We start from the raw sequence: 57,278 nt of genomic DNA, 5'->3' as shown, positions 1-57,278 counted from the left end.
ATTCGGGAGTTTTTTTATGGTCTAAATTTATTCAATTTCCAGATTAAAGGTCACAGGACCATCATTGACCAAATGCACTTTCATGTCAGCAGCAAAAATACCTGTTTGGACATTTGCAAATTGTTGGCGTGCATATTCCACCAATTGTTCATACAGCGCTTTGGCTGCGGCTGGCGGCATTGCAGGCCCAAAGTCTGGACGCAGCCCTTTTTGGGTTTGTGCCATCAGGGTAAACTGGGACACCAAAAGAATGCCACCATTGGCTTGGCTGACATTCCAGCCCATTTTGCCATTCTCATCATCAAAGATGCGGTACTTTAAAATCTTGTCAATCAGCTTCTGGCCTTTTTCGAGGGTATCTTCTTTACCGACTCCCAAAAATACCAGTAAGCCTTGTTGAATCTCACCTGTGGTTTGACCCTCAACCACGACCTTGGCTTCGAGGACCCGTTGGATTAATGCGCGCATAACATTGAAAGATAGATGAAAAAGACAGGAGATTTTAGCAGACAAATGGGCCTGAAAAATTGACTGTGCAGCAAAAGTCTACTATCCAATCCCAGTCATTTGGTTGTATAACAACTTATATTATGCAAAAGAATTGGTTAAAACCATCGCCTATGTCTGCCATCATTCAATCTTTACTGGACACCGACCTATATAAATTCACCATGTTGCAAGTGGTGCTGCACCAGTTTCCACAAACGCACAGTGTCTATTTATTCCGTTGCCGAAATCTGGAGGATACCGCCTATCCCTTGACGGAAATTCTGGGTGATCTCAACCATCAGCTCGATTTGCTGTGCGAACTTCGCTTTAAAGAGGATGAATTGCAGTACCTCCGTTCACTGCGCTTCATCAAGAGTGACTTTGTTGACTATCTGGAGCTGTTCCAGCTCAAGCGACGTTTTATTCAGGCCAGTATTGATGCGGCAGGGCGGCTGGATATTCGGATTGAGGGGCCGATGGTGCAGGCCATGATGTTTGAAATCTTTGTCTTGGCCATTGTCAATGAACTGTATTTCCGCCGTATCCGTACCGATGAGGTTTGGGCTGAGGGTGAGCGCCGATTACAGCACAAGCTGGTGCAACTGCAACACTATGCCCAGCAACAGCAGGACAATGATCCCCCATTCTTGGTTTCAGACTTTGGCACCCGTCGCCGTTATAGTTTTGACTGGCAAAAGCATGTGGTGCAGGCGTTTCATGATGCTGCACCGCAGGTGTTCCGTGGCACCAGCAATGTACTGCTGGCGAAAGAGTTGGGTATCAGCCCGATTGGAACCATGGCACATGAGTTTTTACAGGCATTTCAGGCGCTGGACGTGCGGTTGCGCAATTTTCAGAAAGCCGCGCTGGAGGCATGGGTTCAGGAATATCGGGGTGACCTGGGGATTGCCCTGACCGATGTGGTGGGGATGGATGCGTTCCTGCGTGATTTTGACCTGTATTTTGCCAAGCTGTTTGATGGTTTGCGCCATGACAGTGGCGATCCCTATGAGTGGGGTGACAAGGCCTATGCACATTATCGTCAATTAAAGATTGATACCAAGACCAAAATGCTGACCTTTAGTGATGGCCTTAATCTGGAAAAAGCCTGGTTATTGCATCAATATTTTAAGGACCGTTTTCAGGTCAGTTTTGGGATTGGCACCAACCTCACCAATGATATGGGGCAGACTCCGCTGAATATCGTGTTAAAACTGGTGGAATGTAATGGGCAGTCGGTGGCGAAGATCTCGGACAGCCCAGGAAAAACCATGACCGATAACGATACATTTCTGGCGTATCTACGTCAGGTGTTTGAGATTGAGGAAGCGATGTAGTCTATATCTTCTTTTTTGCTAAACGAATGCAAAAAATCAGACAAAGATAAAAAGTAGGCTATGTTAAAATCATTGCAGTGCTGTGGCGACAAGACCCCTAACCATGACAGATGTAGACTTTAAACTTGATTTACTGATTGAACCTGAGCAGCTTGTGCCCTACTTGGGGCACGAGTTGATTCGTATTATTGATTTAAGCCGAGCATCGGTTTATGAACAATTACATATCCCGCATGCGATTCATTTACAACCTAAATATCTGGTGGCGCAACAGGAACAGGCCAATGGTCTATTGCCCGATGTACAGGGATTACAAACCCTGATTGAAAAGCTGAATATCTCACCGCAGCACCATGTGGTGGTTTATGACGATGAAGGTGGGGCTTGGGCTGGTCGCCTAATCTGGAATTTACATTGTCTTGGCTTTACCCGTACCAGTTTGATCAATGGCGGAATTCATGGCTGGTTGGGCGCTGGTCTACCCACCACCGCAGAGGTTGAAAAAGTCACGCCTGTCACTGATCTGCTACAGGTTGACCTGAATACCGTGCAACAGCATCGGATTGAATACAACGAGCTATTGCAGCAGGTTCAGCAAGAAAATATCCAGCTTTGGGACTGTCGTACCAATGAGGAATATACGGGACTTCGTTTGGCCGCGCGTCGTGGGGGTCACATCCCAAGTGCACTGCATTTTGAATGGAGTACTGCCCTTAATCGTGAAAATCATCTAAAATTGCACCCGCTTGAACGCACTCAACAACGTTTGGAGCAATTAGGCTTTAATTTACAGCAACCTGTGGTGGTGTACTGTCAGTCACATCACCGTTCGGGCTTGGCGTATATTTTGGCGAGATTGCTTAACTGGCAAGTCAGGGCCTACGATGGTGCGTGGAGTGAATGGGGCAATCGCCTCGATAGTCCTATTATTTCAGGGGAGACACCATCTTGAGTTTTGCAGCAGATTTAAAAAAACAACTGTTTATCAAAGCACAGAATCTTGTGCCACAACACCAACTGAGCCGTGTGATTGGCAAGGTTGCCGCAAGTGAAAATGTTTTGGTGAAAACTGCTGTTATTCAGGCGTTCAAGGCAAAATATGGCATTGATATGAGTATTGCTGATCAAAGCAATGCACAGCAATACAAGTCATTCAATGAGTTTTTTACCCGTGCATTAAAACAGGGTGTGCGTGGTGTGGATGAGCGAGCGGACAGTATCGTATGTCCTGCGGATGGTGCGATTTCGCAGTTAGGTAAAATCGAATCTGGCGATATTTTTCAGGCCAAAGGTCAAAGTTTTTCTGTTGAGAAATTGATTGGTGATCCGCAATTGGCTAAGCCATTTCAGAATGGACAATTTGCAACTGTTTATCTATCACCGAAAGATTATCACCGTGTACATATGCCATTCGCTGGCACATTGACCGAAACCTTATATATTCCAGGCGAGTTGTTTTCAGTAAACCAAACCACTGCTGAAAATGTACCAGGTTTGTTTGCCCGTAATGAACGTATGGTGTGCCTGTTTGATACTGAGCTGGGCCGTATGGCGGTGGTGTTGGTTGGTGCGATGATTGTGGCTGGGATTGAAACGGTTGCAACGGGTAAGGTGAAACCAACAGGTAAAGTTGAGTTACAGCATCATCAACTGCAACTGGATAAAGGGGCTGAGCTTGGACGTTTCTACCTCGGTTCTACTGCTGTGGTATTGTTTGAAAAAGATAAAATAGTGTGGGAAGAGCAGTTTAAAGCCAATTCGACTGTAGTAATGGGCGAGCGGTTAGGGCATTCTATTTGAGTTGTAAAAATTTCAAGATGATATTAAAGCCCCTTAATATTGTTGTAAGGGGCTTTAATTTTTTAAAGGCCTATGAGGAGACTACCATAAAATGTTAAAACGCCTTTAGTTTATTAGATATTTTCAAGTATTAGATTTGCTACACCATTAGGATCTTTCCACATTGGCACATGCCCCCAACCTTTTGGCTCAATCCATTTTGTTTGTTTCGGTAATTCTTGCTTTATTTGGCAGTCTTTACGGGTTAGTAACCAATCTTTTGAACCAAAAGCTATTGTTAACGGGATTTTAATGTTTTTCCCATCAATAAATCGACCTGCATTTGAAAATGTTCTTTCAAAATCAGATGCTTTTGAAAAATCATTAATAGAATTTATTGCATCTTCTGGTGAAATTTTTCGGCCTCCAATACTAACTGGAACTGCTAAAAATATTTCTCTGCAAATACCAAACTTCATTAGTTCTCTAGAGAACCATGGCATTAACTTTATTGTATATCTCAAACTAAAAAAAATGGTCTTTACATGCGCTGGTGACTTAAGCCACAGTCCCGCTGGTGAAATTGCGACAACAGAGCTTGCTAAACCTATACGAGCTGCTTCTAAAGCCATCCATCCCCCCATTGAGTTTCCAACTATATCTACAGGCTCATCAATACCGATTTCATGAAGCTGTTCTGCTAATGCTTTAACAAGATTTTCAATAGTAGGTTCTAGATTTAAATCAAATTTGGGACTATCACCAAACCCTGCAATATCAAATGCAATTACTCGGCGCGATTGACTGAGGATTGGAATTATAGGATTCCATGCTTTATGTGACATACCAATGCCATGCAACAATATTAACGGGCGACCAGACCCAATATCTAATTTATTCCACATCATTTTTAGCCTTATTGTGAACTTATTTAATCTATTAACTTTTATAACCTAATGGATTAAATAGCTTAAATCATTGACTCAGAAAAAATGATTAATGACCTTATAAGCCAATAAACTGGTATTTCTTGCCAAGCATAAAACTACCTCTGTACGCTTTTTCTTACACCAATTCCAGTCAATGGCGCATTTCCATACTCCAGAAAATCACCTAATATAAACTCATCAGGAACAGGAAGTTCCAGAACATAAAACAAAAATGATAAGTTCATGCATCAGGACGTGAGGTAGGACAGGAGTTATACCTAAAGTGCGAAATACGAAAAAGCCCGACAGGATGTCGGGCTTTTTTCATGATGATTACCTATAATTATTTTTCGATTCATTCGCTTCAACTTAACCAAGCCCAGACCTAATGGGTTTAATTTAAATAACAGATATTCCTAATGATCAAAATAACACAAGAAATGCTGAGCGTAGCTCAGAATGAAGTCGCAAGAAGAAACAACTATCTACATCCCCACTTTAATTTAGGGTATTTAAATGAAGATACCAGACAAATTATTGGCTTTCTGGGCGAGTTTGCTTGCCAGACCTATTTGGGAATAGATTGGCGGGTAAATATTCGAGACAATTATTTACGTCCCGATGACTATGATTTTATCCATAATGGTGGTCGGGTTGATGTAAAGACCGAGACCCTGCCCAGCATGCAATTGGTCAATGCCGTGACAACACGCCAGATACATGATGACAAGGCATATGGACGGCGACTGATTGTCGCGGGGCAATATCCTTTATTGACACATTATGACATGGTCATGTTTGGCTGTTTCTTGCGTCCACAAAATAGCAACCAGTGGAATCCTGTAGGCCAGTATTGGTATCCGATTGGCATGATCGAAAGCCAGCATATTCTCCATAACTATCAGCCCACTCAATACAAGCCCTTTGGGGGATATTACCCGCAGGCATGTGCGAATATTAGAACTTCTGAGTTAAGGGATATTGCATAAATCTTTTTGTAAAAGTTTAACATTTCCACTTTTATTGAAAGTAATGCTCTATCGCTGTTGTCATCGAAGCAAAATCGAGGTCTGGAATGGCATGAATCTGTGGTTGATCTAAGCCCACAGCCAAAACCTCCCTGAATTGGTTGAAATCATAAATTTGTGGAATCGTAGACTGACTTAAATTGGCTTCAATACTTTTCATTTTAGAGATGAGCAATAGGTATTGGTATTCCTTATTAATTTCCTGTGTTTTACCGAGTGGATGCGCCCGATTTAAATGCTGGGATGGGGTCAAGGCGATGAGGTTCTCAACGGTTCCAGAAATAGCGGGATACATGGCTTCAGGAAAGATATGGTGAATATGGGTGGCCTCACAGTTTGCCAGATCGTCCTCATGTTCTGAAATACGGTTTCGAAACTCATCATTAAATGCTCTGAGTAACTTTTTGGCTTTGCTGGAATTATATTTCCAGAATTTTTCCAGCTTTAGTTTTTCAGGGACTGTGGGTTCATATTCATTTCGGGTGACATCTTTAGGTTTGTTGCTATATAAGTCCCTAAAGTTTAAACGGTTGTACATCAACTGGTCATAGGTGATCTTTTGTGGGGACAGGCGTCCTCTTTCCGTACCGTAGTTTCTTAAGACAAAAGATAAAGGATTGAGTACCTTGGTAAAAATACGTCTACATTCAATCTCAGTATTAATCGCTGTATGTTGAATCATAAATGATTCAAACTGACCTTTGAGCTGTGAAAAGGTATTGGCATTTGGTGTGCTGAAGAAACTTTCAAAATGGGTATATATGCCACTGTCTTTCAGGACTTTTGTTATGTAGTGGGTTAAAAAGTTGAGGCAGTTTCTTTCCCTACGGGCGATATATTCTAATAACTCAATATTCTGGACAGTATATAAATTCTGGTTTCCCTGTTTTTGTTTTAATAGCAGTCCTGAGTAACTGAGAAGCTCCATAGGTTGCTGAAAGAATTTATCGTATTCATTTTGCGCATTTGAACTGCTGACATCTGGCTTTGAGAAAATATCCGAAATTTCTTTGGCATAGTCTGAATTCCAGATTTCCTTGGTTAGAAAAGTGGTTTTCTGGCTGGATTCAATATAGTTCAGAATACAGTCGGCAATAATACAAACCACATCTGGCGTACATTTCTGATCAATCCATCGGGCATTATTCGGTAGCCTGATATCATAGTTGGATTGATTTAGAAACTGTTCCAGATGATTTTCATTAAACACGATGCTGTCTCTTACCAAAATAAAATATTGCAATATTATCAATATTTAATGAACGGGTGCTATGATTTCTGGCAATGCGGTAGAATGCTTCAAACTCAGCCGATGCAAAAAATAATAAATCTTCTTCAGAAATGCTGATGTCTGCCTTTAACTCGAAAATTGCAACAGAACCATTCACAATACAGTGTTTAGGTTTTTTCACCACCCTTGGATAATAGGTCATATTTGGACTCAGAAACACATCATCCCGTTCTAAATATTGCCCAACGGCAAGCTTGGATAAATGTTCCCGATCAATAAATGCGTCATCCTCAATATGGTAAATGGCTTCCCCAGTTCTCGGGATATTTTTGGATTTAATCACCCAAATATCACCTGTGGATTTTAATATTCTGGCGGTAATCTGCCGATCCCGAAAGACAGTGAAAATACCAAACTGCATTTTGGCAGTCAGTTTTTGAAAAGCTTCATCAATATAGATCAGCCAGTTTGGGAACGTGGACTGGGTAATGTCGGCCTGCTTCTGAAGAATATTGATTTTCTTCGGAATAGAAATCACTTGTGTAGAGGAATTTTCTGAAACTGCCTGAGTATCAATAAACAGGCAAATGGTTTCAATCAGTACACCTTTAAAACCTGTTTCTCCAAAATCAACAATTTTATTGATCGCTAGCTGTTTTATTTTCTCTCTGGAAACTGAGAAATCCATATTATGGAGAAAATATTTAGGCAGAATTAAGGCGACATGCTGGGCTAGACCAATCGCTTTATCCAGAAAGAAAGCTGCACTATTATCGGCAACAGGATTATTTAATTCTGTACGCAAGTTCTCTCTATATTTTCCCTTGATTTTTATAAAGGGTGGATTACCAACCACTAAGTCGTAATGTTGATGAAATTGGTATTGCAGGAAATCATCATGAATATAGTTGATCTTGATATTTGTTAAGGGACCAAATGTTTTATCCATCAGAATCTCACAGATTTCCAATGAATGATGGTTAATGTCAAATACATCAACCTCAATGGATTCAACCGTATCCTTATATTTGGCAATCACCTCGCGCAGGATATTTCCCACCCCTACAGAGGGTTCCAGTATGCGGATGGTTTTTTGATGAAATTCAGGCAGGTTCTGGCAGAGCGCGGATACCGTCATGGGATCGGTATAATAGGCAGCAGTCGATTCCTGATGGCTGTTGGTGAGTTCCGCAATCCGTGATAGGTCATGGATAGATAAAGACAGTGGATTGTTCAGGATAAAATTCCTGTTTTCCTCAAACACTTCTAAACGATGACTGCTGATCACCTGCTTGAGGTAGCTGTCCTTATTCTTCAACATTTGCTAAAGCCTCTTTAATGTTTTTAGCAATCTTTGAAAAGATAATGGTTGGAACAGCCTCTCCCAAACTTTGCCGAATGTTGACCTCATGCTTTTTCAGGTAAGCCTGTTTGTCAGTTAGACTTAATTGGTTCAATACGGTCTCATCCTGCGGGCTCCATTTAAAACCAGCGGGGACATTCATAAAAATCATCAGTTCCCTGAGACTAAACACGCGGTCATCCTCTGGATGCACGGTATTTTGGCTAGCCAATATATCATTCCGTGTATGCACGCAGGGCGGGGTTTTATCCCAGAGTTGTCGGCTATATTTATCGCCGTTTTTATTCACGTTGGGAACAATAACACCGTCCTTGACCTGATGTGGACGTTTCAGTGGATCAGCATTGTCAAAGGCATTTTCACCCTGCTTTAAGTCGCTGATCCATGCACGCATATGTGGTTTATAGGCCTTAAAGTTATGGTAAATGTCGTGACTGGAAATTTCTCCCATAACACTTAAACGGGGTAGGTCAGAGATCAGCTCTTTCATGCTCTTGGCGGTTTCCTGAGAGGGCCAAAGCTGAGAGACAGTTATATGCTGGGACAGGTCTTTCCTGATCCCCAGCACCAGACAGCGCGAGCGGCTGGAATGTGCGCCATAATCCTTAAAGTTGAGAATCCTTGAATCAAAAACATAGTCCGCAGCGAGTTCTTCATGAATTGCCTCGGAAATCTTGCGTTCCCGCCCTTCTTTACCACACTTGGTGTTCATAAATGCAGCCACGTTTTCAAAGACAAAGATTTTCGGCTTGATCAGGGAAACAATGTGAATGGCTTCAAGTACCAGCGAGTTCCTGACAATCTCGTTCTCGGCCTTTTTATGGTTTGCCACTGACATGCCCTGACACGGTGGCGTGGCGATAACCACGTCAATGTCTTTGAGTGCATGGTCTTTTTTATATTGCTGTATATGATTCAGGGCATATTGCTGGATTTCAGGCAGGGTAATGTCACCACACAGATAGCCTTGTGGATTGCCGCATTTTGCATTGCATTTCTGAACATCCATGCGTCTTTCAATCAGCTCATTGGTGAGGACGCAGTCGAAATTCTGTTGTTTAAATCCATAGCATCCCACGCCAGCGCTACTGAACAGGGATACATAGGTATAAGGCTTCATCTTTGGTCTACAGCGAAAAATCTAGACAGGATAATAGCTAAATTTAAACGCAGAGGGAAGGGCAGATGACCTAAACTTTACAACATTCGGTACAGGCGTTCTTTCGGAAAAACTGCGGTAAAGGTTGAGCCTTCATTTTCTTTGGAGCTAATTTCAAGATGTGCACCATGTTGCATCAAGACATGCTTGACAATGGCAAGGCCCAGACCTGTTCCCCCTGTCTGGCGGCTACGTGCGCTGTCCACCCGATAGAAACGTTCGGTGAGGCGGGGCAGGTGTTTGGGGTTAATGCCAATACCAGTGTCCTGTACCGTAAAATAGGCGTGATCACCATCTTCATGCCAGCCAATGGTGATAATGCCACCTTTAGGTGTGTATTTAATGGCATTGGTAATCAGGTTGCTGAACGCGCTGGCAATTTCCATATCCGAGCCAATCAGGTCACAGTGACTGTCAATATCCAGATTCAGGGTATGACCATAATCAAGGTTATAGGCGCGCGCATCATCAAACAGCTGGTTCATCAGGTTTGGCATGTCAATGATCTGGTTTTTTGCCACTTTCTTGTTATTTTCCAGATTGGAAAGCAGCAGCAGGTCATTGACCAGGGCATTCATACGCTTGGTTTGCGACTGCATTTGGGTAAAGGCACGTTTCCAGCGTGGGGTAATGTCATCCTGATCGGTAAAGGTTTCGATATAGCCACTGAGCACGGTCAATGGAGTCCGTAGTTCATGTGAGATGTTATCGACAAAGTCTTTCCGCATCTGCTCAAGGTTGTGCATGCGGGTAATGTCATAGGCAACCAGCAACCGACTTTCACCCCCAAAACGGGTCAGTTTTACCTGTACATAATGTTCTTCATCCATTTTGGCCTGTAGACGAATGCCATCGGGTGCCTGATCACTATGCTTGAAATATTCAATAAAGTTGGGTTGGCGTAAAATCGCCAGCAAGTTACGTCCACGGTCCAATGGGCTAATCCCCAGTAATTTTTCCGCAGCGGGATTCCACCATTCAATTTGATGCTGGTCATCAATCAAGACCACCGCCTCGGCCAACGCCACCAGGGAGGATTGTGCGCGGTCGATTAGTCCGACCATTTCCGCCTGAACAATACGTTCCTGACGCTGGGCACGGTAGACATTGAACAGCAATGCACCCCAGATGCCATTGAGGTTGGGTGGCACATCGTAGGGACGATTGGAAATCCAGTCATTGACCAGATAAAGCGAGCGTAGCTGGAGGGCAAAAAAAACCACGAACGCGATAAAAACACAGCTCCAGAAGTATCCGACCCCGAATCCAATCAAGCTTGCAATCAATAAGAAAAACAGCAGCAGCCTTAAATCCTGTTTTGCAAACGTCCATAAACTGCTGTAGCGAAAACGCTGGTGTTCACGAGCGAGTTCAGGGACGGGATAGGGTTCATACATAAAGGATTTTAACCTGCCGCCAAATCAGCGCGTGTAGAGAAACGATAGCCTGTACCACGTACCGTTTGTACAAAACGATCCACCCCAAATGGTTCCAGCACCTTGCGCAGGCGACGGATATGCACATCGATGGTACGGTCCTCAATATAGACATTGCCACCCCAGACCTGATCCAGCAATTGGGCACGGGTATAGGCACGTTCAGGATGGGTCATGAAGAATGCCAGCAAGCGGTACTCGGTCGGCCCCATATCTAAAATACTGTTGCCAAAACTGACTCGCTGGCTGACAGGGTCAAGCATCAGGCCGTTGGCATCAATCACCTTTTCACCGCTGAGCGCATTGGCACGGCGCAACACCGCCTTGATGCGTGACACCAGTTCACGGGTGGAGAATGGCTTGGTCATGTAGTCATCCGCACCTGCATCGAGACCCTGTACCTTATGGTCTTCCTCGCCACGTGCGGTGAGCATGATCACGGGAATTTCCGCCAGGTTCTCATCGCGTTTCAGGCGGCGGCACAGATCCACACCACTGACTCCGCCTGGAAGCATCCAGTCCAGCAGAATAAGTGCGGGACGCTGATCAACGATGATCTGGTGAGCCTGTTTGGCATCTTCAGCCTGTAGACACTGGAAGCCCGCCATATCCAGAGAGGTATGGATCATTTCGCGGATTGGTAGCTCATCATCGACAATTAAAATATAGTCATCTTTCACAGCGCAATACCCTTAAATATGGTTTTTTAGTTATGACAGGCTTATTACAAAGATTAATTATGACAATATCATTGCAAAAGAGCTGATAAAGTCGAATTTAGCAATAAATTGTGACAATTGTGGGGCAGAGCCGTGACCAAATGATGACAGTTAAACGATCAATAAAGTCATGCAATTCATTTATTTAACTCTACCTCAGTTTTAGGGTTGTATCTGTCATAAAACTGTAAAACGATTTTAATTTTTTTTGGCTGTGGTCTCGATAAAGGACAGGAACACTGCACAGCAAGCCGCCAAAACATCCTCTAGTGGCTGCTTAAAGCCCTCGGAAACCCAACGGATAATGATATGCGTGACATAGCCATTCAGCCCTGTTGCCATTAAAGACACTTCTTCTGCGCTCTGTGGGGCATTGGGCATGGTGATCATCACGAAGCCCTGAATGATACGGTCAAACTGGGTCAGGGTTTCCTGAATGGTGGCCTGATTATGTAAATCCTGTACAAGCATGGCATCAATATAAATGATCCGTGCCATACGTGGGTCATCCTTAATGGTGCTGAGTAGGGCAGACAATCCCGCCGTGACCATGTTCTTTGGTTCAGGCGCAGCCATGAGTACCGCCTGGGTCAGGCAGGTCTGCATTTTTTCAATCATTTTCAGGAAAACCGTCTGAAACAGTTCCTCGCTTTTCTTAAATGATTCATAGAAATAGCGTTCAGTCAGCTTGGCTTCATTACAGACATCCTTGACCGTCACCGAGAAGAATCCCTGTGTGCCATACATGGCAATGCCTGCCTCAATCAGTTTTTCGCGGCGTGCTTCCTTGCGCTCAGTCAGGGAGAGACCCTTGAACTGACGTTCTTTGCTATCAGCCGTGTTTTTCTTGCGTGTCGATCGATCTTGAGTTGCCATTGAGAAAACCGTTCCCTAAAAAGTCTTTAAATCATGTAGATCATGGTTATTTGTATTTCAACAATGTTGTGCTGACCTAGCATAACCAAATTTTGAAAATCCACCTTGTCTCTTTTAACCATGTTCAGTCATAAAATGTAAATAGGCCTATTATGACATGTAAGGTGTTGGTTATTGCCATTTGTCTTAAAGGTCCATTGTACTATATTGACAACCTGTATTGTCAAAATTATATTGGTTACAGCTTAAACTGCACATGACAACGCATGATTGGGGCGAACTATGTGCATCTCATTCGCAATACAAAGGATAGGCAATGAAAAACTTTAAAAATAAAGTCGCGGCGATCACAGGTGCAGGTTCTGGGATTGGGCAGCAACTCGCAGTTTTATTGGCTAAACAGGGCTGCCATTTGTCATTGAGTGACATCAATGAAAAGGGACTGGCGCAAACTGTTGAGCTGGTAAAACAATATCCAGTGACTGTAACCACCAAGGTGCTTGATGTTTCAAACCGTGATGCGGTGAAACAGTGGGCGCAGGAAACGGTACAGGATCATGGTTCAGTGAATATGATCTTCAACAACGCGGGTGTGGCTTTGGGCTCAACTGTGGAAGGCGCAAGCTATGAGGATCTGGAATGGATCGTAGGCATCAACTTCTGGGGCGTGGTTTACGGCACCAAGGAATTCCTGCCATTCATCAAGCAAACCAAAGATGGTCATATCATCAACATCTCCAGTATTTTTGGCCTCACCTCGCAGCCAACACAGTCAGCTTATAACGCAACCAAGTTCGCGGTACGTGGCTTTACTGAATCATTGCGTCAGGAACTTGATATTGAAAAGAGTGGTGTAAGCTCACTTTGCGTACACCCAGGGGGTATCCGCACCAATATCGCAAAAGCGGCGAAGATGAATGACAGCCTGAAGAGTCTGGGTATGGACCCGAACAAGTCCATCAAGCAGTTTGACAAGTTCCTGCGTACGCCACCAGAAGAGGCGGCCCGTCAAATTCTCAATGCGGTATTGAAAGACAAGCGCCGTCTGCTGATCGGTACAGATGCGCGTATTGTGGATTCTTTCCAGCGTTTATTCCCAACGGGTTATCAACGTATCGCAGCGATTGCGACGAAAATGATGTAAGTCTTGGCATCATGATAGAAAAAGCCATTCTAAACAGAATGGCTTTTTTACTTAATTTGAAAATGGGTGATGCTAAATCAGCACTTCAATCTTGGATTTCTTCCAGACAAACTGATAGTAACTCGCCTGAAAAATACACAGGCAGACGAAAGACAGTGCATAGGCAATCCAGATGCCTGACAGGCCCCAAAGTTTGCTGAATCCATACGCACACGGCACCTCAATCAGGATGATGGTCAAAATATTGATCAGCATCGGGACATTCACCGTACCACTGGCCCGCATGATTGATGCAAAAATCGCGCTTGCCCCAAAGAATAAAACAGCCCACAGCACAATAAACAGCAATTGCTGTCCAAGCTCAATCACGCTGTGATCAGTAATAAACAGTGCCATTAAATATTTTGAGAATAAATAGGCGAGTGCAATCAGGCTGCCTGTAAACAGGAAATTCATGCCTAAAGCGGTGCGGGTGACTTTTGCCAGTAAATCGGGCTTGCCAGCACCAATCGCCTGCGCGGCAAAAATGGAGGCCGCAATTGAAATTGACAGTGCTGGAAACTGGATATAGTTCAGCACCTGATTGACTGCTCCATAAGCCGCGGTGGCGTGTGCGCCGTAATGGTTGATCAGGCCAATAATCACCAAGCCTGCCAGAGAGGTGGTGACCATCTGGATACCCGTTGGAATTCCCAGTTTTAAGATCAGTTTGCTTAGTGTGGCATCATGACGAATATGCTGTAAAAGTGGGCGATCAATCTTAAGTGGATGGTTTTTATAATTGAGGTAAAACCCTAGAAAAATCAGTACGGCTGCATAGCCCAGAATGGTTGCGATGGCTGGCGCAATAATCCCGAGGGCGGGAAAGCCAAAATAGCCTTTCAGCAACACAGGCGTAACCGCCAGTCCAATCAGGCTAGTTAGGCTCAATGCAATCAGTGGTGTCACACTGTCACCGACACCGCGAAGAATTGAGGTGTAGATAATATAGACAAACAGGAGTGGGCTACCTGCCAGCATCCATTGCACATAGGGTAGTGACAGGTGCATGACCTTGGCATCTGTACCCAGCAATTTCAACATGGGTTCAGCCATCATCACGCCTAAAACCGCAATCACGCTACCGCCAATCAGGGTCATGAACAGGGTTGAACCAATCACACAGCGCACTTTCTCAAGATTCTGGGCACCCCAGGCCTGTCCCACCAACACGGTGGTTCCCGCCGAGATTCCAATCACAAAGGCAAGCAGAAAGAACAGGATTGGAAAGAACACTGAAACGGCGGCAATCGCATCCACGCCCATCATTTGCCCGACAAAGATGGTATTGATCGTACCCGACAGGTTTTGCAGAATATTGGTGGCAATCAAGGGAACCAGAAAAACAAAAAAGGTTTTCCAGAGGTTTGGCTGCATCACCAGAGGTTGGTGTGGTGTCATTCAGTTTCCTTCATGCTTCATCCTGAAACATCTATTTTTTCACCATACCATTATCAGTCAGGTTGAAGTCATGATTGTTCGGTTTATTTTTTGTTGGTCAGCACTGCACCAGAATTTCGCCTGCACGTTGCAGCGTCTGGTCGGTTTTGGCAAAGCAGAAACGAATCAGGCGTAGATCATCGGGTGCATTTTTATAAAATACCGAGATCGGAATCGCGACGATTTTATGCTGTTCCGCTAAAAACTGGCACATTTCAATGTCATTCAGATCAGGACGGATTGCACTGTAATCCAGACTTTGGAAATAAGTGCCTTGCGATGGAATAAACTTAAAACGTGAGTTTGCAATCTGGTCATTAAACAGGTCGCGTTTCGTCTGATAAAAGTCAGGAAGCTCCTGAATATGCTCAGGATGCTGTTGCATATAATCAGCGAGCGCAATCTGGCAAGGTGTGGTGCCGCAGAAGTTGGCAAACTGGTAAATCTGACGGAACAGGCGCATCAGCTTGGGTGGGGCAACGCAATAGCCCGTTTTCCAGCCCGTCACATGATAGCTTTTACCAAAAGAACCAATTACATAACTACGCTCACGCAGTTCTGGAAACTGTAGCGCGCTGTAGTGTTTCTGTCCATCAAACACCAGATGTTCATAGACTTCATCAGACAGCACCGCAATATTTTTATCCTGAATGAGTTCAATCAGTTGTCGCCAGTCCTGTTCCGACCAGATGGCACCCGTTGGGTTATGCGGCGTATTGACAATGATCATGCGGGTTTTGGCATTGATGCGGTCTTTAACCTGTTGCCAGTCCACCTGAAAGGTCGGTGCCTCAAGATTGATATGAATAGATGTTCCACCTGCAAGCTGTACGGCGGGAGCATAACTGTCATAGCTTGGGTCGAAAATAATCACTTCATCACCTGCATGAATACAGGCCTGAATGGCACAGAAAATTGCGATGGTTGCGCCTGGGGTAATGGTGATCTCAGTGACGGGATCAAGCTGTAGCTGGTCACGCTGTAGAAATTGCTGCGCCAGTTGCTCACGTAATGCCAGTACACCATCACCCGCAGGGTATTGATTGTATCCCGACTGGGTGGCCTGACAGAGGGCTTCAATCAGGGCAGGCGGTGCTGGGAAATCGGGAAAGCCCTGTGACAGGTTCAGGGCATTGAGTCGTTGTGCAAGTTCAGTCATCACGCTAAAAATGGTCACACCTTGGCTTGGGAGTTTTGACTGAAGCTGCAACATTGTTTTTAACCTGATTGACATTTTGTTTTGCCGTGATTGTATAGTGAAAGTGGATGCCTGACCAAGTTATTGTGATTAAGGTAAATGTTGAATTTTGCCGTTAATCGACTGAAAAATGTGTCTTATGTCAGGAAAAACAGGGTAATTGTGTCTGAATAAAAACAATAGTGACGGAATTGGTCATTTTTTATTGAAAATTGTCTAAAAAATTTGTTGTTTTTCATGATGATACGCTATTTTAGTTGCTGCTGTAAAGCGCTATAATTTCTATCGAGGGGTTCAATTAAATACCAATTATAGTGAAATGGGACATCAGGCAATGGACAGTTTCGATTTAAAAATACGCTACCCGCATCATATTGATCTCAATGATGTGGAGCAGTTCGGGACTTTGAATACCATTGGGATATTAACCAGATTTGACAGAATGGGCTGGAAACAGCAGTTAAGCCGCTGGTTGCAACTGGATGGTGCAAGTCCAACGTTTACCATTACTGATGAAAAAACAGAGCAGACCATAGAAATCGTATTGAATACCTACGGGTCATCTCAGGAACTTAACTTTATCGTCAAGACCGATATTCCCGTGGTTGTCCCTAAAAAACAAATATTTGGATTAATTACGCTTCAGGCGAAAGAGACGGTTCAGTTTAAGCAGCTTTCACTGGTACAGGTTAAAGCCTACCTTACTGCGTTTTTAAAGCAGGACACCGATGCCTTGGTTCGATATTACCAGCAAAGCAAGCAACAACTGGCGCAATCTGCATAACGATGAGGAGTAAATTCCCCCCATCGTTATGTTGCTATTTATAAAACATTTTCAACAATGGCACGAATCACACCCAGTGCCAAGCCAATAAATGCCCCGACAATCACGCCATTGACGCGGATCATGTGTAAGTCACCACCCACCTCACTTTCGATTTTGGCAATCATTTCCCGTGAATCCCACTCGTGGATACGTTCGCTGATATAACGAATGATCTTGTCACTATATTGTTCGCTAAAGTTGGTTGCCAAACCGACCATTTTTTCATTCAGAACCTGACGCACTTTTTCATTCTGAATCAGGCTTTCGCCCAACTGTTGTAATGCCGCTTGTAAATTGCTGGCAATGCCTGAATCTGCCTGCATTAAATCAGTTTTGATCGCATCACAGAGAATGGCAATAGCGCCACTGATAAAGTTCAGCACCTGTGGGCTATCCAGCACATCATCCTTGCCCTGATTTAAGCGTTTGCTGGCTTCACTGTTGCTATCTGCAAGCTGTAACATCAGGTTATGCGTGGTGGTTTCAATGTCCTGCCGCCACGGATGCTCAGGATTGGCCAGCATGGACTCAACCTTTTCAATCAGTGAGTCAATGGTGCGTTGCTGTACATCAATGCCGATCCAGCTTGCACCTTTGGCAAGTTTCCAGACACCCAGTTCCTGAAACAGTTTGCGTGACAGGTCGCGTGCCTCTTCAGGATGCGACACAATCCATTCATGGGCCAGATCAAGGCCACGCTGTAGCACATCCTGATGGAAGTCATTTTCCAGAACGGCACGTAACATTTCACTGGCAAGCTTGTTGATTTTGGTGCTGCGTACCCATTGCACACTGTTGTTCTGGACAAAGTAGGCAATCTGGTCCTGACTCACAAACTCAAAGATCTTCGGTACAGTATGCTGGATCATCTGTACCACTTGCCTGTTGTTGTGCGGATTGGCCAGCCATTGACCCACCGCCAGACTCATATCGGCATTTTTTAGGCTGCGCTCAACAATCTGTGGCGATAAAAAGTTTTCCTGTACAAAGCGGCCCATAGACTCGGCGATACGTGCCTTGTTTCTCGGAATGATTTCAGTATGGTCGCGCAACAGTTTTGGTAGCGGCATTTTCCCAAAAGGATTGCGGAACAACACCGTGACCGCATACCAGTCTGCCAGTCCACCGACCACACCCGCCTCTGCGCCAAGCATGAAAATATGGATGAGCCATTTATATTCAGGGAGGAAATGTGCCGCAACCATAAAGCCAATCCACGACATCACGGCGATAATCAGGGCCATGGTGGCGAAGTATTTGCTTCTTTGCAGGCTTGGTACATGGATTTCTTCGGCTGAATTCATTTAGTCATCCTTTAGTTTACTGTTTGCCTTGTGGTGGCACAGGCGGCTGTAACACATCTCCCGCTGGGCTCAGTCCATATTTTGGCCCAAGGGACTGCAAAATGAGCTGTGCATCAAATGCGTCAGGCGATTGCTGCTGTGTCTTAAAACACTCAATAGTATACGACACTTGAACTGGATCAATATTGACCACTTGAGGCATATCGTAGAATGGATCGGGCCAAAAGGCTGGGTAACGACGATAGTAGCCATAAGGGTAATAAGATGGTGCTGGATAAATCACCGCCTGACGCTGGGTCTTGTGGCGGGCGTTGCTTGGATCATCCACAACGCTGAAATATCGGAAACCATGCTTGACCGTGGTTTGTGCCGCCTTTAACAAAGTGATCTCCTCGGCTGTACCATAACTCAAATTACGATCGGCCTGGAAACCCACACGGTAAGTTTTGTTATTTAATGGATAAGCGGTGAACTGTCCGAGCTGGTCAAACGTTCTGGGTTGCGATGGGGCGGTGGCACAGCCTGTAAATGTCAGTGCGACAAGGAGCGGTGTGCACATCAATAAAGTTTTCATATGCAATTCCTGTTTTTCAGGGTCTGGGAAGATGGCCCTAAAAGCTACTGTTCGGTTGGGTTAAAAATTCAAGTTCCTCTGCGGTTGAGCTTCGTCCTAAAATCGCATTGCGATGTGGATAGCGCCCAAAACGGTCAATAATCAGCTTATGCTTTTTCTCAAAGCTGAGATTGATTTCATTGCCCAGTCGTTGAAACAGCTTGAGTGCAAACTCATGTATGAGCTTTGATTCACTGTGCATAAACGGCATATACAGGAACGAACGCTGTTCAGGACTGAGCTGGGCATCCAGTTGCAGGCTGATCGCCTCCTGTGCCAGCATCAGTGCCATGCTGTCCTGGGCAAAGGCGTGTGGCTGGTCGCGATACAGGTTTCGGGAGAATTGATCCAGCACAATAATTTCGGCCAAGCGTCCCTCAGCGGTCTTGCGCCATGACCACAGTTCGGCCTGTGTGGCCTGATGATGAATTGCTTGAAAACGCTCACGAATTTTTGCATCAAATTCATCACTTTTGGCGAACCAGAGTGAACGGTGGTCAGGATCGAACCAGAAATCAAGAATGTCTTGCGCTTGCATGGGTGGGTATCCATCGGAAGATTTATTTTTAATAAAATCACAATTTCAGCGTGTTTTATATAATCGGATTGTGTTAAAAATTGCCAGGCTAAACCAATACAATCAGGTGACTAGGCCATAATTGTCGTTATAATTGGCTGAGTCGAAAGGATGGGTATTATTCAAATCCCAATCCACTCGACAAAGTCGTTGCCATTACGTTGGTCGGCTGATCTTGAACAAGCGAGCATATATATGAATCAACCCAGCACACTTTCCTCCTCTGTGATACCAACGTGGGTAGATGCCTCGCTATTCAAGGGGATGCTGCGTGGTATAGAGCGTGAAAGTTTGCGTATGCAAAGCAATGGATTTTTATCACAAAAAAACCATCCAAAAGCTTTGGGCTCGGCACTGACCCATCCACATATCACCACAGATTACTCCGAAGCGTTGATGGAGTTCATCACCACACCGCAAACCAGCATTGCCGCCGCGTTAAATGAACTCAGGGATATTCACAGTGTTGTGCATCAGCAACTGGAAGATGGTGAACGCTTATGGCCACTGTCAATGCCTTGCATGCTGGATGACAATGAGGAAAATATTAAGCTGGCGCAGTATGGCACATCGAATATCGGTCGTTTTAAAACGCTGTACCGCCGTGGTTTGGGTGTGCGCTATGGTCGCCGTATGCAGACCATTTCAGGGGTGCACTACAACCTGTCTTTTCCAGACCAGCTATTTGCCAGCTTGCAGCAACATGAAAGCAATCCAGAATTAAAACAACTCAGTCCGCAAGATTACCGTAGCCACCGCTATTTTGGCCTGATTCGCAACTTTATCCGACTTACTCCATTGGTTATGTATCTGTTGGGAGCAAGCCCATCGGTCTGCCGCTGTTTCCTGACAGGCCGTGAGCATCATCTACAGCCACTGGTCAAGGGCACCTTATATTTACCTGAGGCAACCGCATTACGCATGGGGCGCTTAGGATACCAAAATTCAGCACAAAAAGAATTGGGCATTCATTATAACGATCTACACGATTATCTTGATGGCTTACAAAAAGCGGTGCATACCCCTTATCCTGAATTTACCAATTTAGGTCTGGATGATGAGAATGGTGAACCGATTCAGATCAATGACCATGTGCTGCAAATTGAAAATGAATACTACAGTCTGGTCCGTCCAAAACAGGTGCCTCAGGCGGGTGAAACCCCATCACAGGCATTAAAAGACCGTGGTGTGGGCTATGTTGAACTTCGTGCCGTCGATGTCAACCCGTATAGCCCAATTGGTATTGATGAAACCACGGCAGGCTTTCTGGAAAGTCTGGCGCTCTACTGTTTATTGAATGAAAGTCCTGATTTATTTGCCGATGAACAGGAACAGATTGATCAAAACCAGATTGAAGTGGTCAATCGTGGACGTGCCGCCGATGCCAAAATTGTAGCGGGACAGACCACAGTACCATTTCAGGATTGGGCACAGCGTCATTTAAATGCGATTCAGGCCTGTGCGGTCATACTTGACCAAACAGATGGTACACAGCTTTATCAGGATGCTGTTCAGGTGATGCAGCAACGTTTAAACCATGTTGAACAGACACTGTCCGCGCACGTGATCGAGGATACGCTACAACATGGTGGTACGTGGAACTTTGGTAGCATGATGGCGCAGCAGCATGTCAACAGTTATGATCAACACCCATTAAGTGTGGAAAGACAACAGTATTTTGAACAGTTGGCGCAAACTTCATTGCAAAAACAGTCGCAACTTGAACAAGATCACCACATGAGTTTCGGACAATATCTTGCACAATATCGCTAATATTTTAGAGGATTTCCCATGCGATGGAATTACCGTTTAGTCAGTGCTGTGCTGGTGTTGGCTAGCATTATTGGTATCTCATTTGCGTTGTACCTAGAGCATGTGCAGGGGCTGGAACCGTGTCCACTGTGTATTTTCCAGCGTATTGGCCTGATTGGGATGGGTTTGATTGCACTGATTGCATTTATCCATAACCCAATTTCAAACGCCTTTAAACGTTTTTATGCGTTGCTGGCAACCTTGTCGATTGGCTGGTCGGTTGGCGTGGCAGCCCGTCATGTATGGCTACAGCACTTGCCACCCGACAAGGTGCCGAGCTGTGGCCCAGGTCTGGACTATCTGGTGGATGCCCTGCCAATGAAAGCGGTGTTTAAGGAAGTCCTTTCAGGATCGGGTGAATGTGCTGCAATTGACTGGACTTTTCTAGGTCAGTCCCTGCCTGTATGGTCGCTGTTCTATTTCAGCCTGATTCTACTGATCTGCTTATTGCAGTTGTTTAGAAAGTATCCTGTTGTCCAAAAATAAAACAGAATCTTCACCTTAAATAAGGCCCTAAACACTACTGATGTTTAGGGCCTTATTTTGTCAGTAAATAAACAAAAATGTAATTTTTTGCTAAAAATGGTCAGGGTTTTATAGACAGGAGTGTCTGTTTTTTTATAAAGTGCAGCCGATTCTTTGTACCATGATTATAAAAATGCTTTTTAATATTTTTAATGTATTAGAAAAAATGGGGCTAAGCGCACAAAAACGTGCTGTACACGTACAATTTTCTAATCAAATTCTAAATAGTCAGGTTTTCTTACAACGCATTGAGGGCCAACACCAGTTGAATACAGGACTGGATGTTGAGTTGATCTGTTTATCCACCAACGCCCATATTGCGCTTAAACAATTCATTGGGGTTCAAGTTGCAGTCGATCAGGTGACTGACTCAGGTCAATTGTTCCGCACCACGGGCATGATTACTGAGGCCAGCTATGGTCAAAGTGATGGGGCGCTGACCTTATATAAACTGATCATGAAAGATGCGACAAGCTTATGGCATAAACGCCGTAATAGCCGTGTTTTCATGAACAAGAGTGTCATTGAGGTCACTGAGGTTATATTTAAGGAATGGCAGGAAAAAAGTCCACTTTTTGCTGCAAGCCTGGGTCTGGATCTGAACGGGTTAAGCCAGGACTATGACATTCGTCCGTTTATCATGCAACATAATGAATCGGACTATGATTTCCTGACCCGTTTATGGCGTAGTGAAAGCATCAACTGGCTGGTCGATGAAGCCCAACTGTTTGTTCCCCATTTTAGCCTACCTGTACAGCCACAGAAACTTCGACTGATTGATGACAACAGTCAATATCAGGCTTTGCCGCGCCGCTCTATTCGCTACCATCGGAGTAGTGCGACAGAGCAACAGGACAGCATTACAGGCTTTATTGCCGTGCGTCATTTGCAACCCACCGCGGTGCATGTGCAGCGTTGGCAACCAGATGGGCTTGCGCAGGAAGAAGGTGCAGGGGCAGTTGCCACCACCCATATCCATTCAGAGCAGTTTGATTCAGCCAGCCTGAGTCTTGAGCAGGCTTGGCATATCAGTCCCGCATGGATGCAGGACCTGAATGGAGAAGATAACGCAACGGCTTCAGGCCATCACCAACTGGAAAAACTGAACCAGCAATTCAATGATCACCATGCCAGTCAGGCTAAATACTTTAAGGCCTATAGCAGTGTGCGTGACACACAGGTTGGGTACTGGTTTAGCTTGCAGGACCACCCTGAAATCAGCCAGCATGAGGGGGCTGATCAGGAATTTCTGATTACAGGTAAGCATTTCTATAACCAGAATAATTTACCCAAAGATCTCCAGCAACAGGTTGGTCAGCTTTTGACTCAAAGTCGTTGGGATAAACATGGCGATAATAATGCTGAGCGACAGGGTAATGAACTGACCCTGATTCGCCGCCACATCAAGACAGTGCCTGAATATGATCCACAACAGCATCGTCCAGTTGCCTATCCCCAGCGTGCCAAGGTGGTGGGCCCAGAGGGCGAAACCATCCATGTGGATAAATGGGGGAGAATCAAGGTCCGTTTCTTATTCACCCAAGCTGATGATCATGGGCATGATGGCGGGGCTGGCAGCAATGACAACGACACAGATTCAGCATGGATCGATGTGCTGACTCCTTGGGCGGGTGAGGGCTATGGCGCACGCTTCCTACCGCGTATTGGTGAGGTTGTGGTCATCGACTTTTTTGATGGCAACATTGACCGTCCTTTTGTTACAGGTCGAATCCATGAGGCACAACGCTCTCCGACTAAATTTGATGTGAAAGGACAACTGCCAGACACCAAAAAACTCAGTGGCATCCGCAGTCAGGAGGTCAATGGCAGTGGTTTTAACCAACTACGATTTGACGATACCACAGGCCAGATCAGTACCCAACTGCAAAGCAGCCATGCGGCAACACAGCTGAACATGGGCAACCTTAGCCATCCCAAGGAACAGGCAACCAGTAATGGTCGTGGTGAGGGCTTTGAGCTTAGAACCGATGCTTGGGGGGCGGTGCGGGCTGGTAAGGGAATGCTGATTAGTACCTATGCGCAGGAACAGGCCATTGCTGACCATCTGGAGGCAGCTCAGGCGCAGTCTCTACTGTCACAGGGTTACGAAAGCATGAAAATGCTGAGTGAGATCGCTGCAAAACAGCAGACTGATGCATTAAATGTGATTAACCGCTTGCCGAAGTTTATCCAGTCACTTGAATTAAAAACCACAGGACAGGCATTGGACAGCACGCTGAATCTGTTTAAAGAAAGCGTGAATAAAGATCCAATCCATGCATTAAAGGATTGTGGAGGTTTTATTGAGGATATTGGTGCACTGGGTGGAGATACGAAAGGAATCGCGGACGAGTTCAATGCCTTTTTTAATAATGCCAAAGATGCGGTTGAGAACCTGAAAGAGTTTATCGAAAACGTTGAAGAACACGGCACAGATACTGTCAAGGGCAAGCTTGCAAGTATCAAGGATCGAATTTTCCAAAATCCGTTTGAAAGCATTAAGGAAGTTGGAAACGTTCTGGCCAATGTGGAAATTAAAGACTTTGACTTGATGAGTTCGTGTGGAACATTTAACAAGGGAAATAAATTAGAGGTTACCCCCTCAAAAGCGTTGAGTTCCCTACAGGGATTTATGGAGGGATATACACAAGGTCTGGAAAGCAGCTCAGATACCAAGCAGCAAGAACAGGGTAAAATCTTTAGACAGGCCTTGATGCTACTGGCATCCCCAAATGGCATTGCCCTAACTACCCCTGAAAACATCATCTTGCAGGCCTCACAGGACATCGCGGAAAGTGCCAGTGGTTCGATTAACCTGAGTGCGCAAAAGAATATCATAGGCCATGCCCAGGACAAGATTAGTCTGTTCGCCGCCCAAAAGGGTTTCAGGGCTTATGCGGCAAAAGGGAAGCTGGAGCTTCAGGCGCAGGATGATGCCATTGAAGCAATTGCCAGAAAAGTGATTAAACTCATATCTACTGAAGAAAAGATTGAAATCACCAGTCCAAAAGAGATTGTGTTAACTGCAGGGGGCTCTCAGCTCAAGATTAATGCAGAGGGTGTATTTTCAACAACAGGTGGTAAGTTTGAATGTAAGGCAGGACAGCATTTGTTTACTGCGGGGGCAACAGTAAATGCGGAGTTACCAAAGATGCCTGAGAGTGGAATATTTAGTCGTAGGTTTGATTTTAGTGGATTAATTAATCCTGATCTTCTAAAAGATGGGTTTAAATATAAAGTTATTAATCATGCAAAGAAAACAGAATATATTGGCTTTCTTGACCAGTCTGCAAGAACAGGAAGGGTATTTAGTGATAATCCAGATAATGTTGAAATTCTTTTACTAGGTAAAAATGATGACATTTCAGATAAGTTACAACTTGTGGAAGAATCAATCACTGAAAGTCAAGGACATGGTTCAGATGAGGCGTGTTGCGGTGGTGATGACTATAATCATGACCATGATAGTAATGAATATGTCGAGGATACTGATTTAAAAGCAGATTTTGAAAGTTTTGGACTTAAGGATTAGTTTAATCATGAAGACTATAAAGCTAATGGTTGGCGCATGTATTTTGCTAAATAGTATAAATTTACATGCAGAAAGTGCCAAAGAATGTATGAAATATTGGAGTGAACCAGCAGTACAGGTGACTGTATTACAAGATGTTCAATGTCCAGATATTTGGGAGGATAAATTTAGTGATAATAATAGGCTGGTAATTAAAAAATTAGGTCTTAATCGACAAGATAATAATTGGATGTCTACAGGGGCATGTAAAAAGGTTAAGTATAATAGTGATATATATTTTGTTTATAAGGCTTTTTTAAAAAATAATAAAACAAACTTAATTATACTATATAATAATAAAGATAGTTTTGCATATTTAAGAAAATTAGATCTATCAAAATTTAAAAATGGATATACTGAACAAGATATTGTTGATGTTAATTTGACATGCACTAAGGTTGGTAAGGGTACTAGTATGGTTTCTATATTAAATAGTTATATTTTAAAAGATACAAATATAAAAGATATCTCTAAGTATAGTATTTCGGATTGGTATTAGTAATGGAAAAGACAATAAAATTCCAGGATGGTACAGTACAAGATTTCTGTCTAAATAGGAATGGGTTTATAGAAGCTGTGAGTTATAAAGAGTCTAGTGCTAAATTAAAACTCAGTATTAATCATTCTGATAATTTAAAAGCAGCTAGTGCCAAAAGTAGCGGTGGGCATCGTGGTTTTTTTCAAATGGGAGAATCTGCATTGTTTGAAACGGGATATTATTTGGGAGATACTGGTATTGATTTTAGGAAATTAGACTCTAAAAAAGAAAAAGATCAGATCAAAATTATTCAAAATACATTTAATAAAAATGATTGGAGAGGGAAATGGACAGGAAAGAATGGAATAACTTCTCTTCATGACTTTATTGCAAAACCAGAATTACAATTAATGGCGGTAAGTGATTGGATTAACTACCTATGTGAGCGTATGCGGAAACTAGACTTTAATCAATACTATGGGCAAATTATCAATGGAGTGGAAGTAACTGAATCTGGAGCAATTGCTAGTGCTCATTTAATGGGCGAAGGAGGGTTGGCAACCTTTCTTGGTTCTCCGATATTCAAGCAAAAATATCCTGTATCTGATGGGAATGGCACACATATTTCTTTATATTTATCAATGTTTGGTGGTTTCGATTTAGAGAGTTGCTGTAAAAGAAAAATCTATATTACTTTAAAAGATAGTTCAGGGTTAGAGTTAAAAAATAAAGAGGTAACTATCGTTTCTCAAAATAATGGTAAGTACATTTCTGGGGAAACAAGAGTTAACGTTAAGAGTGATGATAAGGGCAATTTACCAGTCATTGTTAGAAATCCAAATACTGAAATAAAAATTGTTGCTGATGGAAAGGAATCTAATACAATTGTACAAAAGGCTAATGAGAAACAGAAAGCAACGTTAAGTGATTTTAAAATTTCAAGTTATTCAGCAACTTTGGAAAAGGAAAGTACCCCTCAACCGAAACCTCAAGTTAATAAAACACCACAAGAAGTAAGAAATGAGCAGGTAGAATCTGCTATACCTCAAGAAGCTGAATCAATGTCAGTATCTAAAGACGTTAACTTTAATATTCAAATAGTAGAAGGAGATACGGGCAAAGCTATTTCAAATATGAATTTTTTCCTTACTTATAAGGGAAACATCAAAAAACATACAGCAGATAATACTGGTATAAAAAAAGGAATTATTGCAGAAGAGGGGCAGGATATAGAAGTCTCAGTTGAAGGAGATGGCAATAAACAGGTGATACACCACTTTCAAGTAACTTCTGCACTAAAAAATCAAATGGTAAAAGTTCGTTTACCTGTACATAGCTTTAACATATCTGTTACGCAAGATGGTAAAAAAGTTCCTAATACCATATTTAGTCTTTTTTATAGGGGAAGAGAAATACCAAAAAGGACCAATGCTTCTGGTGTAATCAAGATTCGCATGTTAACAGGCTTTGTTTTTGGATTTGGTATAAAAGGAAAAAGTTTAGTTTTAAGTCGTGTTGAAAAATCAAGCCCAACTAAGCCCTTTACAGTAAATGGTAGCGCTGTTCGAGCATCAAAATTATACGAAGTCGCAGATGCAAAACGTAAAGAGGCCGAAAGTCTAAAAAAGCAACAACAGAAAGACGCTCAAGAAAAGAAAGCAAAAGAAGAAGCTGAAAAAGCAAAAACTGATGTGGATAAAACGAATCAAACGAAGCAGAACAATACTTATACTGAAAATAGTGGAAAGCCATTAACAATAATAAGTGATCAATCACCTCCAACAAGTGATACGACCCGGTATCATATTTATCATGATGGAAAAATCAAAAGAGAGAATAAAGCAGCAACAGGTTTTGCTGAGTTTATTTATTATGATCAGAATGGTAAAACTCATAATTTAGGAAAATCAAATTTTAATATAGCAAATAGATGGGTCAGTAAAGGAAAAAAAGGCACAGGCTCAGTATACTTGATTGATCAAAGAAAACATAAGCAATATAAAATGGGAAATATTGGTTATTTATGGCGAATTGATAGCGATGATGGAAGATATTATCTTTCTGGTACAGCTTTATCAGCTGTATTAGGTGCTATGTGTAGCCTAGGATATGCTGAGTATACAGGTTCAGGATTCAGTTGCCGAGATGGATCACCTGGAGATAGTGTTTCACATTTAAATGGAGAAAATGGTGACTTTAGATATATTGCAATTAATAACAGGCATATGAGTGAGTTAACATACACTAGTCATAAGCATTTTGATTGGGATAAGAATGTAAGTTTTGTAAATGCATTATATAAATTTGGATATAAATTATTTGGTTCCAATCCTGTTAAGATTAAAGAAAATATGTTGTTACCACATTCTAAGAGCTGGAGTGGTCATCATAACCATGTGCATTTGCACGATTTTAACCCTAATGTAGAGGATATATAATGGTTTTTTTAGGGGATTCTAAGAAGCTAAAATTTTTAAATTTGGTATGCTATTGTTTATTGTTATCTGCATGCAATATCGTTGAAAAAGATGAAAAGTTTATAAGAGGTTTTACTCAAAATGGTTTTGAAAATTTTAAAATTGGAGATGGAACCCAGAATTTAAAAGAAGTTGAAGACAGTCGTATAGGTGATTGTTTTATTGCAAAAGATACTAAAAATGATGATGTTGAGTTTCAAATAATAAATAATAAAATTGCAATCATTTCATCTATGGATAGTATGAGAGCATCTTATAATGGCATTAAGATAGGAGATTTAGAAAGAAAAATATATGAAAAATATAATAAAAAAGATCTGGATAAGAGAAGAAATCCTTATGGTGATTCTAAAAAAGATTATTCCCTTATCGATTGGAGTAATAACACTAAAAAACTAGGAACACGTTATGATATTGAAAATGGGTATATTGTAGGTATTAAAGTTGGAGATAATAATTTAACTTTAATGGAGGGTTGTGCTTAATAGGAAATATAAAAGTAATAAACGAACACATTTGAGTGGAACACATGGTTTAGGGAAAAAAGTTCATAAGGGTATTATAAATGAAGCCATTAAAATTATTGTCTTTGAATCCAATAAAGAAAGGGTTATTTTTGATGGAAAAATTGAAAAAAACATGAAAACAATTGAATTAAAAATCAAGAAAATAGAAGTTGCAAGTGTTGAAAGGGGACAGGTGTTATTTGGTGGTGTAAATGAAGAATGGAGACGTACAATTGTTTCTGAAAAGACCAAGAAAGTTTTAGCTTATTTAGCAAAAGAGGCTGGCATGAATAAAATATATCACGAGTACAATTCGTACTCCAGAAGCACAAGTAAATGCAATGTATAATCAGAATATTAAATATATGCCTCCAGGTGAGGCAGTTAAAGCAGTTAGAGATACTTATAAAGCACAGAAAATGTCCAAAGAACAGACGATTAAAAAGATGGTTGAAAAAATAATTGAATTACAAGATAAAACCCAAGTGGTTTCTAGACATTGTGTATCAAAAGCGAGTTATAACAAAAGAAATGTAGTTGATATAGGGTTAAATAGTAATGGTTTTGGTAGTAATACAAAGTTAAGCATTTTAGGGGGATAGTTTAAAAAAGCTTGTAATGAAGCTAAAGATAAGGGAATTATATCTGGTTTTATTTCTGGAGATACTCCTGGTGAGGGCGCAATGCATATAGAGATAGTTCAATGAAAGAGATGATATTACTAACAATAATTATTTTAATTATTGGATGCTCGAATACCTCGAATACCTCGAATACCTCGAATACCTCGAATACCTCGAATACCTCGAATACCTCGAATACCTCGAATACCTCGAATAATGATACTTTTTATGCCTTTAAAATATGTGATATAAATAATCAATGTATTATTAATAAGGAGCGAAGTGATAAAGGGAAATATTTATTGGAGAATTTTGAACCGCCTAATGATGAGTTTTATTTAAGGAAAAAATGGGGAATATACTCTTTACTATAAAAATATTTATAGTGAGGATGTTTTAATGGGGTGGGCAAACTCTAAAGTTGTTTTTGATGGTGGAAAAGGTTTAATTTTAGAATTAAATAAGATATTTTTAACTATAGGAGGAATTGATTTTTTAATGGGTGACAATTCAAACCAAGTGCAATCAAAAAATTATAGAAAATGAATTTATTTTTTAGATGATAACTATGATAAAAATCCATACTATCAAAAACAAATAGTTAAGTTTGTAAAAAACAAAGATAATACTCTTCTACTAGATTGTAAAAGTTATATGCAGAATAAAACTGTGGAAGATAAACTCAGTGGTATTTTTTATAATGTATGTTCTGATAAGAGTAAGGTTTTTTTTAAAAGGATAGAGAACTTATAAAAACTGTAATGGTCAAGAAAAATTAGACAGAATTTAGAGGGTTGATTAAAAACGTCTTTAAAAATTGAGTATAAAGAAATACCTGCTAAATTTAATAAACCTCAAAAAGGAGATATCTATATAATTACTAAGACAGTAGTCCATAAATATGGTCATATTGCAGGATATGATGGAACACAATGGATTTCAAATTTTAAGCAAAAAAGCCAAGTTGTCTATAGAGATAAAGTAAATTATAGATATTTTAGAGTTCAGTAATATTAATTTGGAGATGGCAATGAAATTTAAGTTATTTGTGTTTTTATCCTTAGGGATTTTATCTGGGTGTATTAAGTGCAAAGAGTGATGAGAAGTGTTTTACTGATTCAAAAATTTTATTAACAAGTCTATATAATTATTTCACCGTAGGTGGAAGTAATGTTGTTGAAAGTTTTGATAAGAAAACAATAGCAAGATTTTTCTCTAATCAGATTGCTAACTTACTGATGAGTGATTATAAATGTCGAAAAATAAATGGTGGAGTGTGTAAAATAGAATTTAATATATTAAATAATTCTCAAGACGATATCGGTAAGTTTAAAATATTACAAGCAACAAATAATATTGTTACAGTAAAATTTGAAACACCAACACATGGAGAATTTATTGATTTTTCTATAGAAAATAAAGGTGAATGTAAATTTGTTAAAAATATAAAATATAATGATTCAAATTTATTAGATATTTTGAGTAAATGATATGAAAATAATTTTTTTTGTTAATTTTGTTAGTGCCATTTTTCGTGCAAGCAAAAAATTCTTCTTGGTATGGGAATTACAGTTATTATACTTCGGAAGAGCTAGGTACTGGGAATATTGCGACAAAAGAAATTAATTTATTATTAACATCAAAAAAATGTCAGTTCTCAATAGCAGGTTTTCAAGTTGATAATAATTATAATTGTAAGGCTATAGAGTCAAAAAAATGGCTGTATATTAAGGATGTTAAAAGTGGAAAATTATTGGGAAAGATTGAGTTTAGAAAAAATAAATACTATATTTATTCTGATGATGTCTTAGATTTAAATAAAAATATTTTATATAAAAATAAGTTATAGTTGGGCTAGGATGAATATAATTGTTAATAATAAAAATAAGTTAGTTCTTTAGACTAATCCTATATATTAGTCTCTAGGTAGCTATAACTCTATTGGAAGTGGGGATAGCTCTGACTATGTAAAATCGAAAAACTATAAGAAAGATATGTATTTTATTAATGATTATATAATGGATATTTGTTTAAACAATATCAAAAATAACTTTTCTAAAACAGGAGGATGGGATATTGTTAGTTGATTGTAAGGCTTATATGAGAGACTTAGATCAAAATAATAATTACTCAGGAATGTTTTATGGAGTATGTATTGATAAAGAAAAAGTATTTTTTAGGAAAATTTCTTAGTCTAATGATGATCTTGGTTAATTCTAGTAATGAATTTAATGAAAAAATATAATACTATTCAGTGTCTATAAATAGCATACACTGTTATGAAAAATTTTATAAGCGCTTTAATTGCATATAGTGATAAAATAAGGATAGTTCAATCATGAACTAAGTGTAATGCATAGAGAAGTACATGCACAACAATTTACTGTTACAAGTGAATTTTCAGCAGTAAATAAAACAAAAAAGAATACAGATGATACAGTTATAATGAAAGAAGAAAGTGTTTAAGCAACCTAAGTCTCTTTTTTAAACCAAATACTACAGGATGGTATAGTTTTGATGAAGTTATTGATGGGTCAGAATGTGAAACTGTAAAGAGCTTTAAGCTTACCTCTTATAAATTTGATACTTCTAAAAATGCCTTTGGTGCAAATAAAGATGGGATCTTATGGGAAAATCTAGACCAATGAATTTTTTATTCTCACTTCAAAGATTGTAATTACTGGAAATACGCAATTATAATGCACCACCATAATGTTGCTATTCACAAAATTAGCTTTTTAAAAAGAAAGAAAAGATAGTTTCTAGTTGATATAGTGACCTTTGGTAGACTTTACTATACCTGAAATATGATAGATTTTGTTTGATAATCAAAATACAGTAAAGTAAAAGAAACTTGGGCCTCAAATATCTCTAATGTTTAAAAAGCTCGGCCATAGCCGAGCTTTTTACTTTAGGTTTCAACAATTCCATCAAGGTCTTCAAAAGTATAATTGTGTGGCACATTCACCATATGAGTTTGAACGCCTTCTTCAATCACTTCACCCACTTCAGGGTATAGCCAGCGTGTAATCTGTTCCGCAACACTGGAATGATACTGAATTTCAAAGTGATTTAGTCCATAAAACACAGCTTTATGAGTTTCGGGTAATTTAAGCTGGAAACGAGGGTTTGGATGCTCTCCCAAAGCACTCTTGACACTGACCAGTGAATCTCCAATCACTTTGAGTGCCTTGTTGCGCAACTTCTCAAACTCCAGTGTTCCCGCGATCAGGAATGTGTTGATGTGAGAAGGTAATGGCGCAGGTTTGCGGTTGTCATCTGCAAAGCCGATACGTGCGTCATTATGTTCCCAGTCGTCATCACGGACACTGCCATAGCGTAGATCCAGAATACCGTTACTACGGATATTGACCAACTGGCCAATCAGGTTAATGAAAGGAAAAGCGCCAAGTTTATCCTGCAATACAAAACCGAAACGCTCAAGCGCTGCACCATGGTGAGGTGAACCAATGCAAACCAGATTCTCAACCATATGAACCCATTGATACAGGTTCTGTTTGCCATAGAACAGCGCACTGCGTGAAACCAGTCCACCCATACTGTGACCAATCAGGTCGATACTGGTGATGCGCGGATTGCGTTGCACCAGATCTTCAAGCGTATTGGCAAAGCTACGGCCATTGGCGGAAATGCGTCGTCCTGTATTGTAGTTCAGGTACAGCATGGTGTTGTTGTCACGCTGTGCCAGTAACCGTTCACCAATGCCGCCATAACGCTGGTTTGACCAGGTTAAATGGTTCATGCACAGACCGTGGGCCAAAATCACCACACGCCCAGTCAACTCACCTTGCTGTAGTGATCCATAATGGTCATACAGCACCATCGGCAAAGCCATTGGATTATGCTGCTTAAGGAAAAAGTCCCCAAAGATCCCATTCAGCGCCCCCACCACGAAATGTAGGGTCGGGGTCAGTGGTTTGTCATGTAGGACTGGGAATCGCTCAATGATGCGGCGCAGACTTGGTGCAAGAAAACAGCGACCATATTTCTGGATGGCATCATAGGAAAAATGATAAAACTTTTGTAATTGTGGAAGTTTTTGTAAATTTCTGGCTTTTTGTGCACTTAAACCGAGCGTAGTCCGTAACACTTCAGTTTGTACCAACTGCACCAATTCATGAACTCCACTCAAGCTGGTGCTCACAAGTTGTGCCAAACCTTCCAAAACATCTGCCTGACTTGGGGGTGTACGGTCCCACTTACAGTAGGTTTCATGCAGAGGTGTTAAACTTGGCATATTAATTTCCCCATCCTTTTGTATATACCGAAGGTTTGATGTTATTCAGTTTAATACTGTTTAGATAAACTACAACAAACGCTTACATCTTATGTCTTTCATAAGTAATTTTTTTAGAATACTGATGAACGGAATACAGTATCGTTTTTTGTGTCCGACAATATGAAGCTTATATGTAATTTATATTGTTATTTGATTAACTGTTGTGCTTAATAATGTGATTTATTTCACTATAAGTCAAGCTGCTGTCTATTTTGGTGCATATGCAAATTATCTATCTACATGGTTTCCGTAGCAACCCCATGTCTAAGAAAGGGCAGCAATTGAGACGATATTGTGCAAACCACGATCAGTTTCAGGTGCATTTGCCCGATCTGAACCTATCACCTGATGAGGTGCTGCAAAAAATCTCTGGGTTGATCGAAAGTCTGCCACGTGACCAAGTGGTATTGGTTGGAAGCAGTTTGGGGGGATTTTATGCGACATATTTTGTCGCAAAATATGGATGTTCTGCTGTACTGATCAATCCAGCCATGCAACCATGGCAACTGTTTCAGGATTTGTTTGGAATTGAGCAAATCCCACTCAAGGTGACTGAATCATGGACACTTGATACTGATCAATTGCAGCAACTACAATTAATTGCCAACACCAGACTCAATCATGCTGATAAAATTCTGGTGCTGTTGCAACAAGGCGATGAAGTCTTGGATTATCGCCAGGCACAACGCTATTATGGTGCAGCGCAGCCATCCTCGTTGATTTTAACCGACATGGGTGGCAATCATGCAATGGATGATTTTGAAGAAAAACTACCCTTAGTCCTCGAATTTTTATCGGCAGCCCTCCAATAAGGAAGTCAGACCAAGTGACACAATACACGGCACAATCCCTTGAAGTTCTTTCTGGTTTAGACCCAGTTCGTCGTCGGCCAGGCATGTACACTGATACCTCGCGTCCGAACCATTTGGCGCAGGAGGTGATTGACAATGCGGTGGATGAAGCGCTTGCAGGACATGCCAACCAGATCTGTGTCACGGTGTATGAAGATGGTTCCCTGTCAGTTGAGGATAATGGCCGTGGCATGCCTGTCGATATCCATCCTGAATATGGACAAAGCGGGATCGAGATTATCCTGACCAAGCTGCATGCGGGCGGAAAGTTCAGTACCGATAACTACCAATTTTCTGGTGGTCTGCATGGTGTGGGTATTTCCGTGGTCAATGCCTTATCCACACGGGTTGAGGTGGCGGTACAACGTCAGGGCAATCTGTATCAGATGGTGTTTGAGCAGGGTGAACCTGTAGCCCCTTTATCGGTCTTAGAGGGGAAAGTGGCAAAACGTGCCACAGGCACAACCGTTCGCTTTTGGCCAGAAGCCAAGTATTTTGACAGTCCGAAGTTTGCCTTAAAAGCTCTGAAGCATAATTTAAAAGCCAAAGCGGTGCTGGCGGCAGGCTTAAAAATTATTTATATCGATCAAGTCAATAATGAAAAGATCGAATGGCAGTTTGAGAATGGTCTAGTCGATTATCTGATGGATGAACTGGAAGATCGCGAGATTTTGCCTGATCCAGCTTTTGTTAGTAGTGGTCAGGCTGAACGTGCGGCCTGTGAATTTGCCATTTGCTGGAATGTGGAGGGTGGTGAGCAGATTCAGGAAAGTTATGTCAATCTGATTCCAACCGCACAGGGTGGAACCCATGTCAATGGTTTACGTTCGGGCGTAACCGAGGCGTTACGTGAGTTCTGCGAGTTACGCAATTTATTGCCGCGTAATATGAAACTGTCTGCCGAAGATGTCTGGGATGGGGTCAATTTCATCCTATCGCTGAAATTTCAGGAACCGCAATTTTCGGGGCAGACCAAGGAACGATTATCCAGTCGTGAAGCATCCAATATTGTCTTGAATATTGCCAAGGATGCCTTTGCCTTATGGCTCAATCAACACGCCGAAATCGCCACACAACTGGCTGAAATGGCCATTGCCAAGGCAGGTCGTCGTTTAAAGGCAGCGAAAAAGGTTGAGCGTAAGAAGATTGTGGCTGGCCCAGCCCTGCCTGGAAAACTGGCGGACTGTGTGGGTTTGACTCGTGAAGACAGTGAACTGTTTATTGTGGAAGGGGATTCGGCAGGTGGTAGTGCCAAGCAGGCACGCGACAAGAATTTTCAGGCGATTATGCCAATCCGTGGAAAAATCCTGAATACCTGGGAAGTGTCTTCGGACGAAGTGTTGGCCTCGCAGGAAGTACATGATATTGCCATCGCCATTGGGGTTGACCCTGGCAGTGATGATCTCTCGGAATTACGCTATGGCAAAATCTGTATTCTTGCTGATGCCGATTCGGATGGTCTGCATATTGCCACTTTGTTATGTGCATTATTCGTAAAGCATTTCCCAGCCCTGGTTGAGGATGGTCATTTGTTTGTGGCGATGCCACCGCTTTATCGTATTGATATTGGTAAGGATGTACATTATGCGCTGGATGATGATGAGCTTGAAACCATTTTGAAAAAGGTCAAGGGCAATAAGAATCAGCAGATTACCCGATTCAAGGGTTTGGGTGAGATGAATGCCAGCCAGTTGCGTGAAACCACGATGGACCCAAATACGCGTCGTTTGGTGCAACTTGATCTGGATGATGCACATTTAACAGCAGGTTTGCTGGATAAACTGCTGGCAAAAAAACGTGCGGCTGACCGTAAGCATTGGTTAGAGCAGAAAGGTAATTTAGCGGATATTGTGGTGTGATGATTTTGTTAAATTAAGTTTCTCATATTTTAGCGGAATTTTTTATCCTATTGTTATTTATATATAAAATAGGAAATATATACTCAAAGTGGAATAAAAGTTAAAAAATATTCAAGAAGGACACAACCTGTCCAATCTTTGTCATAAGATTTAGAAGTTGGACAGAATTAAATCATCATTAAACAGGGGAATGATTGGATGAATGCTACAGCACATTTTGATGTTGAAAAAGCGCAATTGATTGAAAAAATTGAACAACGTAACACTATGTTGGAACGGTTAATTCAAAATAACCATCGAGTTAGACTGTTAAATTCAGAACAATTGCATAAGTTAGAGGATATTAAAAATAAAAATGAAAAATTTAAACATAAACTGGAAAGTAATGAATTTGAAATTGCCATTGTTGGCTTAGAAAAAGCAGGTAAGTCAACTTTTGCCAATGCTTTGATTAAAAGTAATATTTTACCCTCTGCACCTGAACGTTGTACGTTTACATCAACTCGTTTGGTCAGTGGTAGTGACCAAGCAAATGTAAAATTTTATACAGAATCAGCTTTTGAACAAATTTTTCAGGAATTATTAGCTGAGATTGAATATCCAGTACAGAATCAGAAAAAAAGCACATCTTCAAATAGTGACTTAACGGGTGATGAGAAAAAAGAACTTATACAATTGCAAACACGTTATCGTAATATTGCAAATGATTCAATTATTGTTGGAGATAAAGAAAAAGAGTTATCAAATATTTCGTACCGTATTAGTGAATTAGAAGAACGAAGAGGAGATTTAGCTCAAAATCAGAAAAAATTGAGTTTTAAAACTCTTGATCTAACTGATTTTGAAAATTATTTTAATTCTTTGGAAGAAAAGAGTCCTACATTATATAAAAATCATGTAGGTAAGACAGATGAAGAAATTAAAGATATTTTGAAGTGCCGTGATCGCCTAACACTGACGGGTGAAGTAAAGCATTTTTCAGGTAATGATCTAAAAACAGATGTATTTCAAGCTTATATTAAAGGTGAGCAGCAAGGTAAAGATACCTCAAAACCTCGTAGTGTATGTAGTATTGAAATTGAATCTACTGAACTAAAACAATTAGAAAATGCTATTATTTATGATGTCCCTGGTTTTGATTCTCCAACAAAAATTCATATGCGTCAAACAGAGCAGCGTTTAAAAGCTGCGGATGCTATTATTCTTGTTACTAATGTTGGAACAAATCCAAGTTTGCAAGGTACAACTTTAAGTGTTATTACCAAAAATACCGATGAAGATGGAATAGCCCTAAAAGACAAACTTTTTGTTTTTGGTAATCAACTTGATCGAGTGAATGATGAGTCTCATTTACAAGGTAATACCAATATATTAATTTCAGATGTTGAAAAATATAAAATTGGTGAACGTAAACGAGTGTTTACAGGATCAGCTTATAAATATTTATCTGATGAACAAATTATTCCAGAGGCAAAATTACGTCATAATATTGATTCGGGTATAGATCATATTCGAGAAGCACTGATCCAATACTATCAAACAGAACGTTTTGAAATCTTAAAACGCAAAGTAGACACTAATCATAAGCTTATGCAGGGGATTCTTGAGGATATTACCAAGCATAGTCAGTTTGATGAAAATTTTTCTCATACGAGTGAACAGGCAAAAATTACCAAGAATGCTTATTCAGTCACTGAAGATAAACTCAAATGGGAATTACAAAGCTTAAGGGATTACCTTAAAAAAGAAATTGAAGAAGAAAAGTATTTTACCCATAAATTTCGTCATTCTCTATATAATGAAGCGTATTTTTTAGATTTAAGTGAAGAAGAGTTTGAAAAACAACGTATTTTAAATGATGATAGTGTACGTCAGGAACTAGCGATTAATAAAATCAATCAACAAATTCGTATAGAGATTCATAAACAATATCTTGAAGATTTTACTCGACTGATTAAATCTATGACAGATGATAAGGCAAAAGAAATTGAAATTCGCTTATTGCGTACCTTTACTGATGCAATTTGTCAGGGTAATTTATCTGTTTCTAGTGAAATCGAATCCTTATGTAAAAATTTTATTACTAAGGTTACTCGTGATGTTGCACATAGTTCAAATAGTTTTACTTATTTGCTCGAACGTTTCTCTCGAGATGTTTTCGATATTTTGCTTTCTGCACCATTATTAAGTGAAGACAGAACAAATCGTTATAAAGTGAGTTTAAAAGAGTACACGTATTTAGATAGTTATTACTCAGGTGGTGCTGGTCATTTAATTAATATGATTTTGATTCAAAAAGGAAAAAGCCTATTTAACTTGGATAGTGTAAGCTCAGTAGCAAACATTGCACAACAAGTAATTAATTCCGCTTCTAATATAAATGGAGCAACAACTTCTATCAATAAATTAAAAGATATTGTGAGCTTACTACAGAATACGACCTCTACATTTACTGTCAAGGATATGGTTGGTATCCGAAATATTTTAGAACAAGCACAAGCAAGTACAACGACTGAACAAGTGATTCAAGAAATTAATACGGATATATCACATCTAAAAGATATTTTAGAAAAAGCTGTTATTCCAGCAAGTAATTTAGAATTAGCTTTCCTCAATGGAGTTGATAAACAAATTAAACGTTTAATAGCATCATTTGAGTCTAAGAATAGTGATTTTAGTGGTTTATGGGATGATTTTATTTCAAAAGTTGTTCCTATTGTAAAAAAATCTGAGTTTGATCAAATTAATGATCGAATAGAAGCCCATCAGTTACAAAAAGAGTTATTAGAGCAAATAAAAGAGGTTCTAGCAGGAACAATGGCGTAAACTGCCGCAAATGCTATATAATTAAACATTGGGGGCTGATTTCTATATTTGATGGGATTCAGTCCTTTTAATTTTGTGATGATATATGAAGAAAATTGATTAATTAATAGTATAAGACCAAGCACGGACTAATACCGCACCCTTTTAGTTCACTACGTATTTTTTGTATGCAATGTTGTATACAAGATGCTGTGATTGTCGAACAATCTTAAATAAAATATAAATAAAACAATATGTTGAATTGTTGGCATAGAAATTGAATAACTCCACTCAGTAAAAATCACAATATCCATGTGTGGGGAGAAACAAGATGCAAAATAAATTATCAATGTCCGTTCTTATGGCAGCCATGATGGGGGTAGGTCTGGCAGGGTGTTCTAAGCCAGCCGAAAAAACAGAAGCAGCAAAAACAGAAACCAAGGCGGCAGCACCAGCCGCAAGTGGTGACACGATTAAAGTGGGGATCCTACATTCACTTTCAGGCACGATGGCGATTTCTGAAACTTCATTAAAAGATACCGCCTTGATGACCATCAATGAAATCAATGCCAATGGTGGGGTACTTGGCAAGAAACTGGAACCAGTCATTGTTGATCCAGCTTCGGATTGGCCGTTGTTTGCAGAGAAAGCGCGTCAGTTGATTACCCAGGATAAAGTCGCGGTGATTTTTGGCTGCTGGACTTCAGTATCACGTAAATCGGTGCTTCCTGTGGTGGAAGAGCTCAATGGCCTATTATTCTACCCAGTGCAATATGAGGGTCAGGAACAGTCTAAAAATATTTTCTATACAGGTGCAGCACCGAACCAGCAAGCGATTCCTGCGGTGGAATATTTAATGGGCGATGAGGGCGGAAAGGCACAACGTTTTGTGTTGCTCGGCACGGATTATGTCTATCCACGTACCACCAATAAAATCCTGCGTGCATTCCTGAAGTCTAAAGGTGTTGCCGATGCAGACATCATGGAAGAATACACACCGTTTGGTCATAGCAACTATCAAACCATCGTTTCCAATATTAAAAAATTCTCTGCGGGTAAAAAGACTGCGGTGATCTCAACTATTAACGGTGATTCAAACGTGCCGTTCTACCGTGAGTTGGGTAATCAGGGTATCAAAGCCTCTGATATTCCTGTGATGGCATTCTCGGTGGGCGAAGAAGAACTACGTGGTATTGATACCAAGCCATTGGTCGGGCATTTGGCGGCATGGAACTATTTCATGTCAGTAAAGAATCCGAAAAATACCGATTTTATTAATAAATTCAAGCAATATGCGGTGGAATACAAACTTCCGAATGCCGACAAGGTTGTGACCAACGACCCAATGGAAGCCACCTATGTTGGTATCAATATGTGGAAACAGGCGGTTGAAAAAGCAGGTTCCACTGATGTTGATAAGGTCCGTGATGCAATGGCAGGTCAAACCTTTGCTGCACCATCGGGCTATACCCTAAAAATGGATGAAAGCAACCACCACTTACATAAGCCTGTGATGATCGGGCAAATCCGTGGTGATGGCCAATTCGATGTGGTTTACAAAACCCCTGAAACCATCAAGGCTGAACCTTGGAGCCCTTATATTCCTAAATAACTTGCTCATATAACCTGCTGTTTCGGCAGCAGGTTTTTCTTGGTTTTATTTTTTGATTGATTTGTTTAAATAGAAAATATAAGGGGAGTCCTATGGCGAAACACTATGTTTTGGCACTGCTCTGCATCATGGCACAGATGATTTTGAGTCCTGCATGGGCAGAAGCCACATCCGCAACAACCGTGACGTCTACAACTTCTCAGGATGCGATCCAAACTTTTGTTAAATCAGATTTTGCCACCCGCCGTGCCATGCTGAATCAATGGCCTGCCAGTATTGAACAACTGGATCAGTTGGTGGCGTATATTGACCAAAATGAGTTATATACGGATGGTTCAGGCAACACCTATATCTTAAAAAACGATGAAAAACTATTAAGTTACCCACAACAACAAGTTTTGGAAACCTGGCCATCAGACTTGTCTCAAGTGACCTTGGTCAATACCTTGCGTAAGGCGCTGAATTTTGGACAGGCCAAAGCCAAACTCAATTCAGATGATGCTTCGCAGCGTTTGGCTGCGGTGGATATTTTAGAAAACAATCTGGATGAGCTGGATGTTGCAACGGTAAAACAGTTGTATCTCAATGAAAAGAGTGAAGCGGTCAAAGCACGTCTCGCACAACTGAAAGCCCGTTTGGATTTTAATAGCCCAGATGAATTTACCAAAATCGAAGCGGTGAAAGTGTTGGCGGATTCCAACCGTCCCGATGTATTGGCATTGATCAATCAAAGTCTGGAACAACCCCAAAACAATGCGACATTAAAAGCGGCTTTGGTCGAAGCACAAAACAAAATTAAAACCCGCATTCAAATCAGTGAGTGGTCTGGGCATATCTTTTCAGGGCTCAGTACTGCCAGTATTTTACTTTTAGCTGCTCTTGGTCTTGCGATTACTTATGGTCTGCTTGGGGTCATCAATATGGCACATGGCGAGCTGATTATGATCGGAGCATATACCACCTACATGGTGCAAAGCTTTTTTAAAACCCATTTTGCTGGCGTGGTGGATTGGTATTTACTGGCAGCAATTCCAGCGGCATTCCTAGTCAGTGCCTTAATTGGCATGTTGATTGAACGTACAGTGATTCGTCCATTGTATGGTCGCCAACTGGAAACTTTATTAGCCACTTTTGGGGTGAGCTTGATCCTCATGCAAGCGGTTCGGATGATCTTTGGCGCACAAAATGTTGAGGTGTCCAATGTGGCATGGCTGAGTGGTGGGATTGCGGTTACACCAAGTCTGATGCTGCCGTATAACCGTATCGCAATTATTGGCTTTACCATTGCGGTATTGCTGCTTCTGGTTTTCTTACTCAATAAAACCCGTTTTGGATTATTCGTTCGTGCAGTGACGCAAAACCGTCAAATGGCGCGTGCAGTGGGGATTCGTTCGGCACGTATCGATATGCTGGCGTTTGGTTTAGGTTCAGGTTTGGCAGGACTGGCAGGCTGTGCATTGGCACAGGTGGGTAATGTTGGTCCTGACCTTGGACAAAACTATATTATCGATGCTTTCCTTGTCGTGGTGGTGGGCGGTGTTGGTCAGGTCTGGGGTGCGGTACTTGCAGCATTAGGACTGGGCATCAGCGGTACAGTGTTGGAGATTGGTTTAGGTGCGGTTTTAGCCAAAATTATTCTGTTGGTTCTTGTGATTTTGTTTATCCAAAAGCGTCCACAAGGTTTGTTTGCCATCAAAGGTCGTTTTGTGGAGTAAGCCAATGAAAATCACTTCTTTATTTGCAGATAAGCCCTATAGCGCAATCGCCATTGCAATTTGTTTTGCAGTGTTGCTGACTTTGCCATGGTTACATTTGTTGTCACCTGATTCAGCATTTTATCTATCAGCTTACTGGATCACCCTGATTGGCAAAATCATGTGTCTGGCATTGGTGGCGTTGGCACTGGATTTGGTCTGGGGCTATGCAGGGATTTTGAGCTTGGGACATGGCTTGTATTTCGCTTTAGGCGGTTATGCCTTTGGCATGTACCTGATGCGCCAATCCGCAGGTGACGGTCTGCCTGATTTTATGCGCTTCCTGAGTTGGACAGAATTGCCGTGGTATTGGGTCGGGACTGAACATTTTGCCTGGGCAATGATTCTGGTATTACTCATCCCTGCATTAGTCGCCTTTATTTTTGGTTTCTTTGCCTTTCGCTCAAAAATCAAGGGCGTGTATTTCTCGATTATTACCCAAGCCATGACTTTTGCCGCAGCACTCTTATTTTTCCGCAATGAGACGGGCTTTGGTGGCAACAATGGCTTCACAGGCTTTAAAACCTTACTCGGTTTTGACATCACTTCTGCGCCGATGCGTGCCAGTTTATGCTTTGTCACCGCTTTGGTGTTGATGCTGTGCTTTATTGGTTTGCGTCAACTGATGAATCGTCCTTATGGTCGGGTGTTGGGTGCGATTCGTGACAGCGAAAACCGTTTGCAATATTTAGGTTATCGCACACTGTGGTACAAATTATCGGCATGGGTATTATCTGCCGTGATCGCAGGCATCGCAGGTGCGTTGTATGTGCCGCAGGTTGGCATTATCAACCCAAGTGAAATGAATCCAGTCAACTCGATTGAAATGGCAGTGTGGGTTGCCGCAGGGGGACGTGGCACCTTGATTGGACCGATTCTCGGTGCAGGTTTAATTAATGCGGTGAAAACCTATTTTACCGTGGCAGCACCAGAAGCATGGTTATTGATCTTGGGCGCATTATTTATTGTGGTGACCTTGTTCCTACCGAAAGGTGTAATTGGTGTGTTTGACCGTTTTAAAAAGGAGCGCAGCGAATGAGTGATTTATTAACCAACTCAGCTCAACATGGCGGTCAACTTGGTGAGGGCTATGGCCGTGCCAAAACCCAAGGCGCGGATTTTAGTCATGGCATCGCCTTGTATCTGGAAAAAGTCAGTGTCTGGTTTGATTCTTTCCGCGCATTGAATGATTTATCGCTGTATATCGCAGAGGGTGAATTACGCTGCATCATTGGACCAAATGGTGCAGGTAAAACCACGCTCATGGATGTGATTACAGGCAAAACCCGCCCAACCACTGGCACAGCATTTTTTGGGCAGAATTACGATCTTGCCAAAATGAGTACCGAGCAAATTGCCGAAGCTGGGATCGGTCGAAAATTCCAAAAACCAACGGTATTTGAAAATTTCAGCGTAATGGAAAATTTACTGTTGGCTGCACCCAGAGATAAACGGGTGAAGAAAAGCTTATTTTCTCGCTTAGATCCTGAAGCACAGTTGGCACTGGATGAAACACTGGAACAGATTCGTTTAAAGGAATTTGTCCACAAGCCAGCAGGGTTATTGTCACATGGTCAAAAGCAGTGGCTGGAAATTGGTATGTTGTTGATGCAACGTCCGAAACTGATTTTACTGGATGAACCTGTGGCTGGTATGACCGATGCAGAAACCGAACGCACGGCTGAACTATGTTTGGAACTCAAGAAAAATCATACCCTTGTGGTGGTGGAACATGACATGAGCTTTATTGACACCATCAGCGAAAAGGTCACGGTGTTGGCACAGGGCGCAATCTTGGCAGAGGGGACATTGGCAGAGGTACAGGCCAATGAAGATGTGATTGAAAAATATTTGGGACGCTAGGAGACTGCCATGTTGGAAGTGAAAGAAATTAACCAGTTTTATGGTGGCAGTCATATTCTGCGTGATGTGTCTTTTAACGCGCCTGTGGGTGAATGTAGCGTGGTCTTAGGGCGTAATGGCGTAGGAAAGACCACCCTACTGAAATGTCTAATGGGCATTTTACCGATTAAATCTGGACAAATTCTGTTAGATGGGAAAGATATTTCCAAGATGTCACCTGAACAACGGGTACGTGCAGGTTTGGCCTATGTGCCACAAGGTCGGGATATTTTTTCAACCTTAACCGTAGAGGAAAACATCCTGATTGGCATGGCAAAATTTTCAGGGGCAAAAACCCGAAAAGTACCGAGTCATCTCTATGAAATTTTCCCTGTGTTAGATGAAATGAAACACCGTCGTGGTGGTGATTTATCTGGTGGTCAGCAACAGCAGCTCGCCATTGCCAGAGCGTTGGCTTCTGAACCAAGTGTGCTGATTCTGGACGAACCAACGGAGGGGATTCAACCCTCCATCATTAAAGATATTGGCCGAGTGATTCGTAAACTGGCGGATCAGGGGGAAATGGCGATTGTCTTGGTGGAACAGTTCTATGACTTTGCTGAAGAGTTGGCGGATGCCTACACCGTGATGGCGCGGGGGCAGGTGATTGCACAGGGGCAAGGGGCAGAAATGCCTGAAAAGGGGATTCGGGAACTGGTGGCGATTTAATAAAAGCCTCGAAAGAGGCTTTTTTATTGAGTAGCTGAAAGTTGCAACTGCATCCACACCAAATCACGCCATTGACCAAACTTCTGTCCAACCTGTGGCATATAGCCTGTCTGGATAAAGCCAAGCTGTTCATGCAGGACAATAGAACCTGTATTTTCACTATCAATCGCAGCCACCATGATATGCATGTTTTGTTGTGCTGCGAGATGGATCAGCTGCTGCATCAGGGCCTTACCCAAACCTTGGCGTGCATGGCTTGGGACAATAAAAACAGAATGTTCGATACTTTGACGATAACCGCTAATCGCTCGAAAGGTTGAGTAATAGGCATAACCAGCAACTTTGTTGTTGAGTTGGTCTTCAACCACAATCATTGGAAATTGCTGTTGTTGCATGTCCTGAAAGCGTTGTTGGTATTGTTCTAGACTCACTGCCTGATCATTCCAGTTGGCTGTACCTGTGAGGATTTCATGATTATAAATAGCGAGAATCTGTGCTAAATCATCCACTGTGGCAAAACGAATCTGATAATGGGGATTCAAGGAGTGTGCTGCAAGCTTAAGACCGAATGACATGAGAAAATAAAAGAAAGTTCACATATTTCGAATATGCGTGATTACAAAAAAAACAGCAAGACGGAGCTTGCTGTTTTTAAACATATTGACTGTTTAGAAGTGGTATTTAACCAAGGCGCTAACATTGTTTTCGTCGCTACCTTTAATACCGAACTTGTTATTCCAAACCGAATGTTCAATACCTAGATACAGGCGTGTTTCTGGTGAAATATGCTTACCGACATTCCATTTGTATTGGGTGGTCCAGTTCAGCTCGCTGGCGTGATCTTTCTCACCTGTAGACCAGTCAAGGAAGCCATCCACCAGAAAATCCTCATTTGACAGTTTAAATGGCAATGCGTAGGCAATGGTCATTTGATAGTCATCAGCAGTGTTTTCATTGCTGGCACGGTAGAAGTTGACATTCGCATACTGGAAATATGGAATCGCAAGGTCAAAACCTACACCGTATAAGAAGTTGTCAAAACTGGAAAAGTCATCGTTATTGCTTTCCCATGTTGTTGAAACCAACACATCTTTGATTGGACCAAAGGCAAGCTTCTGACCAGAAACCTCACCCAGGCTTAAACGTGGAGAGAGTTCGAAATAGGTGCTTTTATGGTCGTCGCCACCGCGCATGCGGTCCATAAAGAAAAATACATCGGCATATTTTACTTTTGCCGCATATTCAACGGTTACAGTTGTCTGTTGCTCATCAACAACTTCATAGTTTTCACCGTATAAACCCGTCAGGCTGAAATCCTGCCAGATCGGCTTCGCCTGGGCGAACACTGCCGTAGATACCAATAAACATGCCGCTGTAAGTTGCTTCAATTGCATTTAAAAATCTCCCCCCAAAAAGGCGTGTAAAGCATACAGGGTATTAAGCAAAAATAAAGCCAAATTTGACCAAATGCTCAAAAGATTTGTATGGAACGGCAAATCAGGAATGAGATGGTATTAGGCAGCTTTTTGATCAGGTTTTCATCAAAATGTCAAAAATCAGCTTGCATATTTGTGATGAAAGACAGATATTGGAATGATAGAAGATCTTCTCCACGACTAAAATGCAACCGATGCAAAGCAAGGAGACCACAGGCATTTACATAATCAGAATATACAACTGCACTGAATGAATGCATGCTCAAAGTGTGCCAGATAACAAAGTTTTGTAGCACCGTCTCACTAGAAAAGAGAGGAAGATATTTATGAATATTGAAATCCGTACAGATAAGAACATTCATGGTAGCGAACGTTTAATCAGTTATGTCCGTGCAGAACTTACGCAAGAATTCCAACGTTATAGCGAACGTATTACACATTTTTCGGTTCATATTAGTGATGAAAATGGGGAGAAATCGGGCGATCATGACAAGCGTTGCATGATCGAGGCTCGTCCAGCAGGCCTGAAACCTGTTGCGGTAACGCATAAAGCGACCAATATTGATGCATCCATTCATGGTGCGATTGATAAGCTGAAACGCAGCCTGGAACATTTATATGAGAAAAAAGACCACCACCGTGGTGGCTTGCCAGAATATGTTGATGTCGATGACGACATAGACCTCAAAGAAGCATAGGCAGATATGCATAAAAAAAGCCCAAAGCGGGCTTTTTTTATGTGTGTATCAAATTTATACATGATTTTTGGGCTGTTTTATAAAATCCTGCTGGGATATTCGGCATAATAGAGCCATTCAAATATTGTGAGAGCTGGTCATGTTAAGTAAGCAACAGCAGGCCTTGGTGCAAGCCATACAACAACTCGATCTGGACCAGGTGCAGTCTTTACTTGCTGATGGGCTTGACCCGAACTTCATCGATCCAGAGCATGGATTTCCTGTTTCCATTTTATGTGATGGCCTGTTTGTCTGGTGGGAAAATGTCTGTGAGGCCTACGAGGCTGGCAAACCGTTTACTGAGGCAGAGAAGCAACAGCAACTGAAAGTTTATCTGGAGATTTTAGAGGCGCTGATTCAGGCCAAGGCAAACCTGCATTTATGGGATGCCGAGGAATTTTATGGACCACTGTGGGATGCTGCAAGCTCGGCCTGTGTGCCTGTGGTACAGCGTCTACTGGATGAAAAGGTTGATCCGAATACCCGTGATGAAGAGGGCCTCACCATTTTGTCATCCATTAGCCAGTTATTCTTTGACTGCGATTTTGATGAAATTGACTGGTCGGAGTCCTTGCAGGAAGAGCGTGAAACACTAGAATTGCTACGTCGCCATGGCGCAAAAATGTCAAAAGAGTTAACGGCATAAGCCTAGCCAGTAGAATGAAAAAGGGGAGAATGATGAGAACACTTCAAACATTGGGCTTTATTGCAGCCTCAATGATGGTCAGCACAACTTTTGCGGCGGATTTTTCTTTTGACCGCCCTGGGGCTGGCATGGGCACGGGGATTACACCAGTGGGTCATCTGGCCTGGGAACAGGGATTGCCTTCTGTCAGCTATCAGCAGGACAATGTCGCTGGGGCAAAAGACAAAACCCTGACGCTCAATGCTGACATGCTGTTGCGCACAGGTTTAACCGATGGCCTTGAACTCCAGTTAGGCTGGCAGGGACCTGTCTGGCAGCAAAACAAATATGCGGGCATGAAAAAGGAAATCCATGGTTTGGGTGATGTCAGCATTGGCTTGAAAAAGGCCATTGACCTCAAGGATGACCGTTTAAGCATGGCCTTGCTGGCTGAGGCGGTTATTGCAACGGGCAATGACGAGTTCACTGCACATGACGACATCTACAGCCTGACTTCGGCAGTGGCGTATGAGCTGAGTGACTTGGTTGGTACATCCATTACCATGCGTTATGAGGCGCAGAACAGTGATTGGGCAGTCACCGCCGTTCCGACCATTGACTATAAAATTGCGGGTAAATTGTCGGGTTTCTCAGAATTTATCTACCGTAAGGCGGAAAGCCAGGACTATGAATATGGCCTAGGTACAGGTCTGGTTTATGCCATCAATGACCGTGCCCAGCTGGATGCCAGTGTCGGGATCGATTTAAATGGCAGTGGCAAAAGCTACAACGGTGGTTTTGGCGTTTCTGTCCTATTCTAATCAAACCTCTCTCCATGTGCCTCCCTTGAATTCCTGTTGACCTCATAGGGAGTGTTGGAGAGACAGCAGAGAAAACATAATGAAAAAGTGTGTTCAGGGCGGCTACAGTTTTCAGCTGATCCGTTATTTTCTTGGCAGTTTACTGTTGTTATGTGGGACGGTCATCCATGCCCAGGACAATATTTCAGCGCCATTGCTTAGCCCAGAACAGGCATTTACATTTTCGGTTGAATCGACCAAAAACAATGAAGCGCGTCTGCACTGGACCATTCAGCCCAACTATTATTTGTATCAACACAAATTTGAAGTTCAGCAGGGCAATAAAGCGGTCGCCTTGAATTTACCCAAGGCGGTTGACCAGTATGATGAGAATTTTGGTCATACCCAGGTGTATTACCAGCAGGTTGAATTCAGTATTGCTACACAGGCATCGCAACATTATCGGGTGAGCTGGCAAGGCTGTGCCAAAGACCGTATCTGCTATCCACCGCAAAACATTGAGTTCCAGACCGATGCCGATGGCTTGGTCAGTGTGGAAAATACAGGTTTAAACTCACAAAAACGCTTTCTGGATGTCGCCCGTTCTGCCAACGCCTTAAATGCCCAGACAGCCGCAAATGACAGGGTGGAAACATCAGATGCTACCGTGTCTGTATCTTCCAACAATTCAACTGGCATGGCGCAAGACCAGAAATGGTCAAGCACGCTGGAACAGCATTCCCTTGCCTATAGCCTGTTGTTGTTTCTGGGTTTGGGTATTTTACTGGCGTTTACGCCATGTTCGTTGCCGATGCTGCCGATTCTCACCTCGTTGATTATCCGTGAGCATAAAGGGGTCAAGGCATGGACAATTGCACTGACCTTTGTGGTGAGTATGGCGATGGTCTATGCGGTGCTTGGCCTGATCGCCTCGGCGGCTGGACTGAACTTTCAGCGCTGGTTGCAGCAGCCTGCCACACTGGTGGCCTTTAGCCTGCTGTTTGTACTGTTCGCCTTAAACCTGTTTGGCCTGTTTGAGATCAAGCTACCGCAAAAACTGGTCAATCGGCTGGACCATATGCAGTCGGTACAGCAGGGTGGAACCCTGATTGGCGCCAGTGTCATGGGTATGATCTCCGCCTTGCTGGTCGGGCCATGTATGACCGCTCCTCTAGCGGGAACATTACTGTTTATTTCCCAGACCCAAAACCAGTGGCAGGGCGCATTATTGCTGTTTACGCTGGGTTTTGGCATGGGGATTCCACTGTTGCTTGCCAGTGTGTTGGGGGCGAAAGCCTTGCCAAAAGCAGGTGAGTGGATGCACCAGATTAAGGTGATTTTCGCCTTTCTGATGCTGGCACTGAGTATTTATTTTATTCGTCCCTTGTTGCCAGAGTTGGCAATTCAGGTAATTAGCCTGATTTTAGGTTTGGCCTTTATTGGTTATGCTGTGTACCGCCTTTTTGTGAAAAAGGGACAGTTGCAGTGGTTGTATGCATTGCTGCTGATCATTGCAATTCCGTTTCTTGCCTTTAACCAATATCAGCATATGCAAAACCTGAGCACAGTGCAGGCAGAGAAACTGGCGGAATGGCATGTGGCGCAAACCGCCGATGAATTTCAGCAGATTCTGGCCAATGCGCCAAAAGATCGCGGTATGATTATTGACGTGTATGCCGACTGGTGTGTGGCATGTCAGCCGATTGAACATCGCATCTTAAAGGATGCTGAGGTGCAACAGGCTTTAGCTCCCTACTATTTGATTAAACTGGATTTAAGCCATTATGATGCCTCACATCAGGCACTGCTCAATCAATGGGATATTTTAGGTCCACCGACCTATCTATTCCTGAACCTGCAACAACAGGAAATCCGCCCGCTCCGTTTGACAGGCGCATTTAAAAAGAACGAATTATTACAACAACTCACGGCATTTAAAGGAAAATTATAAGCATGTACACCTTATTGATTGGCAATAAAAACTATTCAACCTGGTCAATGCGTCCATGGATTTTATTAAAGCAGGCGGGTATTTCCTTTCAGGAACATTGGGTTCAATTCGACAGCTTTGAAGCGGATAGCCAGTTTAAGACAGAAATTTTAAAGCTGAACCCAACAGGTAAGGTTCCCGTGCTGGTGGATGGGGAACTGGTGGTTTGGGACAGTCTGGCCATCTGTGAATATGTGGCTGAGCAACACCCTGAAAAGGCGCTGTTACCGCAGGATAAAACATTACGGGCAAGGGCGCGTTGTATCAGTGCCGAAATGCACAGCAGTTTCCAGACCTTACGCAATCTTTGTCCAATGAATGTTGAGGCGGATTTGGCGCATATTGGCAGGCAGCTTTGGGCGGACAATGCCCAGCTCCGTGCAGATGTGGCACGGATTGAGCAAATCTGGTCTGAACGTCTAGCTGAGGACAGCTTTTTATGTGGTGAGTTTAGCCTTGCCGATGCGTTTTATGCACCTGTGGTGATGCGCTTTGAGTGTTTTAAGCTGCCATTATCGGCGTCAAGCCAAGCCTATATGCAAAAGATATTGTCTTTGGCATCCGTGCAGCAATGGATTGCGGAAGCCAGACAGGAGCAGATGTTTGTGGCGTTTGATGAGCCTTATCGAAAAAGTCGTGATGAATATTTAAAGCCCTAAAATCTGGAAAGATTGATAAATAAAACCTAAGGATATATCGAAGTTGAATAGAACTCCAACCTGCATAATATGAAAAGTTTCCAGCCATTTCCCCTAAATGGCTGGAAATACCTTTAATCAATGGCAAGGTCAGTAAAGATTTTCACCTGATTCCGTCCATCGGCCTTGACCGCATACAATGCCTGATCGGCCTGACTAATGATTAAATGGGGTTCATCCGCACTCACTGAACTGCTAATGCCAAAGCTGGCACTGACCGAGAATTCCTGCTGATATTCCGTGATAAAGCTCAGGTGGGAGATTGCCAGACGGCAGCGTTCCGCCACACTTTGTGCCTGTGCCGTCGTGGTGTTCGGCAGTAGCAAAATAAACTCCTCACCACCAAAACGCCCAATCACATCCAGGTCACGTATGTTGTTTGCCAGACATCTTGCCACCTGAACCAGCACCTGATCGCCCATGCTGTGCCCAAACTGGTCATTAATATTCTTAAAGTGGTCTAAATCGAGCAGCACAATTGAATATAACGGGTCAGGCTGCTGGTGCAGCTTTTCCAGATAGCTGCTGATGCTGCGTCGGTTCAGCACATTGGTGAGGGGGTCAAGACGGCTGAGGACCTGAATGGCGGTTTCCCGTGTGCGCCACTGGGTCAGCAAGACCTCAAACAGGAATAGGCAGGCAAGTAGAATGGGAACAAGGAAGAACATCATGCTGCCCACCCAGAAAGGATGCATTGCAACCTTGTTGATTTCCGCCATATTAAACAATGGGGCGTAGGTGAGTGCCCCGATAATGCTCATATAATTGCAGAACAACAGGGCAATGGTGGCAGGCACAAGGGCGCAGTAAATCATTTTACGGTTAAACAGGATCAAGCCCACACCCACCACGCTGACATAACCCACCATGGTTGCTGGACTAAAGCTTCCCACCAGATAGCTGTTGTGGCAAAGCATTGCGGTAAAGACCTGCACCGTAATGAGGGGAAGAAACTCCTTTGCCCATTTCCGATCCCTATAAAAGTGGCAGGGAAAAATGAGGGCCACTAAAACCACAAGCATAATCAGGCTGGTCCATAACTGAGACCAGACCAGGTTTAAATGTACCCATGCTGAATATGCTGGATGGGTGAGGACAAAAATATCCCAGCTGATCCAGAACAGGTTCATAACAGCAGCAAGTATCAGTAATAAAATACTTTTTTTAAGTATGGTCCAATTGACTACAATTTGATGTTCCAAAAAAAGCCTGAGGCCCCATCTTTTTGTGTCAGTTGACCTATTAAAACGAATCTTGACCATTGGCATGCATCCTTATATGCAATGAGATTCCGTAGGAACTGTAGAGTTGTCGTCAAAATATTGAAGAATAATAATTAAAATAACAATAACATCTTTGGAATGAGAAAAAAGTCTAGCTCTGGGCTTTTTAATGCAAATTATAACGGGAAAATTTTTTGAAAAAGGGGCTATGATCTGAATATTCAATAAGATTTATTTTATGATGACAAAATTAAATTAAGAGTGACAATGGTCAGACATAGCTGACCATTTTTGCATAAAATTTAAGCCGCCTAGTCACGGTCAAGTGAATGGGCGAAATCCGCAATATCCGCCAGTGCCTGTTTTGCTTCAGGGAACCATGCATTGAACATCTGGAAATTATGCCACATGCCTGTGTAGAGCTTGAACCGAACCTTGACACCCGCCTGCTCCGCCTTTTCCCTAAAGCGTTTTGAATCATCCAGCAGAATCTCTTTTGAACCCACTTGAACCAGTGTGGGTGGCAGGCCCTTGAGGTCATCAAACAAGGGTGAGACACGTGGATCATCTGGCTGGGTACCATCTTTTAAATAATGGTTGATGCCTGCCTGCAACGCCTCTATGGAGAGCAGGGCATCATGTTTCTGGTTAAAACGCAGTGATTCACTGGTTAAGGTCAGGTCCAGATAAGGTGACATCAAAATTAAGCCGCTTGGCATCAGCTCTGGCTGCTGCTTCAGGCGTAGACACAGGGCCAGCGCAAGATTGGCACCACAGGAGTCACCAGAAACAATAATGTCTTTCGGTTGAATGCCCTGTACCAGAAGCGCCTGATAGACATCAAAAATGGCGTCGATTGCCTCAGGATAGGGGTGTTCAGGCGCAAGCGGATAATCCACGTGGATGACCTGCATTTGTGTACGCGCTGCAATATCCGTCATTAGGGCGCGGTGGGTATTCAGGTTACCCAGAAAAAATGCACCCCCATGAATGTGGAGAATCAGTTGGGTTGCAGAAGCCTGTGCCTTGATCTCTTCACTACGCACACCCGCCAGGCGTAATGGACGAATTTGTACGGTTTGGTGCTTTGGAAATACACGGCAAAGTTGGTCAAGCAAAGGTCGTAAAGCATTTGGGGCCAAATTAAACTGACTCGGCGTGCGAATGGTCGCTTTTAGTAGCGATTCAGTAAAATAATATTTCCAGACAGTACCAAATTTCATAGTTTTTCCATATTGTTAGGTCAGTATAATAATAAGAGAGTTCAGGCACTTGAGCTTTATTTTATAGGTGAATAAAGCGTTGGGCTTATACCCCTCAAGATTCTTACTCAGGTTATACCAAATAGTCATAATCAAGAATTGCAATATTGACGAAAGTTCCCAATACTCGTGGTCTTGAAAGACCCCTTAAGGATATTACAAAAATGAAGAAAATTGCTTTAGCACTAGGATTACTCGGTTTAACCGCTTTTGCCAATGCGGCAGATGCATTGAACGGTAGCGTTTGGCAGACAATCGATGATGAAACGAAGCAGCCAAAAGCGATTGTGAAGTTTACTGAGCAAAAGGACGGTTCGTTAACAGCGTCTATTCAAAAATATTTAGTCCCAGGTCAGGAAGATGCCTGCTCTAAATGTGAAGGAACCTATCACAACAAATCACTTAAAGGCGTGACTATTGTGCATGGCCTGAAAAATGTCGGTGGTGTGAATTACGATGGGGGTTCAATTATCGACCCTAAAAACGGCAAGACCTATAAGTTGAAAGCTGAAATCATCGAGGGTGGTAAAAAGCTTAAACTGCGTGGCTATATTGGTGTGGCCGCTCTAGGTCGTAACCAGACCTGGGTTCGTGCCAACTAATTTGAGTTTGAACTGAAAAAAACCGAGTCCTGTGACTCGGTTTTTTATTTTATTTCTTTAAGCGGAGAGATTCTGGTAAGTCGCCTCATCAAAGCCAATCACAAAGCCCTGTGGAGTTTGCAGCACTGGACGTTTTATCAGGCTAGGTTGGGCAATGAGGGTCTCAATCAGGTTTTGCTCATTGCTGCTGGCATGGGCCTGTTCCGTTTCGGATAACTTGCGCCAAGTTGTACCTTTTTTATTCAGCACCTTATCCGCACCCATTTCTTTCAGCCAAAGCGCTAAAGTTGCCGCATCAATTCCCTGTTTTTTGTAGTCATGAAATTCATAGGCAATACCCTTTGCCTGTAAGGCATCAAAGGCTTTTTTCATTGAATTGCAGTTTTTAATACCATAAATTTTAAACATGCTGTAAACCATAGAAAACAAGAAAAGATATGGCTGAAAGCCTAACGCAAAAAGAGGGTGATTTGCCAGTTGAGTTTTTTAGCCTATAACTCAATGCATGTTTGAAATGGTCAACAGACCCTGTTTATCAAGTAAATTGAAGCAGTGTGTTGAGCAAAATTAAAATGATCAAATCAATCATGCTTTTTGATGAAAAAAGCTACAGACAAACGGGGTGAAAAATATCTAAGATTAAAAAAGAGAAAACCCGCATTTAATCTTCCTGATCATGCGGGTCTCATTTCAACGTCCAATGTCTCATCCATGCAAATAAACTTAAACCAAGTTTATTTTGTCTTCCTACGGCTTCCTATCCTTTTTTGGTCATCCTGACCGCTTCCCTGTGCCGTGGTGCTATAATGCCGTTACAGCCGATAAATAAAAATACACAAAAAACGACACAATCTGTCAGCCAAAGAGACGGTCAAAGTGAACAAGTGTTCACTTATTCGTGTATTTTATAGTCAATAATGACAGGGGCATGGTCGCTAAACCATTGTTCTTTATACACCCATGCGTTTGCAGTCCGCATTTTCCAGTCAGGTGAACAGGCCTGATAGTCAATTCGCCAACCCACATTTTTTGCACGGGCCTGCCCACGATTTGACCACCATGAATATAATTCTGCCTCTTTTCGCACTTCGCGGAATGTATCGACATAACCCAGTTCATCATAAATATGATCAAGCCATGCTCTTTCATGGGGTAAGCAGCCTGAAGATTTCTGGTTGCCTGACCAGTTTTTAATATCAATGCGCTTATGTACGATATTGTAGTCACCACACACAATAATTGATTTATTTTCATCCCGCCATTGTTTTAATATTTGGGCGTATTCCTGTAGAAATAAATCCTTACGCGCCTGCGCTTCGTCACCACTTGAACCTGATGGCAAGTATAGCGAGGCAATATGAACAGGCTGTGACAATCCCAGATCGAATTCAGCCGTGATAAAACGCCCCTGCGAATCGGCCAGTTCAAAACCCAAACCGTTTTGTACTGAAATAAAAGGGAGGCGGCTGTAAATCGCCGTACCTGCATAGCCCGCACGTTCGGCAGGGAACAGGTGGGTATGCCAGCCCTCAGGCTTGAATTTATCGGTCCACTGTTCATGGGTAATGCGGCTTTCCTGCATACACACAACATCGGCACCCGACTGTTCCAACCATTCCAGCAGTCCCTTGGTCACGGAAGAACGCAGTCCGTTGACGTTAATTGAAACGACGCGAAGAATTTTTACATCACTTGGATAGCTATCCTTTGGTATCATGCGTATGTTTAACCTCAATTGAAGAATTTGGAGCACCTTATGACCACGCCTGTGTCATTTCATCCGCAAGCTTTTATCGAACTCGCATTATCACGTGGTGTGCTTAAATTTGGTGAGTTTACCTTAAAATCAGGTCGTGTCAGTCCTTATTTCTTTAACGCGGGTTTACTGAATGATGGTGAGGCACTGTCGCTTTTAGCACAGGGCTATGCGGATAAACTGGTTCAGTGTGACAACGTGGGTGTGATTTTTGGTCCAGCCTATAAAGGCATTCCTTTTGTTGCTGCAACTGCGGTGGCGTTGTCTCAGGTGCATGGTAAAAGCGTGCCTTGGGGCTTTAACCGTAAGGAAGCAAAGGATCATGGTGAAGGCGGTGTGTTGGTTGGTGCATCGGTTGCGGGTCAGAAAGTCTGGATCATTGATGATGTGATCACTGCGGGGACTGCAATCCGCGAAGTTGTGACGATCTTAAAAAATGCAGGAGCAACCATTGCAGGTGTCTTGGTTGCGCTAGACCGTCAGGAACGTGGTCAGGGCGAGCTTTCTGCGATTCAGGAAGTGCAGCAAGAACTGGAAATTCCTGTGCATGCTTTAATCACAATGAAAGATTTGATGGATTATTTGGATGTGAAAGGTGAAAAAGAAGCTTTAGCAAATATGCAGGCTTATCGTGAGAAATATGGCATCTAAGTTTTAAATGTAAGAGAAAAGGAAGCAAAAGCTTCCTTTTTTATTGAGTGTAATTAATTATTGGAAATAATAGTTGAAAGATAGGCGTGGAACGTAAAAATTCATGAAAAAACCATTCTAGTGCGCTGAACCCTAGAACGGCTTACTTTAAAATATTGATGCTTATAAGGAAATTTCAAGAATTTCGTATAAGGCGTATTATGTTAATTTTAGAAATTCTATAAAATCAATCAATTATATAAGTAATTAAACTAATCATTTGTTTCT

At 42.2% G+C, this 57,278-nt stretch carries 53 protein-coding genes; 32 read left to right on the top strand and 21 right to left on the bottom strand.

The genetic code is table 11. The features are described 5' to 3' along the window. Nucleotides 1-27: 27 nt before the first annotated feature. Nucleotides 28-468, bottom strand: coding sequence for a D-aminoacyl-tRNA deacylase (gene dtd, locus N5J47_RS16285; protein ID WP_267981332.1), 441 nt, complete (start codon nucleotides 466-468; stop codon nucleotides 28-30). A 152-nt stretch (nucleotides 469-620) separates the two neighbouring features. Between dtd and pncB the strand changes: the two genes are divergently transcribed. From pncB to asd, 3 genes are all read left to right on the top strand, one after another. Continuing rightward, nucleotides 621-1,826, top strand: a complete 1,206-nt coding sequence (gene pncB, locus N5J47_RS16280; RefSeq protein ID WP_279960923.1) for a nicotinate phosphoribosyltransferase — start codon at nucleotides 621-623, stop codon at nucleotides 1,824-1,826. Between the two features lie 103 nt (nucleotides 1,827-1,929). Then, nucleotides 1,930-2,778: a rhodanese-like domain-containing protein gene (locus N5J47_RS16275; RefSeq protein WP_279960871.1), complete on the top strand. Its 849-nt coding sequence runs from the start codon at nucleotides 1,930-1,932 to the stop codon at nucleotides 2,776-2,778. Then, on the top strand, nucleotides 2,775-3,626 hold the full coding sequence (asd, locus tag N5J47_RS16270; protein ID WP_279960872.1) for an archaetidylserine decarboxylase: 852 nt from the start codon (nucleotides 2,775-2,777) through the stop codon (nucleotides 3,624-3,626). The genes N5J47_RS16275 and asd overlap by 4 nt, the downstream gene beginning before the upstream one ends. A 113-nt stretch (nucleotides 3,627-3,739) precedes the next feature. On the opposite strand, the gene N5J47_RS16265 is transcribed toward asd, so the two are convergent. Together N5J47_RS16265 and N5J47_RS16260 are read right to left on the bottom strand one after the other, a co-directional pair. Further along, nucleotides 3,740-4,510 carry an alpha/beta hydrolase gene (locus tag N5J47_RS16265; RefSeq protein WP_279960873.1) on the bottom strand — a complete coding sequence of 257 codons (771 nt, stop codon included), beginning with the start codon at nucleotides 4,508-4,510 and terminating at the stop codon, nucleotides 3,740-3,742. 140 nt (nucleotides 4,511-4,650) lie between these two features. Further along, nucleotides 4,651-4,779 carry a hypothetical protein gene (locus N5J47_RS16260; RefSeq protein WP_279996998.1) on the bottom strand — a complete coding sequence of 43 codons (129 nt, stop codon included), beginning with the start codon at nucleotides 4,777-4,779 and terminating at the stop codon, nucleotides 4,651-4,653. A gap of 174 nt (nucleotides 4,780-4,953) precedes the next feature. On the opposite strand from N5J47_RS16260, the gene N5J47_RS16255 reads away from it, so the two are divergent. Beyond that, nucleotides 4,954-5,523 carry a hypothetical protein gene (locus N5J47_RS16255; protein ID WP_279960874.1) on the top strand — a complete coding sequence of 190 codons (570 nt, stop codon included), beginning with the start codon at nucleotides 4,954-4,956 and terminating at the stop codon, nucleotides 5,521-5,523. Between the two features lie 31 nt (nucleotides 5,524-5,554). On the opposite strand, the gene N5J47_RS16250 is transcribed toward N5J47_RS16255, so the two are convergent. The 6 genes from N5J47_RS16250 to N5J47_RS16225 form a co-directional block, all read right to left on the bottom strand. Then, a complete protein-coding gene (locus N5J47_RS16250) occupies nucleotides 5,555-6,772 on the bottom strand; it encodes a hypothetical protein (RefSeq protein WP_279960875.1) in 1,218 nt (405 codons plus the stop codon). Then, entirely contained in the window at nucleotides 6,765-8,114 is a 1,350-nt protein-coding gene (locus N5J47_RS16245; protein WP_279960876.1) for an N-6 DNA methylase, read from the bottom strand. Before N5J47_RS16245 ends, N5J47_RS16250 begins: the two co-directional genes overlap by 8 nt. Continuing rightward, the gene (locus N5J47_RS16240; RefSeq protein WP_279960877.1) at nucleotides 8,101-9,276 is read right to left on the bottom strand and encodes a DNA cytosine methyltransferase; all 1,176 of its coding nucleotides are present in this window, start codon (nucleotides 9,274-9,276) and stop codon (nucleotides 8,101-8,103) included. The genes N5J47_RS16245 and N5J47_RS16240 overlap by 14 nt, the downstream gene beginning before the upstream one ends. A gap of 77 nt (nucleotides 9,277-9,353) precedes the next feature. After that, entirely contained in the window at nucleotides 9,354-10,712 is a 1,359-nt protein-coding gene (phoR, locus tag N5J47_RS16235; RefSeq protein ID WP_267981323.1) for a phosphate regulon sensor histidine kinase PhoR, read from the bottom strand. An 8-nt stretch (nucleotides 10,713-10,720) separates the two neighbouring features. After that, nucleotides 10,721-11,431: a phosphate regulon transcriptional regulator PhoB gene (gene phoB, locus N5J47_RS16230; RefSeq protein ID WP_004659793.1), complete on the bottom strand. Its 711-nt coding sequence runs from the start codon at nucleotides 11,429-11,431 to the stop codon at nucleotides 10,721-10,723. Between the two features lie 237 nt (nucleotides 11,432-11,668). Further along, nucleotides 11,669-12,346, bottom strand: a complete 678-nt coding sequence (locus tag N5J47_RS16225; protein ID WP_279960878.1) for a TetR/AcrR family transcriptional regulator — start codon at nucleotides 12,344-12,346, stop codon at nucleotides 11,669-11,671. A 316-nt stretch (nucleotides 12,347-12,662) separates the two neighbouring features. Between N5J47_RS16225 and N5J47_RS16220 the strand changes: the two genes are divergently transcribed. Beyond that, nucleotides 12,663-13,490: an SDR family NAD(P)-dependent oxidoreductase gene (locus N5J47_RS16220; protein WP_279960879.1), complete on the top strand. Its 828-nt coding sequence runs from the start codon at nucleotides 12,663-12,665 to the stop codon at nucleotides 13,488-13,490. Between the two features lie 72 nt (nucleotides 13,491-13,562). Here the strand turns inward: N5J47_RS16220 and N5J47_RS16215 are convergent, their stop codons facing one another. Both N5J47_RS16215 and N5J47_RS16210 read right to left on the bottom strand, forming a co-directional pair. Beyond that, a complete protein-coding gene (locus tag N5J47_RS16215) occupies nucleotides 13,563-14,930 on the bottom strand; it encodes an MATE family efflux transporter (RefSeq protein WP_279960880.1) in 1,368 nt (455 codons plus the stop codon). Between the two features lie 97 nt (nucleotides 14,931-15,027). Beyond that, nucleotides 15,028-16,182 carry a pyridoxal phosphate-dependent aminotransferase gene (locus N5J47_RS16210; RefSeq protein ID WP_279960882.1) on the bottom strand — a complete coding sequence of 385 codons (1,155 nt, stop codon included), beginning with the start codon at nucleotides 16,180-16,182 and terminating at the stop codon, nucleotides 15,028-15,030. A gap of 319 nt (nucleotides 16,183-16,501) precedes the next feature. Between N5J47_RS16210 and N5J47_RS16205 the strand changes: the two genes are divergently transcribed. Beyond that, a complete protein-coding gene (locus tag N5J47_RS16205) occupies nucleotides 16,502-16,951 on the top strand; it encodes a hypothetical protein (protein ID WP_279960883.1) in 450 nt (149 codons plus the stop codon). Between the two features lie 38 nt (nucleotides 16,952-16,989). On the opposite strand, the gene N5J47_RS16200 is transcribed toward N5J47_RS16205, so the two are convergent. From N5J47_RS16200 to N5J47_RS16190, 3 genes are read right to left on the bottom strand one after another with little or no spacing between them, the layout of a single operon-like run. After that, a complete protein-coding gene (locus N5J47_RS16200) occupies nucleotides 16,990-18,297 on the bottom strand; it encodes a DUF445 domain-containing protein (protein ID WP_267981315.1) in 1,308 nt (435 codons plus the stop codon). Nucleotides 18,298-18,313: 16 nt separating this feature from the next. Further along, nucleotides 18,314-18,871 carry a hypothetical protein gene (locus tag N5J47_RS16195; protein WP_279960885.1) on the bottom strand — a complete coding sequence of 186 codons (558 nt, stop codon included), beginning with the start codon at nucleotides 18,869-18,871 and terminating at the stop codon, nucleotides 18,314-18,316. Between the two features lie 37 nt (nucleotides 18,872-18,908). Further along, nucleotides 18,909-19,448 carry a DUF924 family protein gene (locus tag N5J47_RS16190; protein ID WP_267981313.1) on the bottom strand — a complete coding sequence of 180 codons (540 nt, stop codon included), beginning with the start codon at nucleotides 19,446-19,448 and terminating at the stop codon, nucleotides 18,909-18,911. A 234-nt stretch (nucleotides 19,449-19,682) separates the two neighbouring features. Between N5J47_RS16190 and gshA the strand changes: the two genes are divergently transcribed. The 11 genes from gshA (at nucleotide 19,683) to N5J47_RS16135 (ending at nucleotide 31,328) form a co-directional block, all read left to right on the top strand. Continuing rightward, nucleotides 19,683-21,260, top strand: a complete 1,578-nt coding sequence (gene gshA, locus N5J47_RS16185) for a glutamate--cysteine ligase (RefSeq protein ID WP_279960886.1) — start codon at nucleotides 19,683-19,685, stop codon at nucleotides 21,258-21,260. 18 nt (nucleotides 21,261-21,278) lie between these two features. Then, on the top strand, nucleotides 21,279-21,785 hold the full coding sequence (locus tag N5J47_RS16180; RefSeq protein ID WP_279960887.1) for a disulfide bond formation protein B: 507 nt from the start codon (nucleotides 21,279-21,281) through the stop codon (nucleotides 21,783-21,785). A gap of 172 nt (nucleotides 21,786-21,957) precedes the next feature. After that, a complete protein-coding gene (locus tag N5J47_RS16175; protein WP_279960888.1) occupies nucleotides 21,958-25,356 on the top strand; it encodes a type VI secretion system Vgr family protein in 3,399 nt (1,132 codons plus the stop codon). A gap of 7 nt (nucleotides 25,357-25,363) precedes the next feature. After that, nucleotides 25,364-25,894 (top strand): hypothetical protein, encoded by a 531-nt coding sequence (locus N5J47_RS16170; RefSeq protein ID WP_279960889.1) that lies wholly within the window; start codon nucleotides 25,364-25,366, stop codon nucleotides 25,892-25,894. A 2-nt stretch (nucleotides 25,895-25,896) separates the two neighbouring features. Further along, nucleotides 25,897-28,311, top strand: coding sequence for a hypothetical protein (locus N5J47_RS16165; RefSeq protein ID WP_279960890.1), 2,415 nt, complete (start codon nucleotides 25,897-25,899; stop codon nucleotides 28,309-28,311). Further along, nucleotides 28,311-28,835 (top strand): hypothetical protein, encoded by a 525-nt coding sequence (locus tag N5J47_RS16160; protein WP_279960892.1) that lies wholly within the window; start codon nucleotides 28,311-28,313, stop codon nucleotides 28,833-28,835. The genes N5J47_RS16165 and N5J47_RS16160 overlap by 1 nt, the downstream gene beginning before the upstream one ends. A gap of 31 nt (nucleotides 28,836-28,866) precedes the next feature. After that, nucleotides 28,867-29,205, top strand: coding sequence for a hypothetical protein (locus N5J47_RS16155; protein WP_279960893.1), 339 nt, complete (start codon nucleotides 28,867-28,869; stop codon nucleotides 29,203-29,205). After that, a complete protein-coding gene (locus tag N5J47_RS16150) occupies nucleotides 29,198-29,458 on the top strand; it encodes a hypothetical protein (protein ID WP_279960894.1) in 261 nt (86 codons plus the stop codon). Before N5J47_RS16155 ends, N5J47_RS16150 begins: the two co-directional genes overlap by 8 nt. A gap of 420 nt (nucleotides 29,459-29,878) precedes the next feature. Next, a complete protein-coding gene (locus N5J47_RS16145; RefSeq protein WP_279960896.1) occupies nucleotides 29,879-30,025 on the top strand; it encodes a hypothetical protein in 147 nt (48 codons plus the stop codon). Nucleotides 30,026-30,717: 692 nt separating this feature from the next. Next, the gene (locus N5J47_RS16140) at nucleotides 30,718-30,969 is read left to right on the top strand and encodes a hypothetical protein (RefSeq protein WP_279960897.1); all 252 of its coding nucleotides are present in this window, start codon (nucleotides 30,718-30,720) and stop codon (nucleotides 30,967-30,969) included. Between the two features lie 44 nt (nucleotides 30,970-31,013). Then, on the top strand, nucleotides 31,014-31,328 hold the full coding sequence (locus tag N5J47_RS16135) for a DUF5991 domain-containing protein (RefSeq protein WP_279960898.1): 315 nt from the start codon (nucleotides 31,014-31,016) through the stop codon (nucleotides 31,326-31,328). Nucleotides 31,329-32,390: 1,062 nt separating this feature from the next. Here N5J47_RS16135 and N5J47_RS16130 read toward each other — a convergent pair. Next, nucleotides 32,391-33,737 carry a hypothetical protein gene (locus N5J47_RS16130; RefSeq protein WP_279960899.1) on the bottom strand — a complete coding sequence of 449 codons (1,347 nt, stop codon included), beginning with the start codon at nucleotides 33,735-33,737 and terminating at the stop codon, nucleotides 32,391-32,393. Between the two features lie 263 nt (nucleotides 33,738-34,000). Here N5J47_RS16130 and N5J47_RS16125 point away from each other — a divergent pair, with 263 nt between their 5' ends. From N5J47_RS16125 to urtE, 8 genes are all read left to right on the top strand, one after another. Continuing rightward, the gene (locus N5J47_RS16125; protein ID WP_279960901.1) at nucleotides 34,001-34,591 is read left to right on the top strand and encodes a YqiA/YcfP family alpha/beta fold hydrolase; all 591 of its coding nucleotides are present in this window, start codon (nucleotides 34,001-34,003) and stop codon (nucleotides 34,589-34,591) included. 14 nt (nucleotides 34,592-34,605) lie between these two features. Beyond that, nucleotides 34,606-36,489, top strand: a complete 1,884-nt coding sequence (gene parE / locus N5J47_RS16120) for a DNA topoisomerase IV subunit B (protein ID WP_279960903.1) — start codon at nucleotides 34,606-34,608, stop codon at nucleotides 36,487-36,489. A 198-nt stretch (nucleotides 36,490-36,687) separates the two neighbouring features. Next, nucleotides 36,688-39,315, top strand: a complete 2,628-nt coding sequence (locus N5J47_RS16115) for a dynamin family protein (RefSeq protein ID WP_279960904.1) — start codon at nucleotides 36,688-36,690, stop codon at nucleotides 39,313-39,315. 310 nt (nucleotides 39,316-39,625) lie between these two features. Continuing rightward, the gene (urtA, locus tag N5J47_RS16110) at nucleotides 39,626-40,906 is read left to right on the top strand and encodes an urea ABC transporter substrate-binding protein (protein WP_279960905.1); all 1,281 of its coding nucleotides are present in this window, start codon (nucleotides 39,626-39,628) and stop codon (nucleotides 40,904-40,906) included. A gap of 92 nt (nucleotides 40,907-40,998) precedes the next feature. Continuing rightward, nucleotides 40,999-42,621, top strand: a complete 1,623-nt coding sequence (urtB, locus tag N5J47_RS16105; RefSeq protein ID WP_279960906.1) for an urea ABC transporter permease subunit UrtB — start codon at nucleotides 40,999-41,001, stop codon at nucleotides 42,619-42,621. Between the two features lie 4 nt (nucleotides 42,622-42,625). Then, the gene (urtC, locus tag N5J47_RS16100) at nucleotides 42,626-43,699 is read left to right on the top strand and encodes an urea ABC transporter permease subunit UrtC (protein WP_279960907.1); all 1,074 of its coding nucleotides are present in this window, start codon (nucleotides 42,626-42,628) and stop codon (nucleotides 43,697-43,699) included. Beyond that, nucleotides 43,696-44,523, top strand: a complete 828-nt coding sequence (gene urtD / locus N5J47_RS16095) for an urea ABC transporter ATP-binding protein UrtD (protein WP_279960909.1) — start codon at nucleotides 43,696-43,698, stop codon at nucleotides 44,521-44,523. The genes urtC and urtD overlap by 4 nt, the downstream gene beginning before the upstream one ends. A 9-nt stretch (nucleotides 44,524-44,532) precedes the next feature. Further along, nucleotides 44,533-45,231, top strand: a complete 699-nt coding sequence (gene urtE / locus N5J47_RS16090; protein WP_279960910.1) for an urea ABC transporter ATP-binding subunit UrtE — start codon at nucleotides 44,533-44,535, stop codon at nucleotides 45,229-45,231. Nucleotides 45,232-45,254: 23 nt separating this feature from the next. Here urtE and N5J47_RS16085 read toward each other — a convergent pair whose 3' ends face one another. Together N5J47_RS16085 and N5J47_RS16080 are read right to left on the bottom strand one after the other, a co-directional pair. Next, entirely contained in the window at nucleotides 45,255-45,806 is a 552-nt protein-coding gene (locus tag N5J47_RS16085; RefSeq protein ID WP_279960911.1) for a GNAT family N-acetyltransferase, read from the bottom strand. 93 nt (nucleotides 45,807-45,899) lie between these two features. Next, nucleotides 45,900-46,625, bottom strand: coding sequence for an outer membrane protein OmpK (locus N5J47_RS16080; RefSeq protein WP_279960913.1), 726 nt, complete (start codon nucleotides 46,623-46,625; stop codon nucleotides 45,900-45,902). 368 nt (nucleotides 46,626-46,993) lie between these two features. On the opposite strand from N5J47_RS16080, the gene N5J47_RS16075 reads away from it, so the two are divergent. From N5J47_RS16075 to N5J47_RS16055, 5 genes are all read left to right on the top strand, one after another. After that, nucleotides 46,994-47,365, top strand: coding sequence for an HPF/RaiA family ribosome-associated protein (locus N5J47_RS16075; RefSeq protein WP_267981295.1), 372 nt, complete (start codon nucleotides 46,994-46,996; stop codon nucleotides 47,363-47,365). A gap of 139 nt (nucleotides 47,366-47,504) precedes the next feature. Continuing rightward, on the top strand, nucleotides 47,505-48,050 hold the full coding sequence (locus N5J47_RS16070) for an ankyrin repeat domain-containing protein (RefSeq protein ID WP_279960914.1): 546 nt from the start codon (nucleotides 47,505-47,507) through the stop codon (nucleotides 48,048-48,050). Between the two features lie 32 nt (nucleotides 48,051-48,082). After that, a complete protein-coding gene (locus tag N5J47_RS16065; protein ID WP_279960915.1) occupies nucleotides 48,083-48,850 on the top strand; it encodes a transporter in 768 nt (255 codons plus the stop codon). 79 nt (nucleotides 48,851-48,929) lie between these two features. Then, nucleotides 48,930-50,780 carry a protein-disulfide reductase DsbD gene (gene dsbD, locus N5J47_RS16060; RefSeq protein ID WP_279960916.1) on the top strand — a complete coding sequence of 617 codons (1,851 nt, stop codon included), beginning with the start codon at nucleotides 48,930-48,932 and terminating at the stop codon, nucleotides 50,778-50,780. 2 nt (nucleotides 50,781-50,782) lie between these two features. After that, nucleotides 50,783-51,478, top strand: coding sequence for a glutathione S-transferase family protein (locus N5J47_RS16055; protein WP_279960917.1), 696 nt, complete (start codon nucleotides 50,783-50,785; stop codon nucleotides 51,476-51,478). A 113-nt stretch (nucleotides 51,479-51,591) separates the two neighbouring features. Here the strand turns inward: N5J47_RS16055 and N5J47_RS16050 are convergent, their stop codons facing one another. Together N5J47_RS16050 and N5J47_RS16045 are read right to left on the bottom strand one after the other, a co-directional pair. Further along, nucleotides 51,592-52,779: a GGDEF domain-containing protein gene (locus N5J47_RS16050; protein ID WP_279960918.1), complete on the bottom strand. Its 1,188-nt coding sequence runs from the start codon at nucleotides 52,777-52,779 to the stop codon at nucleotides 51,592-51,594. Between the two features lie 272 nt (nucleotides 52,780-53,051). Beyond that, nucleotides 53,052-53,963, bottom strand: a complete 912-nt coding sequence (locus tag N5J47_RS16045; protein ID WP_279960919.1) for an alpha/beta hydrolase — start codon at nucleotides 53,961-53,963, stop codon at nucleotides 53,052-53,054. 203 nt (nucleotides 53,964-54,166) lie between these two features. Here N5J47_RS16045 and N5J47_RS16040 point away from each other — a divergent pair, with 203 nt between their 5' ends. Next, on the top strand, nucleotides 54,167-54,604 hold the full coding sequence (locus N5J47_RS16040) for a DUF2147 domain-containing protein (RefSeq protein WP_267981287.1): 438 nt from the start codon (nucleotides 54,167-54,169) through the stop codon (nucleotides 54,602-54,604). Between the two features lie 57 nt (nucleotides 54,605-54,661). Here the strand turns inward: N5J47_RS16040 and N5J47_RS16035 are convergent, their stop codons facing one another. Beyond that, nucleotides 54,662-55,012 carry an arsenate reductase gene (locus tag N5J47_RS16035; RefSeq protein WP_267981286.1) on the bottom strand — a complete coding sequence of 117 codons (351 nt, stop codon included), beginning with the start codon at nucleotides 55,010-55,012 and terminating at the stop codon, nucleotides 54,662-54,664. A gap of 484 nt (nucleotides 55,013-55,496) precedes the next feature. Beyond that, the gene (locus N5J47_RS16030) at nucleotides 55,497-56,321 is read right to left on the bottom strand and encodes an exodeoxyribonuclease III (RefSeq protein WP_279960921.1); all 825 of its coding nucleotides are present in this window, start codon (nucleotides 56,319-56,321) and stop codon (nucleotides 55,497-55,499) included. Nucleotides 56,322-56,360: 39 nt separating this feature from the next. Here N5J47_RS16030 and pyrE point away from each other — a divergent pair, with 39 nt between their 5' ends. Next, nucleotides 56,361-57,011, top strand: a complete 651-nt coding sequence (gene pyrE, locus N5J47_RS16025) for an orotate phosphoribosyltransferase (RefSeq protein WP_279960922.1) — start codon at nucleotides 56,361-56,363, stop codon at nucleotides 57,009-57,011. The last annotated feature ends 267 nt before the right edge of the window (nucleotides 57,012-57,278 follow it).

This window comes from Acinetobacter sp. GD03645 (genome assembly GCF_029845285.1).
Lineage (GTDB): Bacteria > Pseudomonadota > Gammaproteobacteria > Pseudomonadales > Moraxellaceae > Acinetobacter > Acinetobacter corruptisaponis.
This window is presented reverse-complemented; position numbering and strand designations above follow the sequence as displayed.

What these genes read in the sequence shown, in the direction of transcription:
- N5J47_RS16205 (WP_279960883.1), top strand. Translation starts at nt 16,502, where the DNA reads ATGGACAGTTTCGATTTAAAAATACGCTACCCGCATCATATTGATCTC.
- N5J47_RS16165 (WP_279960890.1), top strand. Translation starts at nt 25,897, where the DNA reads ATGGAAAAGACAATAAAATTCCAGGATGGTACAGTACAAGATTTCTGT.
- phoR (WP_267981323.1), bottom strand. Translation starts at nt 10,712, where the DNA reads ATGTATGAACCCTATCCCGTCCCTGAACTCGCTCGTGAACACCAGCGT.
- N5J47_RS16195 (WP_279960885.1), bottom strand. Translation starts at nt 18,871, where the DNA reads ATGAAAACTTTATTGATGTGCACACCGCTCCTTGTCGCACTGACATTT.
- N5J47_RS16200 (WP_267981315.1), bottom strand. Translation starts at nt 18,297, where the DNA reads ATGAATTCAGCCGAAGAAATCCATGTACCAAGCCTGCAAAGAAGCAAA.
- urtE (WP_279960910.1), top strand. Translation starts at nt 44,533, where the DNA reads ATGTTGGAAGTGAAAGAAATTAACCAGTTTTATGGTGGCAGTCATATT.
- N5J47_RS16115 (WP_279960904.1), top strand. Translation starts at nt 36,688, where the DNA reads ATGAATGCTACAGCACATTTTGATGTTGAAAAAGCGCAATTGATTGAA.
- N5J47_RS16245 (WP_279960876.1), bottom strand. Translation starts at nt 8,114, where the DNA reads ATGTTGAAGAATAAGGACAGCTACCTCAAGCAGGTGATCAGCAGTCAT.
- N5J47_RS16140 (WP_279960897.1), top strand. Translation starts at nt 30,718, where the DNA reads ATGAGTGATTATAAATGTCGAAAAATAAATGGTGGAGTGTGTAAAATA.
- N5J47_RS16215 (WP_279960880.1), bottom strand. Translation starts at nt 14,930, where the DNA reads ATGACACCACACCAACCTCTGGTGATGCAGCCAAACCTCTGGAAAACC.
- N5J47_RS16160 (WP_279960892.1), top strand. Translation starts at nt 28,311, where the DNA reads ATGGTTTTTTTAGGGGATTCTAAGAAGCTAAAATTTTTAAATTTGGTA.
- N5J47_RS16210 (WP_279960882.1), bottom strand. Translation starts at nt 16,182, where the DNA reads ATGTTGCAGCTTCAGTCAAAACTCCCAAGCCAAGGTGTGACCATTTTT.
- N5J47_RS16130 (WP_279960899.1), bottom strand. Translation starts at nt 33,737, where the DNA reads ATGCCAAGTTTAACACCTCTGCATGAAACCTACTGTAAGTGGGACCGT.
- N5J47_RS16050 (WP_279960918.1), bottom strand. Translation starts at nt 52,779, where the DNA reads ATGGTCAAGATTCGTTTTAATAGGTCAACTGACACAAAAAGATGGGGC.
- dtd (WP_267981332.1), bottom strand. Translation starts at nt 468, where the DNA reads ATGCGCGCATTAATCCAACGGGTCCTCGAAGCCAAGGTCGTGGTTGAG.
- N5J47_RS16180 (WP_279960887.1), top strand. Translation starts at nt 21,279, where the DNA reads ATGCGATGGAATTACCGTTTAGTCAGTGCTGTGCTGGTGTTGGCTAGC.
- N5J47_RS16150 (WP_279960894.1), top strand. Translation starts at nt 29,198, where the DNA reads ATGTATAATCAGAATATTAAATATATGCCTCCAGGTGAGGCAGTTAAA.
- N5J47_RS16145 (WP_279960896.1), top strand. Translation starts at nt 29,879, where the DNA reads ATGGGGTGGGCAAACTCTAAAGTTGTTTTTGATGGTGGAAAAGGTTTA.
- pyrE (WP_279960922.1), top strand. Translation starts at nt 56,361, where the DNA reads ATGACCACGCCTGTGTCATTTCATCCGCAAGCTTTTATCGAACTCGCA.
- N5J47_RS16275 (WP_279960871.1), top strand. Translation starts at nt 1,930, where the DNA reads ATGACAGATGTAGACTTTAAACTTGATTTACTGATTGAACCTGAGCAG.
- N5J47_RS16030 (WP_279960921.1), bottom strand. Translation starts at nt 56,321, where the DNA reads ATGATACCAAAGGATAGCTATCCAAGTGATGTAAAAATTCTTCGCGTC.
- N5J47_RS16035 (WP_267981286.1), bottom strand. Translation starts at nt 55,012, where the DNA reads ATGTTTAAAATTTATGGTATTAAAAACTGCAATTCAATGAAAAAAGCC.
- N5J47_RS16040 (WP_267981287.1), top strand. Translation starts at nt 54,167, where the DNA reads ATGAAGAAAATTGCTTTAGCACTAGGATTACTCGGTTTAACCGCTTTT.
- N5J47_RS16075 (WP_267981295.1), top strand. Translation starts at nt 46,994, where the DNA reads ATGAATATTGAAATCCGTACAGATAAGAACATTCATGGTAGCGAACGT.
- pncB (WP_279960923.1), top strand. Translation starts at nt 621, where the DNA reads ATGTCTGCCATCATTCAATCTTTACTGGACACCGACCTATATAAATTC.
- N5J47_RS16170 (WP_279960889.1), top strand. Translation starts at nt 25,364, where the DNA reads ATGAAGACTATAAAGCTAATGGTTGGCGCATGTATTTTGCTAAATAGT.
- N5J47_RS16225 (WP_279960878.1), bottom strand. Translation starts at nt 12,346, where the DNA reads ATGGCAACTCAAGATCGATCGACACGCAAGAAAAACACGGCTGATAGC.
- urtA (WP_279960905.1), top strand. Translation starts at nt 39,626, where the DNA reads ATGCAAAATAAATTATCAATGTCCGTTCTTATGGCAGCCATGATGGGG.
- urtD (WP_279960909.1), top strand. Translation starts at nt 43,696, where the DNA reads ATGAGTGATTTATTAACCAACTCAGCTCAACATGGCGGTCAACTTGGT.
- dsbD (WP_279960916.1), top strand. Translation starts at nt 48,930, where the DNA reads ATGAAAAAGTGTGTTCAGGGCGGCTACAGTTTTCAGCTGATCCGTTAT.
- N5J47_RS16125 (WP_279960901.1), top strand. Translation starts at nt 34,001, where the DNA reads ATGCAAATTATCTATCTACATGGTTTCCGTAGCAACCCCATGTCTAAG.
- N5J47_RS16085 (WP_279960911.1), bottom strand. Translation starts at nt 45,806, where the DNA reads ATGTCATTCGGTCTTAAGCTTGCAGCACACTCCTTGAATCCCCATTAT.
- N5J47_RS16080 (WP_279960913.1), bottom strand. Translation starts at nt 46,625, where the DNA reads ATGCAATTGAAGCAACTTACAGCGGCATGTTTATTGGTATCTACGGCA.
- N5J47_RS16265 (WP_279960873.1), bottom strand. Translation starts at nt 4,510, where the DNA reads ATGTGGAATAAATTAGATATTGGGTCTGGTCGCCCGTTAATATTGTTG.
- N5J47_RS16190 (WP_267981313.1), bottom strand. Translation starts at nt 19,448, where the DNA reads ATGCAAGCGCAAGACATTCTTGATTTCTGGTTCGATCCTGACCACCGT.
- N5J47_RS16260 (WP_279996998.1), bottom strand. Translation starts at nt 4,779, where the DNA reads ATGAACTTATCATTTTTGTTTTATGTTCTGGAACTTCCTGTTCCTGAT.
- N5J47_RS16070 (WP_279960914.1), top strand. Translation starts at nt 47,505, where the DNA reads ATGTTAAGTAAGCAACAGCAGGCCTTGGTGCAAGCCATACAACAACTC.
- N5J47_RS16255 (WP_279960874.1), top strand. Translation starts at nt 4,954, where the DNA reads ATGATCAAAATAACACAAGAAATGCTGAGCGTAGCTCAGAATGAAGTC.
- N5J47_RS16055 (WP_279960917.1), top strand. Translation starts at nt 50,783, where the DNA reads ATGTACACCTTATTGATTGGCAATAAAAACTATTCAACCTGGTCAATG.
- urtC (WP_279960907.1), top strand. Translation starts at nt 42,626, where the DNA reads ATGAAAATCACTTCTTTATTTGCAGATAAGCCCTATAGCGCAATCGCC.
- N5J47_RS16220 (WP_279960879.1), top strand. Translation starts at nt 12,663, where the DNA reads ATGAAAAACTTTAAAAATAAAGTCGCGGCGATCACAGGTGCAGGTTCT.
- N5J47_RS16175 (WP_279960888.1), top strand. Translation starts at nt 21,958, where the DNA reads ATGCTTTTTAATATTTTTAATGTATTAGAAAAAATGGGGCTAAGCGCA.
- gshA (WP_279960886.1), top strand. Translation starts at nt 19,683, where the DNA reads ATGAATCAACCCAGCACACTTTCCTCCTCTGTGATACCAACGTGGGTA.
- N5J47_RS16065 (WP_279960915.1), top strand. Translation starts at nt 48,083, where the DNA reads ATGAGAACACTTCAAACATTGGGCTTTATTGCAGCCTCAATGATGGTC.
- urtB (WP_279960906.1), top strand. Translation starts at nt 40,999, where the DNA reads ATGGCGAAACACTATGTTTTGGCACTGCTCTGCATCATGGCACAGATG.
- N5J47_RS16045 (WP_279960919.1), bottom strand. Translation starts at nt 53,963, where the DNA reads ATGAAATTTGGTACTGTCTGGAAATATTATTTTACTGAATCGCTACTA.
- N5J47_RS16240 (WP_279960877.1), bottom strand. Translation starts at nt 9,276, where the DNA reads ATGAAGCCTTATACCTATGTATCCCTGTTCAGTAGCGCTGGCGTGGGA.